This window comes from Streptomyces ziwulingensis (assembly GCF_039542605.1).
In the GTDB taxonomy this organism is placed as follows: domain Bacteria; phylum Actinomycetota; class Actinomycetes; order Streptomycetales; family Streptomycetaceae; genus Streptomyces; species Streptomyces ziwulingensis.
Window position 1 is genome coordinate 173,015 of the sequence record NZ_BAABIG010000026.1, and the last position, 52,969, is coordinate 225,983.

Genomic DNA, 52,969 nt, shown 5'->3' on the forward strand with positions numbered 1-52,969 from the left:
CGTCTCCGGCAGCGCGGCCCTCGCCCCCGAGATCGGTTACTTCTTCGCCGGCGCCGGCATCCACATCCTGGAGGGGTACGGCCTCACCGAGTCCTCCGCGGCCTCCTTCGTCAACCCGGGTGAGGCGTACCGCACCGGCACGGTCGGCAAGCCGCTGCCCGGCACCGAGGTGCGCATCGCCGACGACGGCGAGATCCTGCTGCGCGGCCCCGGCATCATGCAGGGCTACCACAACCTGCCCGAGAAGACCGCCGAGGTCCTGGAGCCGGACGGCTGGTTCCACACCGGCGACATCGGCGAGCTGTCGCCCGACGGCTACCTGCGCATCACCGACCGCAAGAAGGACCTGATCAAGACCTCCGGCGGCAAGTACATCGCGCCGGCCGAGGTCGAGGGCCAGTTCAAGGCGGTGTGCCCGTACGTCTCCAACATCCTGGTGCACGGCGCCGACCGGAACTTCTGCACCGCCCTGATCGCCCTCGACGAGGCCGCGATCATGGAGTGGGCCGAGGAGAACGGGCTGGAGGGCAGGTCGTACGCCGAGGTCGTCGCCGCGCCGGCCACCGTGGAGCTGGTCCAGGGCCATGTGGACCAGCTCAACCAGGGCCTCCAGCGCTGGCAGACCGTGAAGAAGTTCCGGCTGCTGCCGCGCGACCTCGACGTGGAGCACGGCGAGATCACCCCGAGCCTGAAGCTGAAGCGGCCGGTGGTGGAGCGGGAGTACAAGTACCTGATCGAGGAGATGTACGCGGGCAGCCGCGAGGCGTAGCGGCGAGGAGACGTACGTGCGCAGCCGCGGGGAGACGTACGTGGGCAGCCGCGAGGCGGAGTGGGTGGTGCGCGCTCAGTTCGCGCGGCCCCGCGCTATCGCCCGCCGCAGCTCGCCGACCTGACCGCGCAGGGCCGGCACGTCCGGCGGGTCGTCGCCCGCGAGGTGCGCCTCCAGCTCGGCCAGCCGGGCCAGGACCGCCTCGTGGCCGGTCCGTTCGCGCGCCAGCATCACCTCGAGCTGGCGGTTCTTGTGGTGCAGGTCCAGGAAGACGCTCACCTTCGCCCGCAGCACCCAGGGGTCGAAGGGCTTGGCGAGGTAGTCGGCGGCTCCGGTGGCGTACCCGCGGAACGCGTAACCGGAGTCGTCCTCCGTGCCGGTCAGGAAGATGATCGGGACGTCCTTGGTCTGGTCCAGCCGCTTGATGTTGGCGGCCGTCTCAAAACCGTCCATGCCCGGCATCCGGACGTCGAGCAGGATCAGGGCGAACCGGCGGCGCAGCAGCGCCTTCATCGCCTCCTCACCGGAACGCGCGCGGACCAGGGGTTCGTTGAGAGACCCCAGGACGGCCTCCAGCGCGATCAGGTTGTCCTCCATGTCGTCGACCAGAAGGATCCCCGCACGCTCGTCTGTCGTTTCGTCGACGCTCATGGTGCCTGTGCCTCACTCGGTTCTGTCAGATGTGCGTCGCTGTCCGCGCCGTCCGCGCCGTCCGTGCCGTCCGTGCTGTCCGTGCCGTCCGTTCCGTCGCGGTCCAGCAGGTCGCAGACGACGCTGAGCAGCCGGTCGACGTCCACCGGCTTGGGTACGTACTCGTTGGCGCCGTGGCCGAGACATTTCTCGCGGTCCCCGGGCATCGCCTGCGCGGTGAGCGCGATGATCGGCAGCCTGGCCCAGCGCGGGGTGCGGCGGATGACGTCGATGGTCTCGTAGCCGTCCATCTCCGGCATCATGATGTCCATCAGCACCAGCTCCACGTCCTGGTGCCGCTCCAGGGTCTCGATGCCCTCGCGGCCGTTCTCCGCGTACAGCACGGGCATGCCGACCCGGCCCAGGACATGGGTGAGGGCGAACACGTTGCGGATGTCGTCGTCCACGATCAGCACCCGCCGGCCGGCCAGCACCCGTCCCGTCCGCCCGGACGTCCACGTCTCCAGCTTCGCCGGCGCGGGCCAGCCGTCGTCCGTCTCCCGCCCGGCGGACGGTGACCCGGTCCGCGAGGCGCCCCCCGCGGGCTGCTGCGGCACCGGTGCGGCGGCGGGGGCCTCGGTGCCGGGGCCGCCCTCGCCGTGCCCGGGGCCGACGAGCGGGACGTACAGGGTGAACGTCGAACCGCGGCCCGGCTCGCTCTCGGCGACGATCCGCCCGCCCAACAGGCGTGCTATTTCCCGACTGATGGACAGGCCCAGACCGGTGCCGCCGTACTTGCGGTTGGTGGTGCCGTCGGCCTGCTGGAACGCCTCGAAGATCACCGGGAGTTTCTCCGGCGCGATGCCGATGCCGGTGTCGGAGACGGAGAAGGCGACCACCTCGGCGTCGTCGCGGATCTGGTGCAGCGCGGGGTCGGCCGCCCGGCTCACCCGCAGTTCGACCTTGCCGGCCGCGGTGAACTTGACCGCGTTGGAGAGCAGGTTGCGCAGGATCTGCTGGAGGCGCTGCTCGTCGGAGTGCATCTCGCACGGCACCTCCTCGCCGACGGTCACCTCGAAGCCGAGTCCGCGGTCCAGGGTGAGCGGCCGGAAGGTGGCGTGCACGTAGTCCAGGACCTTGTTCAGCGGCAGCCGCTTGGGGCGTACGTCCATCCGGCCCGCCTCGATCTTCGACAGGTCCAGGATGTCGTTGATGAGCTGGAGCAGGTCCGAGCCCGAGCGGTGGATCGTCGTCGCGAACTGCACCTCCTGCTCGGACAGCCGCCCGTTCGCGTTGTCCGAGAGCAGCCTCGCCAGGATCAGCAGCGAGTTGAGCGGCGTGCGCAGCTCGTGCGACATGTTGGCCAGGAACTCCGACTTGTACTGCGAACTGGTCGCCAGCAGCGCGGCCTTCTCGCCCAGCTCGGCGTTGGAGCGGCGCAGTTCCGCCTGCTGCTTCTGCAGTTCGTCCGAGCGTTCCTGGAGCTGGGTGGCCAGCCGCTGCGACTCGCCCAGCAGGCATTCGGTGCGGGCGTTGGCGATGATCGTGTTGATGGCGACGCCGATGGTGTTCACGAACTGGTCGAAGAAGGCCAGGTGTACGTCGGAGAAGCGGGAGAAGGAGGCCAGTTCGACCACGCCGAGGAGTTTGTCCTCGAAGAGGATCGGGATGATCATGATGGTGGCCGGCGCGGCCTCGCCGAGACCACTGTTGATCTTGATGTAGCCGGGCGGGGCCCCCTCCACCAGGATCCGCTTCTTCTCCCGGGCCGCCTGCGCCACCAGCCCGCGCACCGGCAGTCCGTCGGTCCGCACCGTCGCCCCCTGCGCCGCCCCGTACCCCGCGACGAAGGCGAGCCCCTTCGTCGGTACGGCCGGCCGCGGCGCCGCGCCGACCTCGTCGGGGTCGGCCAGGTAGAACGCGCCGTACTGGGCGTTCACCAGCGGGGTCAGCTCGCGCAGGATCAGGTCGGCGACCTCCACCAGGTCGCGGTGGCCCTGCATCAGCGAGGCCAGCCGGGCGAGGTTCGACTCCAGCCAGTCCTTGGCGCGGGTCGTCTCCCGCAGGTTGGCCACCATCATGCCGATGTTCTCCTTCAGCTCGGCGACCTCGCCGTGCGTCTCCACCGTGATGGAGCGCGACATGTCGCCCTGTGCCACCGCCGAGGCCACGTCGGCGATCGCGCGGACCTGGGTGGTCAGGTTCGACGCCAGCTCGTTCACCTCGGTCGTCAGGCGCTTCCAGGTGCCGTGCACGCCCTCGACCCGGGCCTGACCGCCGAGCCGGCCCTCGCTGCCGACCTCGCGGGCCACCCGCGTGACCTCGGAGGAGAAGGAGGAGAGCGTGTCGACCATCGTGTTGACCGTGGTCTTCAGCTCCAGGATCTCGCCGCGCGCGTCCACGTCGATCTTCTTCGACAGGTCGCCCCGCGCCACGGCGGTGGCCACCTGCGCGATGTTGCGCACCTGGGAGGTGAGGTTGTCGGCCATGTGGTTGACGTTGTCGGTCAGGTCCCGCCAGACGCCCAGGGTGCCCCGCACCTGCGCGCGCCCGCCGAGCCGGCCGTCGGTGCCCACCTCGCGGGCGACCCGGGTCACCTCGTCGGTGAAGGACCGCAGCCGCTCCACCATCGTGTTGACGGTGTCCCTCAGCTCCAGGATCTCGCCGCGGGCGTCGACCGTGATCTTCTTCGACAGGTCGCCGTGAGCGACGGCCGTCGTCACCTGCGCGATGTCGCGCACCTGGGAGGTGAGGTTGGACGCCATCCGGTTGACGTCGTCGGTGAGGTCCTTCCACACCCCGCAGACGCCCCGCACCTGGGCCCGCCCGCCGAGGGTGCCTTCGGTGCCGACCTCGCGGGCGACCCGGGTGACCTCGTCGGCGAAGACGGAGAGCTGGTCGACCATGGTGTTGACGGTCGACTTCAGCTCCAGGATCTCGCCCTGCGCGTCGACCGTGATCTTCTGGCTCAGGTCGCCGTGGGCGACGGCCGTCGTCACCTGCGCGATGTCGCGCACCTGAAAGGTGAGGTTCGACGCCATCAGGTTGACGTGGTCGGTGAGGTCCTTCCACACCCCCGACACGCCCCGCACCTGCGCCTGACCGCCGAGCCGCCCCTTGGTGCCGACCTCGCGGGCGACGCGCGTCACCTCGTCCGCGAAGGCGGAGAGCTGGCCGACCATCGTGTTCACGGTCAGCTTCAGCTCCAGCAGTTCACCGGTCGCCTCCACGGTCACCGTGCGGGTCAGGTCGCCGCGGGCCACCGCCGTCGTCACCGCCGCGATGTCGCGAACCTGCGCGGTCAGCCGGGACGCCATCGTGTCGACCGTCTCCGTCACCTCCCGCCAACTGCCCGACAGGCCCCGCAGCCGGGCCCGCCCGCCGAGCCGGCCCTCGGTACCGACCTCGCGGGCCACCCGCGTCACCTCGCCGGTGAACCGGGTGAGCTGGTCGACCATCGTGTTGACGGCCCGGCCGAGGTCGCGCAGGTCCCCGCGGAGTTGCCGGCTCCCGTCGTGCAGGTCGACCCGCTGGGTCAGATCGCCGCCGGCCACCGCGTTCAGTACCCGCGTGGCGTTGGCCGCGGGGGCCACCAGGACGTCGAGCAACTGGTTGACGTCGTTGACCCGGGAGGTCCAGCAGCCCTGGCCCGGACTGGCCGACAGCCGCTCGTCCAGCCGGCCGTGCCGGACCAGCTCCCGCCCGACGCGCCGCACCTCCCCGTTGAAGTGCAGGTTGCGGTCCATGATCTGGTTGTGGACGGCGGCCAGCTCGGCGACGATCCCCTGGCCCCCTTCCGGGACCTTGGCGAAGTCGCCGTCGCGCGCGGCGGTCATCGCGGCGAGCAGGAACCGTAGTTCGGATGCTCGGATGCGGTGCTCTTCCGGCTCGTCGCCGCGCACGGACGTAGCACGGTTCTCACTCATGGCGGCCCACTTCGGTGACTCGATGCTTATGGGCGGGGCCAGTCTGTCACTCTGTCCGCATCATCTGTGGCGTATTCGTACGAACTGCTCGGGGAGCTGTCCATGGGGGCCATTCCGACGCAACGGGAGACCGTCTTCCGTTTCACTGGGGCACCTGCTCACACCTCGGATGCCTCCGTGCAGGCCCAGGCGAGCCTGCCCGGCGGCTCCATGGCGCCGGGCGCGGCCCGCGCGCTGGTACGCGGCGCGCTCGCCGACTGGATCGGACTGGCGCTGGCCGGCACCGAGTACCTGACCGACCGGCTGGCCGACGACGCCCTGCTGGTCGTCAGCGAACTCGTCACCAACGCCGTCGTGCACGCCGGGACCGACGTCGGGGTGGTCTGCCGGCTCCTGGTCTCCGGGACGCTCGTCATCGAGGTCTCCGACCACCACCCGAGGCGCTCCCCGCGCGGCGGCGACGCGGTGTGCGCCGCGGACACCCCGGAGTACGGCCGCGGGCTGCGGCTCGTCGCGATGCTCTCCGACGCGTGGGGGATCACGTACCGCACCGGCGCGAAGACGATCTGGGCGAGCCTCCCGGCGACCCCCGCCCCGGCCGCCGAGAACCCCGAGGAGCCCGGCGGTCCCGAGGGTCCCCGCCGGTCCGGCCACTCCAGCCGGCCCTGCCACGCCGGCCAGCCCGGCGATCCCACCACCCCCGGCCGATCCGCCACCCCCAACCAGCCCCCGGCCTCCCCTGACCCCCAAGAGCCCGACTCCCAAGAGCCCGACCCCCAACAGTCACACCCCGCCGAACCCCGGGACCGAGACCGGGACAGGGACCAGGACAGGGACCGGGACCGAAACCGAAACCGGGACCGGGACCGGGAATGGCTCGGGCGTGGTGCCCTCTCCTTCCTCGCCGAGGCGTCCGACCTGCTCGCCGGGCAGCTCGACGAGGACCTGATCGCCTCCCTGGCCGGCCAGCTCCTCGTGCCGAGGCTCGCGGACTGGTGCGCGGTGTGGCTGGAGGACGAGTCCCTGAGCCGCGCCTCGTGGGGCGACGGCAACGCCTCGGCGGCCGGCGTACGGCTGGCCCGCGTCTGGCACGGCAGCGAGAACCGGATCGAGGAGCTGCGCCGGGCCCTGGAGAAGGACCCGCCGTGCCCGCCCGACCCCTGGCGCTCCGGTCCCGTCGCGTACCACTGGCCCGGCGAGGCACTCGGCCCGCGCGAGTCCTGGGGCGCGGCCCTCGCCTACCGCCTCGTCGCCGGCGGCCGGCCCCTGGGCACCCTGGTCATCGGCCGGGCACGGGCCCCCCGCTTCCCCGACGAGATCACCGGCCTGGTGGAGGACCTCGGCCGCCGGGTGGCGCTCGCCGTCGGCACCGCCCGCCAGTACGCCCGCCAGGCCACCATCAGCGCCGTCCTCCAGCGTGGCCTGCTGCCCGGGGCCGTCGCCGAGATCCCCGGCATGCGCAGCGCGCTCGTCTACGAGCCCTGCGACAAGGGCGGCCCCAGCGGCGACTTCTACGACCTCTTCCCGGCCGGCGACGGCCGCTGGTGCTTCGCCGTCGGCGACGTCCAGGGCAAGGGCCCCGAGGCCGCCGTCGTCATCGGCCTGGCCCGCCCCTGGCTCCGGCTGCTCGCCCGCGAGGGCTACGGCGTCGCCGACGTCCTGGACCGCCTCAACCAGCTCCTCCTGGACGACGCCACCGAGGCCGCGGACGCCGCCGCCCGCGCGCTGGTGGCCGTGGGCGGCCGGCCGGTTGCCCCGGGCGACGGCCCGCAGACGCGCTTCCTGTCGCTGCTCTTCGGCGAGCTGGTGCCGCACGACCGGGGCGTGCGCTGCACCCTCGCCTCGGCCGGACATCCGCTGCCGCTGCTCCTCACGCCCGACGGGGACGTCCGTACCGTCGCGCGTCCGCAGACGCTCCTCGGCGTCGTGGAGGACGAGACGTATCTCATCGACACCTTCGACATCCGCCCCGGTGACAGCCTGCTCTGCGTCACGGACGGGGTCACCGAGCGCCGCAGCGGCTCCCGCCAGTTCGACGACGCCGACGGCCTGGCCACCGCGCTGGCGGGCTGCGCGGGGCTGGGCGCCGGGCTGATCGCCGAACGCATCCGGCGGCTGGTGCACGCGTTCGGGGACCGGCCCCTGGAGGACGACATGGCGCTGCTGGTGCTCCAGGCCGAGTAGGGCGCGCGGTGCGGGACAATGGAGCCCATGCCCTCCGCACTCCCCGACGGCGAGCCCGTCCCCGCCGACGGCGCGCTGCCCGCGTCCGCGCTCGCCGGGGCCGTGAGCCGCCCTCTCGGCTTCTATCTGCACGTCCCGTACTGCGCGACCCGCTGCGGCTACTGCGACTTCAACACGTACACCGCCACCGAGCTGCGCGGCACCGGCGGCGTCCTCGCCTCCCGCGACAACTACGCCGAGACGCTCACCGACGAGGTCCGCCTCGCCCGCAAGGTGCTCGGCGACGATCCCCGCGAGGTCCGCACGGTCTTCGTGGGCGGCGGTACGCCCACCCTGCTGCCCGCCGCCGACCTGGTACGGATGCTGGCGGCGATCCGTGACGAGTTCGGCCTCGCGGCGGACGCGGAGGTGACCACGGAGGCCAACCCGGAGTCCGTCGACCCGGCCTACCTCGCCACTCTCCGCGAGGGCGGCTTCAACCGGATCTCCTTCGGTATGCAGAGCGCGCGGCAGCACGTCCTCAGGGTGCTGGACCGCACCCACACCCCGGGACGCCCGGAAGCCTGCGTCGCCGAGGCGCGCGCGGCCGGCTTCGACCACGTCAACCTCGACCTGATCTACGGCACCCCCGGTGAGTCCGACGACGACTGGCGGGCCTCCCTGGACGCCGCGCTCGGCGCCGGCCCGGACCACGTCTCGGCGTACGCGCTGATCGTCGAGGAGGGCACGCAGCTCGCCCGGCGGATCCGGCGCGGCGAGGTCCCGATGACCGACGACGACGTGCACGCCGACCGGTACCTGATCGCCGAGGAGACGCTGTCGGCGGCCGGCTTCGACTGGTACGAGGTGTCCAACTGGGCCACCTCCGACGCCGGGCGCTGCCTCCACAACGAGCTGTACTGGCGCGGCGCCGACTGGTGGGGCGCGGGCCCCGGCGCCCACAGCCACGTCGGCGGCGTCCGCTGGTGGAACGTGAAGCACCCGGGCGCCTACGCGGCGGCACTGGCGGCGGGACGGTCCCCCGGCGCCGGACGGGAACTGCTGACCGACGAGGACCGCCGGGTCGAGCGCATCCTGCTGGAACTGCGCCTGCGCGAGGGCGCCCCCCTCACCCTCCTCCACGAGACCGGCCTCGCCGCCTCCCGCCGGGCCCTCTCCGACGGCCTGCTCCAGCCGGCCCCGTACGAGGCGGGCCACGCGGCCCTCACCCTGCGCGGCCGCCTCCTGGCGGACGCGGTGGTCCGGGACCTGGTGGACTGATCACCCGGCGCGGTGCGGCCCAGGAATCGCCGGTGCGGCCCCCGACCCGGTGGGTCCGTCGCGTGCGGGGCTGTCAGGCCGCACCGCTGACCGTGACGAAGTCGATCAGCTCCTCCACCCGCCCCAGCAGCTCCGGCTCCAGGTCCTTGTACGAGTGGACCCGCCCCAGGATGTGCTGCCAGGCGGCGCCCGTGTTCTGCGGCCAGGACAGGGCGCGGCACACGCCCGTCTTCCAGTCCTGGCCGCGCGGTACCCGGGGCCAGCCGGCGATGCCCACGGAGGACGGTTTCACCGCCTCCCAGATGTCGATGTAGGGGTGGCCGACGACCAGCGCGTGCTCGCTGGTCACCGCCTCGGCGATGCGCCACTCCTTGCTGCCGGGCACCAGGTGGTCGACCAGGACGCCCAGCCGCGCGTCCGGGCCCGGGGCGAACTCCTCGACGATGCCCGGGAGGTCGTCCACGCCCTCCAGGTACTCCACGACCACGCCCTCGATACGCAGGTCGTCGCCCCACACCCGCTCGACCAGCTCGGCGTCGTGGCGGCCCTCGACGTAGATGCGGCCGGCCCGCGCCACCCGCGCGCGGGCGCCGGGCACGGCGACCGAACCGGACGCCGTACGGGTGGGCCGTACCGGACCCGAGGGCGGCCGTACCAGCGTCACCGCGCGGCCCTCCAGCAGGAAGCCGCGCGGCTCCATGGGGAAGACCCGGCGTTTGCCGAACCGGTCCTCCAGGGTCACCGTGCCCGCCTCGCAGCCGGTCACCGCGCCGCAGAAGCCGGTCCCGGGTTCCTCGACCACCAGGCCGGGCTCGGCCGGGACCTCCGGCACGGGCTGCGGCTTCTTCCACGGCGGGGTCAGATCGACGGAGTACTGGCGCATTCTGATGACGATACGAGGAGTGCGGCGGGCGCGATCAGCGCGACACGCCGAAGCGGGCGGCCAGCGCGTCCCGCTGGGCCCGGACGAACGCCGCGTCCACCACCGCTCCGTGGCCCGGCACGTACCGCGCGTCCGCGCCGCCCAGGTCGAGGAGCCGGTCCAGGGCGGCCGGCCAGTGGGACGGCGCCGCGTCCGGGCCCGCCTGCGGGTCCCCCGACTCCTCCACCAGGTCACCGCAGAAGACCACCTCGGGCGCGCCCGGCACCAGTACGGCGAGGTCGTGGGCGGTGTGTCCGGGGCCGATGTCGGCCAGCAGCACCTGCCGGCCGCCGCCCAGGTCGAGGGTCCACTCGCCGCACACCTGGTGCGGCACGGGCGGCAGGGCGTCGGCCGCCTCCCCGGCCCGCCGCGGGTCGAGGCCGTCGGCCACCGCCTGCGCCCGCAGCGCCTCCGCGCCACCGCCGGCCAGCACCGTGTCCACGCCCACCGCGCCGTACACCTCCACCCCCGCGAAGGCCGCGGCGCCGAAGACGTGATCGAAGTGCGGATGGGTCAGCGCGAGATGCGTCACACGGTGACCGGCGAGCCGCCGCGCCTCGGCCCGCAGCCGCGCCCCCTCGCCGAGGCTCGACCCGGCGTCGATCAGCAGCGCGGCGCCCGCGCCCACCACGAGCCCCACCGTGCAGTCCCACCCGGGCAGCCGCCGCCGCCCCACCCCGGCCGCCAGCCGCTCCCATCCCAGCTCTTCCCAAGTCACCGTCATGACGGCGACGCTAGCGTTGCGCGGACCCCCGGGAACGGCGGCTCGGGCCGGGCCTTGCCGTGGGTGTACCCCACGGCCGTACACTGGGCCGGGGAAGTCTGGCACTCACCCGAGCAGAGTGCCAGGACAGGTACCGGCGGACGGCGATCGGAGGTGTGCGCGATGCTCAGCGAGCGAAGGCTTCAGGTGCTGCGCGCCATCGTCCAGGACTACGTCGGCACCGAGGAGCCCGTCGGCTCCAAGGCCCTCACCGAGCGGCACAGCCTCGGCGTCTCCCCGGCCACCGTGCGCAACGACATGGCGGCGCTGGAGGAGGAGGGGTTCATCGCCCAGCCGCACACCAGCGCCGGGCGCATCCCCACCGACAAGGGCTACCGGCTCTTCGTCGACAAGCTGGCCGGGGTCAAGCCGATGACGGCCCCCGAGCGGCGCGCCATCCAGAACTTCCTGGAGGGCGCCGTCGACCTCGACGACGTCGTGGCCCGTACGGTGCGGCTGCTCGCGCAGCTCACCCGGCAGGTCGCCGTCGTGCAGTACCCGTCGCTGACCCGCTCGACCGTGCGCCACGTCGAGCTGCTCAAGCTCGCGCCCGCGCGCCTGATGCTCGTGCTGATCACGGACACCGGGCGGGTCGAGCAGCGCATGGTGGACTGCCCGGCGCCGTTCGGCGAGATGTCCCTGGCGGACCTGCGGGCGCGGCTCAACAGCCGGGTCGCGGGCCGCCGGTTCACCGACGTGCCGCCGCTCGTCGAGGACCTCCCGGAGGCATTCGAGGCGGAGGACCGGGGTACGGTCTCGACGGTCCTCTCCACCCTGCTGGAGACCCTGGTCGAGGAGAACGAGGAGCGGCTGATGATCGGCGGCACCTCCAACCTGACCCGGTTCGGCCACGACTTCCCGCTGGTGATCAGACCGGTGCTGGAGGCATTGGAGGAGCAGGTCGTGCTCCTCAAGCTGCTCGGCGAGGCGAAAGACGCGGGCGTGACCGTGCGAATCGGTCATGAGAACGCCCATGAGGGACTCAACTCCACGTCCGTCGTGTCGGTGGGCTACGGTTCGGGCGGCGAGGCGGTTGCCAAGCTCGGCGTGGTCGGACCGACCCGCATGGACTACCCGGGAACGATGGGAGCGGTACGCGCAGTGGCACGGTACGTCGGACAGATCCTGGCGGAGTCTTAAGTGGCCACGGACTACTACGCCGTTCTCGGCGTGCGCCGCGACGCGTCGCAGGAAGAGATCAAGAAGGCCTTCCGGCGGCTCGCACGCGAGCTGCACCCGGACGTCAACCCCGATCCGAAGACCCAGGAGCGGTTCAAGGAGATCAACGCCGCTTACGAGGTGTTGTCGGACCCGCAGAAGAAGCAGGTCTACGACCTCGGCGGCGACCCGCTCTCCCAGTCGGGCGGCGGGGCCGGCGGTTTCGGCGCCGCGGGCGGCTTCGGGAACTTCTCGGACATCATGGACGCGTTCTTCGGTACGGCGTCGCAGCGCGGGCCCCGCTCGCGCACCCGGCGCGGCCAGGACGCGATGATCCGTATCGAGGTGGAGCTGGACGAGGCCGCCTTCGGTACGACCAAGGACATCCAGGTCGACACCGCGGTCGTCTGCAACACCTGCAACGGCGAGGGCGCGGCCCCCGGCACCTCCGCGCAGACCTGTGACATGTGCCGCGGCCGCGGTGAGGTCTCGCAGGTCACCCGGTCCTTCCTGGGCCAGGTCATGACCTCGCGGCCGTGCCCCCAGTGCCAGGGCTTCGGCACGGTCGTGCCGACCCCGTGCCCGGAGTGCGCCGGTGACGGCCGGATCCGCTCCCGCCGCACGCTGACGGTGAAGATCCCGGCCGGTGTCGACAACGGCACCCGCATCCAGCTCGCCGGCGAGGGCGAGGTCGGCCCCGGCGGCGGTCCGGCCGGCGACCTCTACGTCGAGATCCACGAGCTGCCGCACTCCACCTTCCAGCGCCGCGGCGACGACCTGCACTGCACGGTCACCCTCCCGATGACGGCGGCGGCCCTCGGCACCAAGGTGCCGCTGGAGACCCTCGACGGCATGGAGGAGGTCGACATCCGTCCGGGCACCCAGTCCGGCCAGTCGATCCCGCTGCACGGCCGGGGCATCACCCACCTGCGCGGCGGCGGCCGGGGCGACCTCATCGTCCACGTCGAGGTCCAGACCCCGGGCAAGCTCGACGCCGAACAGGAACGCCTGCTGCGCGAACTCGCCCTGCTCCGCGGGGAGGAACGCCCCCTGGGCACCTTTCAGCCGGGGCAGCAGGGGCTGTTCTCCCGGCTGAAGGACGCGTTCAACGGCCGGTGATCCGGGCGGCGGGGCCAGGCCCGTGAGGCTCCGTCCGCCCGATTCGGACTTGTCCGAAGGACGTGACAACATGCGCTCATGTCCTCCCTGCTGACCGATCTCTGCCCGTATCCGATCGTGCAGGCACCCATGGCGGGCGGCGTCTCCGTGCCGCGGCTCGCCGCCGCCGTCTGCGACGCGGGCGGTCTCGGTTTCCTGGCCGCCGGGTACAAGACGGCCGACGGGATGTACCAGGAGATCAAGCAACTGCGGAGCCTGACGGCCCGCCCCTTCGGGGTCAACCTCTTCCTCCCGCAGCCGGAGACCGCCGACCCGGCGGCCATCGACGTCTACGCCCACCAGTTGGCCGGCGAGGCCGCCTGGTACGAGACGGAGCTGGGCGACGCCGACAGCGGCCGCGACGACGGCTTCGAGGCCAAACTCGCCGTGCTGCGGGAGAACCCCGTGCCGGTGGTCTCCTTCCACTTCGGTGTGCCGGGCCGCGAGGTGGTCGACGCCCTGCACCGCGCCGGCACCTTCGTCTGGGTCACCGCCACCACCGCCGAGGAGGCCCGCGCCGTCGAACAGGGCGGCGCCGACGCGGTGATCGCGCAGGGCGTGGAGGCCGGCGGCCACCAGGGCACCCACCGCGACCTCCCCGAGCGGGACGGCGCCGGAATAGGACTGCTCTCGCTGCTCGCCCAGGTCCGCGAGGCGGTCGCCCTGCCGGTGATCGCGGCCGGCGGCCTGATGCGCGGCGGCCAGATCGCCGCGGTCCTCGCGGCCGGCGCGAGCGCGGCCCAGCTCGGCACCGCCTTCCTGCCCACCGCCGAGTCCGGCGCGCACGCCCTGCACAAGGCGGCGCTGACCAACCCGCTGCACGTCCGCACCGAACTGACCCGCGCCTTCTCCGGCCGCCCGGCCCGCGGCCTGCTCAACCGCTTCCTGCGCGAGCACGGCCCGTACGCGCCCTCGGCCTACCCGGACGTCCACCACCTCACCGCGCCGCTGCGCAAGGCCGCGGCGCAGGCCGGCGACCCGCAGGGCATGGCGCTCTGGGCGGGCCAGGGGCACCGGCTGGCCCGCGAACTGCCCGCCGGACAGCTCGTGGAGGTACTGGTCGCCGAACTCGCCGCCGCCGGAGGCGCGTTGGCCGACTACGCGACGGGAGGTGCGGGCCGATGACCGCGCCGGTGTTCGTGGTCGGCTCCCTCGGCCCCGCCGACCTGCCCGGCGGCCGGTACGTCCTGGACGGCCCCGAGGGACGGCACGCCGTCTCCGTGAAGCGGCTGCGGCCCGGCGAGGACGTCGTCCTCACCGACGGGCGCGGCCACTGGGCCGAGGGCGTCGTCGAGGCCGCCGAGGGCAAGGACCGCCTGGTCGTCACGGACCTGGAGAGCGTCTGCGAGGAACCCGGGCCCGAGCCCCGTATCACCGTCGTCCAGGCGCTCCCCAAGGGCGACCGGGGCGAACTCGCCGTGGAGACGATGACCGAGGTCGGCGTGGACGCGATCGTGCCGTGGGCGGCGTCCCGCTGCATCACGCGGTGGCAGGGCGAGCGCGGCCTGAAGGCGCTGGCCAAGTGGCGGGCCACGGCCCGGGAGGCCGGCAAGCAGTCCCGCCGGGTCCGCTTCCCCGAGGTCGCCGACGCCGCGACGACCAGGCAGGTCGCCGCGCTGCTCGCCGAGGCCGACTTCGCCGCCGTACTCCACGAGAGCGGCGACACCCCGCTGGCCGCCGCCGAACTCCCCGCCACCGGCCGCATCGTGCTCGTCGTCGGCCCCGAGGGCGGCGTCTCTCCGGAGGAACTCGCCGCGTTCGCGCGGGCCGGGGCCCGGCCGTACGTCCTCGGCCCGACCGTGCTGCGCACCTCCACCGCCGGGCTCGCGGCGACCGCCCTGCTGCTGGGGCGCACGGGCCGCTGGGGCTGACCGCCCGGCGTACGACCGTACGCGCTCTTCCCCTCCCGCCCGGCGCGGTGGGAGGCTGCCTGTCATGGGGCCATGGAGGCGGAGCCTGCGGAGTGGACGGATGCGGCGCGGGGCGCTGGCGGCCGGGCTGGTGGCCGTCGCGGCCGGTTCCGCCGCGGCCTGCGAGCCCGGCGGGCTCAACACCGCGACGGTGGCGCTCACCACCGACCAGACGGTGACCCGCGAACTGGAGCGGCAGCAGACGGACGTCCGCTGGCTCACCTGCACCGCGTCCTACGACGACGACGGCGGCGACCGCAGTGCGAGCCCGTCGGCGAGCGAGGAGACCGTGGCGTCGGTCGACTGCGAGGGCGAGACGGCCGACGGGCGGGACATCACCGTCGACGGCCGGATCACCCGCGTCGTGGAGGGCGCCTGCGTACGCGGCGAACTCACCGTGAAGGTCGACGGCAAGGAACGCTTCCGTGTGAACGGCCTGGGGAACTGCGACGCCACCCCCTCCCCGGCCGGCAACGCCCCCACGGCGAACGGGCCCACGGGGAACGGGGCCGGACCCACCGTCACCGTGACGGTCACCAGGACCGTCTACTGCCAGACCCGGCCCGACTGCTGGCCCGAGGGCAAGTGATCCAAACCCCTGTCCGCCCCGCCCGGCCCTGCATAGGCTGAGGGGGTGACACAGCCCGCAGCCTCTGCCTACCTCCGGTTCCCGCACCTGCACGGCGAGTTGGCCGCCTTCACCGCCGAGGACGACGTGTGGGTCGCGCCCCTCGACGGCGGGCGGGCCTGGCGGGTCAGCGCCGACAACACCCCCGTGACCCACCCGCGCCTGTCGCCGGACGGCACCACCGTCGCCTGGACCTCCACCCGCGACGGCGCCCCCGAGGTGCACGTCGCCCCGGTCGACGGCGGCCCGGCCCGGCGCCTGACGCACTGGGGGAGTCACCGCACCCAGGTGCGCGGCTGGACCCCGGACGGCCGGGTGCTGGCCCTCACCACCCACGGCCAGGCCAGCCTGCGCCGCAGTTGGGCCCGCGCGGTCCCGCTGGACGGCGGCCCGGCCGAGACCCTGCCCTACGGTCCCGTCGGCGACGTCGCCTTCGGCCCGTCCACCGTGCTGCTCTCCGCCCCGATGGGCCGCGAGGCCGCCTGGTGGAAGCGGTACCGGGGCGGCACGGCGGGCAAGCTGTGGATCGACCCCGAGGGCGGGGGCGAGTTCGTCCGGCTCCACCAGGACCTCGACGGGAACATCGAGTACCCGTTCTGGGTGGGGGAGCGGATCGCGTTCCTCTCCGACCACGAGGACACGGGCGCCGTGTACTCCTCCCTCGGCGACGGCTCCGACCTGCGCCGCCACACCCCCCTCGACGGCTTCTACGCCCGGCAGGCCGCCACCGACGGCACCCGGATCGTCTACTCCAGCGCCGGCGAGCTGTGGCTCCTCGACGACCTCGACGGAGCCGAACCGCGACGGCTCGACGTGCGGCTCGGCGGAGCCCGGACCGACCTCCAGCCGTATCCGGTGAACACCTCCCGCTGGTTCGGCTCCGCCGCCCCCGACCACACCGCCCGGGGCAGCGCCGTCGCCGTGCGCGGCGGCGTGCACTGGGTCACCCACCGCTCCGGGCCCGCCCGCGCGCTGGCCGTCGAGCCGGGGATACGGGCCCGGCTGCCGCGCACCTTCCGCGCCGACGGCGAGGGCTGGGTGGTGTGGGTGACCGACGCCGAGGGCGAGGACGCCCTGGAGTTCGCGCCCGCCACCGGCTCGCTGCCCGGCGCCACCCCGCGCCGCCTGGCGGCCGGGCGGCTCGGCCGGGTACTGGGCCTGGCCATGGCCCCCGACGGCAGCCGCGCCGCGGTCGCCTCCCACGACGGCCGCGTCCTGCTGGTGGAACGCGCCACCGGTGAGGTCCGGGAGATCGACCGCAGCGAGGACGGCGACGTCTCCGGGCTGGTCTTCTCCCCCGACTCCACCTGGCTCGCCTGGTCGCACCCCGGCCCCCGCCCGCTCTCCCAGCTCAAGCTGGCCCACACCACCGACCTCTCGGTCACCGAGGCGACCCCGCTGCGCTTCCAGGACTACGCCCCCGCCTTCACCCTCGACGGCAAGCACCTGGCGTTCCTCTCGGCCCGCTCCTTCGACCCGGTCTACGACGAGCACGTCTTCGACCTGGGCTTCGTCGAGGGCACCCGCCCGCACCTGATCACGCTGGCCGCGACCACGCCCTCCCCGTTCGGCCCGCAGCGCCACGGCCGCCCCTTCGAGGCGCCCGACCGGGAGGAGACCCCCGACGGCGAGTCCGCCGCCACCACCCGGATCGACCTCGAAGGGCTGGCCGACCGGATCGTGCCCTTCCCGGTGGAGGCCGCCCGCTACTCCCACCTGCGCGCGGCCAAGGACGGCGTGCTGTGGCTGCGCCACCCGGTCGCCGGGGTGCTCGGTGCCTCCCGGGCCACCCCGGACGACCCGGACCCCAAGACCGAGCTGGAGCGCTACGACCTCGCCCAGCAGCGCGTCGAGCACCTGGCGGCCGACGCCGACCGGTTCGCGGTCAGCGGCGACGGCAAGCGGGTGCTGCTCTGGACCGACGGGCGCCTCAAGGTCGTCCCCAGCGACCGGCGGGCCTCCACCGACGAGGACAGCGACACCAACGTCACCGTCGACCTCTCCCGGATCCGGCAGAACGTCGAACCGGCGGCCGAGTGGCGGCAGATGTACGAGGAGACCGGCCGCGTCATGCGCGACCACTTCTGGCGGCCCGACATGAACGGCGTCGACTGGGACGCCGTCCTGGACCGCTACCGGCCCGTCCTGGACCGCGTCGCCACCCACGACGACCTGGTCGACCTGCTCTGGGAGGTCCAGGGCGAACTGGGCACCTCGCACGCCTACGTCGTCCCGCGCGGCGGCCACGGCGACGGCGCCCGGCAGGGCCTGCTCGGCGCCGACCTCTCCCGGCACGAGGACGGCCGCTGGCGCGTGGACCGGGTGCTGCCCTCGGAGACCTCCGACCCGGACGCCCGCTCCCCGCTCGCCGCCCCCGGCGTCGCGATCCGCGCCGGGGACGCGATCGTCGCCGTCGCCGGCCGGCCCGTCGACCCGGTCGCCGGACCCGGTCCGCTGCTCGTCGGCACCGCGGGCAAGCCGGTCGAGCTGACCGTCCTGCCCTCCGGCGGCGGCGAGGCGCGGCACGCCGTCGTCGTCCCCGTCGCCGACGAGGAGCCGCTGCGCTACCACGCCTGGGTGGCCGGCCGGCGCGGCTACGTGCACGAGAGGTCGGCGGGCCGGCTCGGCTACCTGCACGTCCCCGACATGCAGGCGCCCGGCTGGGCGCAGATCCACCGCGACCTGCGGATCGAGGTCGCCCGGGAGGGCCTGGTCGTCGACGTCCGCGAGAACCGCGGCGGCCACACCTCGCAGCTCGTGGTGGAGAAGCTGGCCCGCCGGATCGTCGGCTGGGACCTGCCGCGCGGCATGCGCCCCACCAGTTACCCGCAGGACGCGCCCCGGGGACCGGTGGTCGCCGTCGCCAACGAGTTCTCCGGCTCCGACGGCGACATCGTCAACGCCGCGATCAAGGCGCTCGGCCTCGGCCCGGTGGTCGGCACCCGCACCTGGGGCGGCGTGATCGGCATCGACTCCCGCTACCGCCTGGTCGACGGCACCCTCGTCACCCAGCCCAAGTACGCCTTCTGGCTGGAGGGATACGGGTGGGGCGTGGAGAACCACGGCGTCGACCCGGACGTGGAGGTGGAGCAGCGCCCCCAGGACCACGCGGCCGGCCGCGACCCGCAGTTGGACGAGGCGATCAGGCTGGCCCTGGAGGCGCTGGAGACGGCACCCGCCAAGACCCCGCCGGATCTGCCGACGACCGGCTGACCGTCCGCCGACGACCGACCGACCCGTCCGCCGACGATCGACCGGCACACCCGGTCGCTACGATGCGCGGGAGAAGATCACCGGTGTTCCAGTGCGAGGAGGGCCCCATGGCCGGGGAACCGCAGGACGACTGCCTGTTCTGCAAGATCGTCGCGGGTCGGATCCCGGCGACGATCGTCCGTGAGACCGAGACGACCGTCGCGTTCCGCGACATCAACCCGCAGGCGCCCACCCATGTCCTGGTGATCCCGAAGGCGCACCACCGGGACGCCGCCGCCCTCGCCGCCGCCGACCCGGCGCTCGCCGCCGACGTGCTGCGCGAGACCCAGGCCGTCGCCGAGGCGGAGGGACTGGAGAGCTACCGCACCATCTTCAACACCGGCGCCGGCGCCGGGCAGACCGTCTGGCACACCCACGCCCACGTCCTCGGCGGACGCGGCCTGCAGTGGCCCCCCGGCTGACCGGTGTCCGCCCGTGAACTGGTGGTCCTCGGCACCGCCAGCCAGGTCCCGACCCGGCACCGCAACCACAACGGCTATCTGCTGCGCTGGGACGGCGAGGGCATCCTGTTCGACCCCGGCGAGGGCACCCAGCGCCAGATGCTGCGCGCCGGGGTCGCCGCCCACGACCTGAACCGGATCTGCGTCACCCACTTCCACGGCGACCACAGCCTCGGCCTCGCCGGGGTGATCCAGCGCGTCAACCTCGACCGCGTGCCGCACCCCGTCACCGCCCACTTCCCGCGCTCCGGGCAGCGCTTCTTCGACCGCCTGCGGTACGCCACCGCCTACCGCGAGACGGTCGGCATCACCGAGGCGCCGGTCGACACGGACGGCGACCTCGCCCGCACCCCGGGCTACACCCTCGACGCGCGTCTGCTCTCCCACCCGGTGGAGTCCTACGGCTACCGGCTCACCGAGCCCGACGGCCGCCGCATGCTTCCCGACCGGCTCGCGGCGCACGGCATCGCGGGCCCGGACGTGGGCCGCATCCAGCGCGAGGGCTCGCTCGGCGGTGTCCCGCTGGACGAGGTCAGCGAGGTCCGCCGGGGCCAGCGGTTCGCGTTCGTCATGGACACCCGGCTCTGCGACGGCGTCCACGTCCTCGCCGACGGCTGCGACCTGCTGGTCATCGAGGCCACCTTCCTCGACGAGGACGAGTCGCTGGCGGTGGAGCACGGGCATCTGACGGCCGGGCAGGCGGCGCGGGTCGCCCGGGACGCGGGCGTGCGCCACCTCGTCCTCACCCACTTCAGCCAGCGCTACCCGGACCCGGCGGAGTTCGAGCGCCAGGCACGGGCGGCGGGCTACCAGGGTGAGCTGACCGTAGCCCGAGACCTACTCAGAGTCCCGGTTCCGAAACGTCGGTGAAATCGCCGTACCATTCTCTGATGCCCCTGCCCAAAGCCGAACTGCACCTGCACATCGAAGGCACCCTGGAGCCCGAGCTGGCTTTCGAGCTGGCCGCGCGCAACGGGGTCGTGCTGCCCCACGCCGACACCGACGCGCTGCGCGAGGCGTACCGGTTCGCCGATCTCCAGTCCTTCCTGAACCTGTACTACGAGCTGATGGCCGTGCTGCGCACCGAGCGCGACTTCGCCGACCTCGCCGACGCCTACCTGGCCCGCGCCGCCGCGCAGGGGGTGCGGCACGCGGAGATCTTCTTCGACCCGCAGGCGCACCTGGCCCGGGGCGTCGCCATGGGGACGGTCGTCGAGGGGCTCTGGGCGGCGCTGGGCCGGGCCGAGGAGAGGCACGGCGTCTCCACCCGGCTGATCATGTGCTTCCTGCGGGACGAGTCCGCCGCGTCGGCCATGGAGACCCTGGCGGCCGCCGGGCCCTACCTGGACCGGATCACCGGTGTCGGCCTGGACTCCGCCGAGGTCGGGCACCCGCCGGTGAAGTTCCGCGAGGTGTACGAGGCCGCCGCCGCGCTCGGGCTGCGCCGGGTGGCGCACGCCGGTGAGGAGGGCCCGCCGGAGTACATCACCGAGGCGCTGGACGTCCTCGGCGTGGAGCGGATAGACCACGGGCTGCGCTGTGCGGAGGACCCGGCGCTGGTGGAGCGGCTGGTGCGGGAGCGGGTCCCGCTGACCCTGTGCCCGCTCTCCAACGTCCGGCTGCGCACGGTCGACACCCTCGCCGACCACCCGCTGCCGGCCCTGCTGGACGCCGGTCTGATGTGCACGGTCAACTCCGACGACCCCGCCTACTTCGGCGGCTACGCGGGCGACAACTTCGACGCCGTGCGCGAGGCGCTCGGCCTGGACCGGGAGAAGCTGCGGCAACTGGCCCGCAACTCCTTCCTCGCCGCCTTCCTGGAGGACGACGAGGAGCGGCGGACCCGGTACCTCGCGGAGGTCGAGGCGTACGCCTTCGTATAGCCCCGCCCCTTCACACAGCCCCGCCCCTTCGCGCGGTCCCGCCCCTTCGCGCGGTCCCGCCCCTTCGCGGGGTCCCGCCCCGCCGATCTGCCCCGCTCAGCCCGTTCCGGGCCCGGAAGCCCCCGCGGCCTGCCGGGGTCCGGCCGTGTCGTAGGCGCCTTGGACGGAGGCGGCGAACGCCTCCATGGGTATCTTCACGACCGGCTGCTCCATGGTGCCTGCCTCGGGCCGCGCCCCGCCGGGCGTGCCGGTGGTGGCGCCGGTGGTGGCGGTGGCGGCGGTGACCAGGGCGGCCGGGTGGGCGCCCCGGCGGCGGCCGGCGCCGGGCAGCGGGGCACGTCCGCCGGTGTGCAGGGCCACCGCCGTCATCGGCACGGTGATCACCAGCAGGACGGCGCCGAGCACCAGGCCCATGCCCGTGAACCCGGCCCCGGCCGACAGCAGACTGCCGGTCAGCGGCCCCGCCGCCGTCCCCAGCGAGGACGCCGAGCCGGCCAGCGCCGCCCACCGGCCGCGCGGGTCGAGCGAGACGGCCAGCCCGATCAGGTACGACAGCACCACCGGGTACAGCGTGTTCCAGGCGATCTCCCCGGCGGTGAAGGCCGCCGGCCCGGACGCGGAGGCGGTGAGCGCGACGCACCCGGCGATCAGTACCGTCCCGCCGCCGATGGGCACCGCGCGTCCGAACCGGGCGCCGAGCGCCCCGGCGGTGACCACGCCGACCAGACCGGCGCCGAGCGCGGCGGCGAAGACCACGCCGAGGGCGGCCTCGCCGAGGTGCGCCTGCTCCAGCCCGATCCGGCCGCTCACGCCCCACAGGCAGTTCTGCGCGAGCGACCAGCAGACCATCGTGGCGGCCAGCACCAGGCCGGACCGGCGGTGCGGGAGCGGGGCCCGCACGGGTCCGGCCGCCGGGGCGGGTGCCGGGCCGGGCAGACGGCAGGTGGCGGGCCACGCGGCGACCGAGGTCAGCGCGACGGCGGCCAGCGGCAGCCCGTGGCCGGAACCGAGGTGCGGGACGGTCAGATACACCGCCGCGGCCAGTGCCGACACGGTCAGCAGCCCCAGCGTGGAGGCCCGGTGCGGGTCCCGCTCGGCGGCGATCCGGGTCGCGGCGACCGTCGTCGCCGCACCCGACCCGAGGCCGCCGACGACGGCGCCGGCCAGGACGGCGGGGACGGCGGAGCCGAGTGCGGCGGCGCCGTAACCGGCGGCGGCCAGCACGAGCCCCAGCCGGGCCAGGCTCCGGGCTCCGAACCGCTCCACCCGGGAGGCGAGCAGGAAGCCGGCCGTGGCGGAGGCCAGCAGCAGCGCGCTGCCGACGGCGCCGGCCTGCGTGGCGGTCAGCGGCAGTCCGGAGTCGAGTCTGCCGACGGTGGTGGGCAGCAGATACGGAGCGAGGTACCCGGCCGTGAAAAGCGCGACGAGGGGCCAGGGGGTGGTGCGGGCGAACACGGGCGTTCCCAGGGCGTGCGAAAGGAAGCGATCAGAAAATGATCAGATATCGATCATTATGTAGTTTTAGGTACCGGATGCCGGGTAATGAATCGCGCCACCCGCGACCGGACCGGCGCACCCGGCCCGGCACCAGGCCCGAGTACGGACGGCCTGTCGGTGGTGTGGTGCACACTGACTTGATCCGCACCGACTTGATCCGCACCGACTTGATCCGCACCATGCCCGACCGCATGCCAGACCGTGTCAGGGAGCGCACCGTGCCCGCGTTCACCGTCTCCGCCGCCGCCCAGGTGTCCGAGGCGCCCGTCGCCTCCGCCCGTGAGGCCGCCGACGCCACCCCGCCCGACGTCTCCTTCGCGTCCGCCCCGGCCGAGCGAGCGCGCCGCCGCCCGCCGGCCGACCCGCTGGCCGCCCTGCGCGCCCCGGACGACCCGCCCTGGGACGTGTACCTCACCGGCCCGGTCTTCCTCGACATCGTCTTCACCGGGCTCGACTCCGCCCCGGTGCGCGGCACCGAGTCCTGGGCCCGCGGCATGGGGTCGAGCCCGGGCGGCGTGGCCAACATGGCGACCGCGCTCGCCCGCCTCGGCCTGCGCACCTCCCTGGCCGCCGCCTTCGGCGACGACCACTACGGCGACTACTGCCGGGACGCCCTCGCCCGGGGCGAGGGCATCGACCTGACCCCCTCCCGGACCGTGCCCGGCTGGCACTCGCCGGTCACCGTCTCCATGGCGTACGAGGGCGAGCGCACGATGGTCTCGCACGGCCACGAGGCGCCCCCGGAGGAACCCGGCCCCCGGTACCCGCCCCGCGCCCGCGCCGCCGTCGCCTCGCTCACCCCCGGCGCCCGCGACCCCTGGATCGCCCGGGCCGCCGCGGCCGGCACCCGGGTCTTCGCCGACGTCGGCTGGGACGACACCGGCGCCTGGGACCTCACCGGCCTGCCCGACCTCGCGCACTGCGAGGCGTTCCTGCCCAACGCCGAGGAGGCGATGCGCTACACCGGCACCGACTGCCCGCGCGCCGCCGCCCACGCCCTCACCGGCCACGTCCCGCTCGCCGTCGTCACCCTCGGCGCGGACGGCGCCTACGCCGTCGACCGGCGCACCGGGGAGACCGCCGAGGTCCCGGCGATCGAGGTGGAGGCCCTGGACCCGACCGGCGCCGGGGACGTCTTCGTCGCCGGTTTCGTCACCGGCACCCTGGCCGGCTGGCCGCTCGCCGACCGCCTGGCCTTCGCCGGCCTGACCGCCGCCCTCTCCGTCCAGGAGTTCGGCGGCTCCCTGTCGGCGCCCGGCTGGTCCGAGGTGGCCGCCTGGTGGCGCGAGGTCCGCTCGCTCACCGGCCAGGAACCCGCCGCCCTGCGCCGCTACGCCTTCCTCGCCGACCTGCTCCCCGACGAGACGGACCGCCCGTGGCCGCTGCGGCGAGCCGTGCCCACCATCGGTTTCCGCGAACCGCAGTGAGCGCGCGGAGCGGCGTGCGAGCGGTCCGCACGCGGTCGGCGAAAAGTCCTACGGTCTTGTCAGTCCCCCGGCGTACTCTTGAAGACGCGAGGCCGCCCTCAGCTACGCGGCCGTGACGAGGAGGAACCGCAGGCCTTCAGCGCCGGCCCATGACTCAGACACCCACAGCTCACACCCCCGCACAGGGGCAGGCGAGAGCAGAGTTCACCGTCCCCGCCCAGCACCCCATGGTGACCGTCCTGGGGTCCGGAGACGCTCTGCTGCGCGTGATCGAAGGGGCCTTCCCGGCGGCCGACATCCACGTCCGGGGCAATCAGATCAGCGCCAAGGGTGAGCGGGCCGAAGTCGCCCTCATCCAGCGCGTGTTCGACCAGATGATGCTGGTGCTGCGCACCGGGCAGCCGATGACGGAGGACGCAGTGGAACGCTCGATCGCCATGCTCAAGGCGAGCGAGAACGGGGAGAGCGACGGCCAGGAGACCCCGGCCGAGGTTCTCACGCAGTACATCCTGTCCTCGCGCGGCCGCACCATCCGCCCCAAGACCCTCAACCAGAAGCGGTACGTCGACGCCATCGACACCCACACCATCGTCTTCGGCATCGGCCCCGCCGGCACCGGAAAGACGTACCTGGCGATGGCCAAGGCGGTGCAGGCCCTGCAGTCCAAGCAGGTCAACCGCATCATCCTGACCCGCCCGGCCGTCGAGGCCGGCGAGCGCCTGGGCTTCCTGCCCGGCACCCTCTACGAGAAGATCGACCCCTACCTGCGCCCGCTCTACGACGCCCTGCACGACATGATCGACCCGGACTCCATCCCCCGCCTGATGGCGGCCGGCACGATCGAGGTCGCGCCGCTCGCCTACATGCGCGGACGGACGCTCAACGACGCCTTCATCATCCTGGACGAGGCGCAGAACACCAGCGCCGAGCAGATGAAGATGTTCCTCACCCGCCTCGGCTTCGAGTCGAAGATCGTGATCACGGGTGACGTGACCCAGGTCGACCTGCCCGGCGGCACCAAGTCCGGGCTGCGGCAGGTCCAGGAGATCCTGGAGGGCGTCGAGGACGTGCACTTCTCCCGGCTGTCGTCCCAGGACGTCGTCCGGCACCGGCTGGTGGGCCGTATCGTCGACGCCTACGAGAAGTACGACAGCACGCACGGAACCGACAACGGCGGGCACCCGGCACCGGGCGGTCCGTCCGGCGCCAGGCGTTCCAAGGGGAAGTAGACCAGCAAGACCATGTCGATCGACGTCAACAACGAGTCCGGCACCGAGGTGGACGAGCAGGCGGTCCTCGACATCGCCCGCTACGCGCTCACGCGGATGCGTATCCACCCGCTCTCCGAGCTGTCGGTGATCGTCGTGGACGCCGCCGCCATGGAGCAGCTCCACATCCAGTGGATGGACCTGCCCGGTCCGACGGACGTCATGTCCTTCCCCATGGACGAGCTGCGCCCGCCGGCCAAGGACGACGACGAGCCGCCGCAGGGACTGCTCGGCGACATCGTGCTCTGTCCCGAGGTCGCCGAGAAGCAGGGCGCCGAGGCGGAGACGGGGCACACCATGGACGAGGAGCTGCAACTGCTCACCGTCCACGGGGTGCTGCACCTGCTCGGCTACGACCACGAGGAGCCGGACGAGAAGGCCGAGATGTTCGGTCTGCAGGCCGCCATCGTGGACGGCTGGCGCGCGGAGAAGGGCATCACCGGCCCGTCCCCCGCCCCGACCGTCTCATGAGCCTCCCGCTCGTCGCGGGCGCCGTCGCCCTGATCGTCGTCGCCTGGCTCGCCGCCTGCGCGGAGGCCGGGCTCGCCCGCGTCTCCAGCTTCCGCGCCGAGGAGGCAGTCCGCTCCGGGCGGCGCGGCAGCGCCAAACTCGCCAAGGTCGCCGCCGACCCGACCCGCTACCTCAACGTGGCGCTGCTGGTCCGGGTCGCCTGCGAGATGGCCGCCGCCGCCCTGGTCACCTACGGCTGCCTCAGCCAGTTCGCGCACACCACCGAGGCGCTGCTGATCGCCATCGCCGTGATGGTGCTGGTCAGCTATGTCGCCGTCGGGGTCTCCCCGCGCACCATCGGCCGCCAGCACCCGCTGAACACGGCGACCGCGGCGGCGTACGTCCTGGTGCCGCTGGCCCGGATCATGGGCCCGATCCCGCCGCTGCTGATCCTCATCGGCAACGCGCTCACCCCCGGCAAGGGCTTCCGCCGCGGCCCCTTCGCCTCCGAGGCCGAACTGCGCGCGCTGGTCGACCTCGCCGAGAAGGAGTCGCTGATCGAGGCCGAGGAGCGCCGCATGGTGCACTCGGTGTTCGAACTGGGCGACACCCTGGTGCGAGAGGTGATGGTGCCGCGCACCGACCTCGTCGTCATCGAGCGGTACAAGACCATCCGGCAGGCCCTCACCCTCGCCCTGCGCTCCGGTTTCTCCCGCATCCCGGTCACCGGCGACAGCGAGGACGACATCGTCGGCATCGTGTACCTGAAGGACCTGGCCCGGCGCACGCACATCAGCCGCGACGCCGAGAGCGACCTGGTCTCCACGGTGATGCGCCCGGCCTTCTTCGTCCCCGACACCAAGAACGCCGGCGACCTGCTGCGCGAGATGCAGAAGGAACGCAACCACGTCGCCGTCGTCATCGACGAGTACGGCGGCACGGCCGGCATCGTCACCATCGAGGACATCCTGGAGGAGATCGTCGGCGAGATCACCGACGAGTACGACCGCGAACTCCCCCCGGTCCAGGACCTCGGCGAGGACCGCTACCGGGTCACCGCCCGCCTCGACATCGGCGACCTCGGCGAGCTGTACGGCCTGGAGGAGTTCGACGACGAGGACGTGGAGACCGTCGGCGGACTGCTGGCCAAGGCGCTGGGCCGGGTGCCGATCGCCGAGGCGTCGGCCGTGGTCGACCTGCCCGACGGCCGTGCGCTGCGGCTGACCGCGGAGGCCGCGGCGGGCCGCCGCAACAAGGTCGTGACCGTACTGGCCGAGCCGGTCCGGCCCGAGGACGCCGGCGAGGAGGAGAAGCCGGAGTGACCCCGGCCGCGCTGCGCGCCCTGTGCCTGTCCTTCAACGCGGCCGTGGAGGACCTCCCGTTCAACCCCGGGACCTCGGTCTTCAAGGTGCTGGGCAAGATGTTCGCCCTCACCGCCCTGGACGCGCGCCCGCTCACCGTCAACCTCAAGTGCGACCCCGAGGACGCGCTGCGGCTGCGCGCCGAGCACGAGGGGCTGATCGTCCCCGGCTGGCACATGAACAAGCGGCACTGGAACACCGTGACCGCGGCCGGCGCCCTCCCGGACCCCCTGGTCCGGGAGCTGGTGGAGGACTCCTACGACCTGGTCGTGGCCGGCCTGCCGCGCGCCGACCGGCTCCGCCTCGACCGCCCCTGACCCCACCCGCCGTACCCGCACCCGCGCCCGCACCCGCGGCCGGCGGCCCGGGAGCACGGCCGCCCGGTGGCGCTCCGTATGCTCGGATCATGACCGACAGCAGCGCGCTCGATCCCGAGGACCGCAAGATCGTCACCCTGGCCCGTTCGGCCCGGGCCCGCAACCAGGTGGCCGAGGGGGCCGCCGTGCGGGACGAGACCGGACGGACGTACGTCGCCGGCACCGTCGACCTCCCGTCGCTGAAACTCAGCGCGCTGCGCACGGCGGTGGCGATGGCGGTGGCCTCCGGCGCGGCCTCCCTGGAGGCGGCGGCCGTGGTGACCGGCGCGGAGACCGCGACGGACGAGGACCGGGCGGCCGTGCGGGACCTGGGCGGTCCTCGCACGCCGGTGCTGGTGGCGGCCCCGGACGGGACGGTACGGGCGACGGTCACCGCCGGCTGAAGACCCCCGGGAGCGCCGGTCGCGGCCGCGTTCGGGCGCCTGTTTGCGGTGCTGTGCGGCGGCGGTCTGTGGATCAGGGACAATGGGCGCCATGAGCGTGCGCAGTCAGTCATCCGAGCCGTCGGAAATGTCCGAGGATGGGGGCACCTCCCACGCCCTTGAGGCAGCGGGAGCCCATCGGGCGGGCTTCGCCTGCTTCGTGGGCCGTCCCAACGCGGGCAAGTCCACCCTCACGAACGCTCTGGTAGGGCAGAAGGTGGCGATCACCTCCAACCGCCCGCAGACGACCCGGCACACCGTGCGGGGGATCGTGCACCGGCCGGGCGCCCAGTTGATCCTGGTCGACACCCCCGGCCTGCACAAGCCGCGCACCCTGCTCGGCGAGCGGCTGAACGACGTGGTGCGCACCACCTGGGCCGAGGTCGACGTGATCGGCTTCTGCCTGCCCGCGAACGAGAAGCTCGGGCCCGGCGACCGGTTCATCGCCAAGGAACTGGCCGGGATCAAGAAGACCCCGAAGGTCGCCATCGTCACCAAGACCGACCTGGTGGACGGCCGCACCCTCGCCGAGCAGCTCATCGCGATCGACCAGCTCGGACAGGAGCTGGGCATCGCCTGGGCCGAGATCGTCCCGGTCTCCGCCACCGCGAACCAGCAGGTGGACCTGGTGGCCGACCTGCTCGTCCCGCTCATGCCGGAGGGACCCGCCCTCTACCCCGAGGGCGACCTCACCGACGAGCCCGAGCAGGTCATGGTCGCCGAGCTGATCCGCGAGGCCGCGCTGGAGGGCGTCCGCGACGAGCTGCCGCACTCCATCGCCGTGGTGGTGGAGGAGATGCTGCCGCGCGAGGACCGCCCCGCCGACAAGCCGCTCCTCGACATCCACGCCAACGTCTTCATCGAGCGCCCCAGCCAGAAGGGGATCATCATCGGCCCCAAGGGAAAGCGGCTGAAGGACGTCGGCATCAAGTCCCGCAAGCAGATCGAGGCTCTTCTCGGCACGCCGGTCTTCCTCGACCTGCACGTCAAGGTCGCCAAGGACTGGCAGCGGGACCCGAAGCAGTTGCGGCGGCTGGGGTTCTGACCCCCGGGGAGGGCGGGTCAGGCGGCCGTTCGCCGGCGTCGCGGACCCGCCCGGCCGGCGCCGCCCCGGCCGGCCCGTCGCGCGGGCCGCACACCGGGCTCAGGCTCCCTCCTTCAGCACCCGGGAGATCAGGCCGCGCTGCTCCTCGGTCAGCCGCGGGTCGGCGGCGTACACCGTGCGGCCGTCCACGGTGATCTCGTAACCGAAGCCGTCCGGTACGCCGGGGGGCGGGGTGTCCCGGCCCTGCGCGACGGCCCGCTCGGCCAGCGCGTGCCACTCCGGCGCGTCCGGACGGTCCGCGGTGTCCACCTCCGCGTGGCGTTCGATGCCCGCGAAGCCTCCTGTACGCCTCACCTGAATCCGCATGGGTCGTGTCTAGTACGGAACTACACCGTGCGCACCCCGACCTGTTCCCACGCCTTGCCCACCGCGTCCAGTTCCTCGCCGTCGCCGTACCGCTCCCGGGCGGCCTTCACCGTCAGCTTCGCGAAGTCCGTGAACAGCGCGTCCTGCTTCAGCTCGCCGCCGGTCAGGGCGTCGTACCAGACCTGCCCGGCCCGCTCCCAGGCGTGGCCGCCGAGGGCGGTCGCCAGCAGGTAGAAGGCGTGGTTGGGGATGCCCGAGTTGATGTGCACGCCGCCGTTGTCGCGGCCGGTGGTGACGTAGTCGTCCATCGTCGCGGGCTGCGGGTCCTTGCCGAGGACGTCGTCGTCGTACGCCGTGCCGGGCTCCTTCATCGAGCGCAGCGCGACCCCGGTGACGCGCGGCGCGAGCAGGCCCGCGCCGATCAGCCAGTCGGCCTCGGTGGCGCTCTGCCGCAGCGTGTACTGCTTGATGAGGGCGCCGAAGACGTCCGACACCGACTCGTTGAGGGCGCCGGGCTGGCCGAAGTAGGTCAGGTTCGCCGTGTACTGGGTGACGCCGTGGACGAGTTCGTGGCCGATGACGTCGACGGGCAGGGTGAAGTCGAGGAAGATCTCGCCGTCGCCGTCGCCGAAGACCATCTGCTCGCCGTTCCAGAAGGCGTTGTTGTACTCCTCGTCGTAGTGCACGGTCGCGTCCAGCGGCAGCCCGGCGCCGTCGATGCTGTCCCGTCCGTAGGCCGTGAGCAGCAGCTCGAAGGTGGCGCCGAGGCCCGCGTAGGCGCGGTTGACGGTGGCGTCCTGGCCGGGTTCGGCGCCCTCGCCGCGCACCTTCCGGCCCGGCAGGGAGGTGCGGTGCCCGGCGTCGTAGACGGTGCGCTGCGGGGCGCCGGAGGCGGCGGCCGTGGTGGCGGCGGTGGCGCCGATCACCGTGGTCAGCCGGCGCTGGGTGCGCTCGTAGGCGTCGCGCTGGAGGGTGCGGCGGGCCGGGCCGGCCAGCGCGGGGTCGTCGGCCTGGGCGAGCCGGTCGAGGACGTGGGGCGGGATGATGGTGCAGAAGACGGGCGTGAAGCCCCCGTTGTCGGTCATGTCCGGCACCATCGCACTGTGTGACGTGACTGTCACTAGTCGCCACCATGATTGATGAAATGCGCGCGTGTCGCGGGCTCCCGGCCCCCCTGAAGTGGTATGCGGCACTTTATGTCCCGGTTTCTCTCCCGGTCCCGCATACTGATACGACCCCGCGTGGGCGGCACGGCTCGGCTAGGCTGCGGAGCACCATGCGTTTCGGGCTGCTTCTCCTTAGCTGCCGCGGCGAGGGCCTGTAGTCGAGGCCGACTCCCTCCCCGCGGAGCTTCGTGTTGCGCCGTCGGCCGTCCTTCCGTCACACGCGGACACCGCGGACATCACGAGGAGCCCACGCACTCATGGTCAATCGCCAGCAGCCCAGTTCCATGCCGACCGGCAAGTACCGCGGCTACCAGCAGGTCGAGATCCCCGACCGCACCTGGCCGGACCGGCGTATCACCGCCGCCCCCCGCTGGCTCTCCACCGACCTGCGCGACGGCAACCAGGCGCTGATCGACCCCATGTCGCCCGCCCGCAAACGCGCCATGTTCGACCTGCTGGTCAAGATGGGCTACAAGGAGATCGAGGTCGGCTTCCCGGCCTCCGGCCAGACCGACTTCGACTTCGTCCGCTCGATCATCGAGGACCCGGACGCCATCCCGGACGACGTCACCATCTCCGTACTGACCCAGGCCCGTGAGGACCTGATCGAGCGGACGGTGGAGTCCCTGCGGGGCGCCCGGCGCGCCACCGTCCACCTGTACAACGCCACCGCGCCGGTCTTCCGCCGGGTCGTCTTCCGCGGCTCCAAGGACGACATCAAGCAGATCGCCGTCGACGGCACCCGCCTGGTGATGGAGTACGCCGAGAAGCTGCTGGGCCCCGAGACCGTCTTCGGCTACCAGTACAGCCCGGAGATCTTCACCGACACCGAGCTGGACTTCGCGCTGGAGGTCTGCGAGGCGGTGATGGACGTCTACCGGCCCGGCCCGGACCGGGAGATCATCCTGAACCTGCCCGCCACCGTGGAGCGCTCCACGCCCTCCACGCACGCGGACCGCTTCGAGTGGATGCACCGCCACCTGTCCCGCCGCGAGCACGTCGTGCTCTCCGTCCACCCCCACAACGACCGCGGTACGGCGGTGGCGGCGGCCGAACTGGCCGTGATGGCCGGCGCCGACCGCGTCGAGGGCTGCCTGTTCGGGCAGGGCGAGCGCACCGGCAACGTCGACCTGGTCACCCTGGGCATGAACCTGTTCTCCCAGGGCGTCGACCCGCAGATCGACTTCTCCGGCATCGACGAGGTCCGCCGTACGTGGGAGTACTGCAACCAGATGGAGGTCCACCCGCGCCACCCGTACGTGGGCGACCTGGTCTACACGTCCTTCTCCGGCTCCCACCAGGACGCCATCAAGAAGGGCTTCGACGCGATGGAGGCCGACGCCGAGGCCCGCGGCGTCACCGTCGACGACCTCGAATGGGCCGTTCCGTACCTGCCGATCGACCCCAAGGACGTCGGCCGCTCCTACGAGGCGGTCATCCGGGTCAACTCGCAGTCCGGCAAGGGCGGCGTCGCCTACGTCCTGAAGAACGACCACAAGCTGGACCTGCCGCGCCGGATGCAGATCGAGTTCTCCCGGATCATCCAGGCGAAGACGGACGCCGAGGGCGGCGAGATCACGCCGACGGCGATCTGGGACGTCTTCCAGGACGAGTACCTGCCCAACCCCGAGAACCCCTGGGGGCGCGTGCAGGTCAAGGCCGGCCAGACCACGACCGACCGGGACGGCGTCGACACGCTCACCGTCGAGGCCACCGTCGACGGCGCCGACACCGTCCTGACCGGCTCCGGCAACGGCCCGATCTCGGCCTTCTTCGAGGCCCTGCAGTCCGTCGGCGTCGACGTGCGCCTGCTGGACTACCAGGAGCACACGATGAGCGAGGGCGCCTCCGCGCAGGCCGCCTCCTACATCGAGTGCGCGATCGGCGACAAGGTGCTGTGGGGGATCGGAATCGACGCGAACACCACGCGTGCCTCGCTGAAGGCGGTCGTCTCCGCCGTCAACCGCGCGACTCGCTGACCAGCCGCATCGGTGGTTTGGGGCCCCGTCTGCCGCCCAGCGGCCGACGGGGCCCCGTCGCTTACCGGCCACTTCGGGTGTGCAGGTCACGGAAAGGTCTCTTCCGGGGTACTGACTCCACGACGAGCGTGTGGCTAACATCACGGAGGCGCGGCGATGTTGCCGCGCGGTAACGGAGGTGCGACGTGCTGCCTGAACGGGGACGAAACGGCCGAGCTGCCCGGCGGCCGCGCATCCTGGGCACCCGTACCGCCTGGACGCCGGTCGGCGACGGCGAGTTCTTCTGCCCCGGCTGCGGGGGCGACCGCAACTACCAGCGGCTCACCGGCCGCCGCCGCTTCACGCTGCTCGGGGTGCCGGTGCTGCCCCGCGGCGAGTGCGGCCCGGCCGTGGAGTGCGCCGCCTGCCGCCGGCACTTCGGCATGGACGTCCTGGACCACCCGACCACCACGCGTTTCTCCGCGATGCTCCGGGACGCCGTGCACACGGTCGCGCTCGCGGTGCTGGCCGCCGGCTCCACCTGCTCCCGCGCCTCGCTGGAGGCGGCGGCCGCGGCGGTGCGCGCGGCGGGGTTCGACGACTGCACCGAGGAGCAGCTCGACGCCCTGGTGGTGGCGCTCGCCGCGGACACCGGCCGGATCTGCGGCGAGCCCTGCGGTCCCGGCCTCGCCATAGAGCTGCACGAGGCCCTCGACCCGCTCGCCCCGCACCTGGCCGCCGCGGGCCGCGAGGCGATCCTGCTGCAGGGCGCCCGGATCGCGCTCGCCGACGGGCCCTACACCCCCGCCGAGCGCGACGCCCTCGCCACCGTGGGCGCCGCCCTGACGATCTGCTCCGAGGACGTGACCCGGCTCCTGGCGGCGGCGGCCCGGACACCGTCCTGAGCGACGGGCCGGGCCGGGCCGGGCCGCCGCCCGCTCAGCCGGCCGGGGTGAGGTCCAGGCGGAGCACCAGCCGGTCCATGCCGGGGCCGAAGTAGTCCCGCCGCAGCCCGCCGTCGGGTTCCTCGGGAACGAAGCCGAGACCCCGGTAGAGCAGGATCGCGGCGCGGTTGGCGGGCTCCACGGTGAGGCGCACCTGCTCGATGCCGCACCCGCGCAGCCGGTCCAGGACCTCCACCATCAGCTCCCGGCCCAGACCGTTCCTGCGCTGGTCCTGGATGACGCACAGGCCGAGGATCCAACTGCCGCGGTCCAGGCGGGTGGTGCCGGCCAGGACGTAGCCGCGCAGTCTGCCGGTGCCGTCGTCCAGTACGAGCAGGTGGTCGGCGTACATGTCGTACATCTGGCGCAGGAGGAACTCCGGGTACGCGACCTCCTGGAAGACCTCCTTGTCGAGGCGGCACAGTTCGGGCAGGTCGTCCCCTCGTGCCGTCCGGAGGATCAGCGGCGTGGCGTCCGGCAGCCGGGGGAGCAGGGTTCTCTCCGGCTCCTTGAGCTGTGCGGGACGATCGAGGAAACGCTCCAGCGGTTCGGCGGTCATGCCACCCCCAGTCGGCACTACGGATCAGACGTCAACTTGGCGACCGCGATTTCACACGATAGAGAAAACTGAGTTGTGTGGCGGCCGGTGACGCCTTCTGGCTAGAGTGAGCCACCAACTCCCGCCAGGCAAGCGGGAGTTCGGGTGTGCAACGATGCGCCCGACGTGCGACCGGCAGATCAGGACTGGCGTATTCCGTGCTGTGCACGGGAGTTGCCGTGCTTTACGGTGCAAACAAACATGTGCCGTTTCTCTCTGCGGGTGTCCATGAACATCGCAACGGCACTGGATCATGTCGGAAGATGAATGGAAACGGCAGGGTGACTATGGATCGCAACGCCGACGCACCGTGGTCGAAGTTCGATCCAGAGGCGTATGTCAGTGACAATTACCGCACCCCGCTCCCCGTCGATCTGCTCATCGTGGCGTTGATGCGCGATCATTTCAGCCGCTGTTTCGAAGGGGTCCCGCCCGACCCGCTGTTGCGCGGTGTCGACGTGGGCGCCGGCGCCAACATGTATCCCGCCCTGGCGATGCTGCCCTGGTGCGAGAAGATCCTGCTGCTCGAATACGCGGCACCCAACGTCGAGTACCTCCGGCGGCAGATCGCCTCCGGCGGGCTCGACCACGCCTGGGACGCGTTCTGGGGTGTGCTCGGTGAGGACCCGGCTTACCGGGAGGTCGTCCCCCGCGACCGGCTGGACGAGGTCGTCCTGGTCCAGCGGCAGAACCTGTTCGACCTGGACGGGGAGCAGCGCTGGGACCTCGGGACGATGTTCTTCGTCGCCGACTCGATGTCCGAGTGCCCCGAGGAGTTCGGGCGGGGCGTGCGCTGTTTCATGAACGCGCTGGACAAGGACGCCCCGTTCGCCGCCGCGTTCATGAAGGGCTCGGACGGATACCGTGTCGCGGGGCAGAAATTCCCGGCATACCGGGTGACCGAGGCGGAGGTCGAGGAAAGCCTGGTGCACTACTCCTGCGAGCTGGAGATCCACGATCTCCACCATGTGGTCCGCGAGGGACACGACGGAATGCTGCTCGCTCTGGGGCGACGGAATTCGAGGGTTTCCGTCCCCTAGGAACGGGGACCAATTCGGCATACAAGGCAATGGGATCTGTGCGAGGGGTGCGGGGATGCAGATCAAGCCACGCCAGCATTTGCTGGACATCTGGCGGGCGATCGCCCGCCACTCGTTCGAGGACGGCAAGCTCATCTCCTCGGACGCGGGCGGCCTGAGCAGCGTCGCCGACGCCGAACGGCTGCTCTGCCTGCTGTACCCCGCCACCGAGGTGCCCGCCTTCCGGCTGGACCAGCCGGACACCACCGAGCGGGACGTCCTGCGCGTCCTGGAGCCGGTCGGCAACCGGCTGGACATCCCGCCCAACCTGATCACCGCCATGGCCCAGTTCATGCGCACCCACACCGGGCCGGACGACAGCCCCACCTTCGCCGGCGGGCACTACTTCAAACCCGCCGAACCGGGCATCGAACTCACGCGCGACCAAGCACAGTTGGGGGTGGTGGACTCCTACTCCATGTCCGTCACCCTCTGCCTGGCCACCCTCGGCTTCCTCAAGGTCTACGAGTCCACCACCACCCGCCCCGAGGTGCGCAAGGCGCTCGCCGAGCTGAGAACGGCCACCAACACCCGGCTCTCCGCCGCGATGATCAGCCTGCTGCGCTCCTTCACGGTGAACGTCTTCGACGCCGAGTCCGAGCAGGGCAGACGCCTGATCCAGGTCATCGGACAGGGCAGGCAGTCCGAGCGGTCCGTGCTCCAGCAGTTCGCCCGCCGCTTCCGCCCGCTGCGCGCCACGATCGTGGAGAGCCTCACCCGGGGCATCCAGGTCGACGAGAGCATCCGCGACGAGAGCCAGCTCTTCGAGTGCGGCTGGGCCTGGGGCGTGGTGCGGGACGCGCCGGAGGTCGGCGACCTGGACCGCAAGGTCCCCGGCCAGCCCCCAGGCATCGCCGACCGGCTGCCCTACGTGTACTTCACCGTCGTCGCCCTGGACGGCATCCAGGACCTGTTCTCCAAGCGCACCCTCACCCTCGGACTGCTCGACGAGGACCAGCAGAAGCTCGCCGAGGCGCTCCGCCTGCGCTGGGAGCTGAGCCAGGAGTACTGGTCCACCATCGCCCGCTTCGGCGCCGACCGGTGGCCCCTGGAGGACCTGCCCTGGCAGACCACCGGACTGCAACTGGAGTCCGAGTACTTCTCCCTCACCGTCGCCGCCATCCTCGTCCACGACCTGGTCCGCCGGAACGCCACCGACGACGACCTCACCCGCACCGTCGCCGTCATGGAGCGCCTCGCCGACCGGGGCCGGATCACCAGCCGGATGACCAAGGACGACCCCGTGATCCGCCTGCACCACCCGGGGGTCACCATGCCGCTCGCCGGTTCCGAACGCTCCGGCGGGCTCCTCCAGTGGCGGATGACCGACTACTCGGGGCAGATGCTGAAGCGGATCATCCAACTCGCCGTCCTGTCGCAGAACATCAACGCGCAGGGGCGGCTGCTGCGCCTCGCCGAGCAGACCTTCGAGCACCTGTGGCACCGGCGGGTCGAGGGAGGTGAGGGCGCCGACCTCTGGGACGACGTGCGCGCCGTCTACCCGGACGCCCGGGACGTGGACCGCCGGATGTCCTGGAGCGTCACCGAGCGCGTCACCGAATGCCTGGTCGCCGCCCGCAACCTGTACGAGCAGCAGCCCATCCCCAGCGACGAACTCGCCCAGCTCGCCCGCGAACTGCTCAGCGAGGCCACCCACCTGTTCGGCAAGGAACAACTGGAGGCGGCCGGCATCGAGGGCAACCGGGGCCGGGCGATGCGCAGCATCGAGACCCGCCTCGACCGGGCCCGCGGCCTGGTGGACAGGCAGCCCGCCACCGCCTTCGCCCTGACCCTGCCCGTGCTCCAGGAACTCGACACCCTGGCCCAGGCCAGGGACGCCGGCGTGAAGGAGGGCTGAGATGCTCGTCTTCGCCGCCTCCGACAAGGGAGGCACCGGCCGCTCGGTGACCAGCGCCAACCTGGCCTACCAGCGCGCCCTGAACGGCGACCACGTGGCCTACGTCGACTTCGACTTCGGCTCGCCCACCGCCGCCGCCGTCTTCGACGTCCCCAGCGCCATGCGCGGCGTCGCGGAACGGGGCCTGCACTCCTACCTGGAGGGCGAGATCACCGAACCCGCCATGATCGACATCTGGCGGCAGACCGAGCACCCGACGCTGAAGGCGTGGCCCAACCAGTCCGGCCGCCTGGTCCTCTTCCCCGGCGACGCCGGCGGCGGCGAGTTCGCCACCGGCGAGGACGCCCTGGAGCGCTGCGTCGACCTGCTGCTGCGGCTCAACGGCGAGTTCGACCTGATCGTGGTCGACCTCAGCGCCGGCCGCAGTTACGCCGTCGACCTGGTCCTCGCGGCCACCGCCCACCCCCGGATGCGCAACGTCCCCTTCCGCTGGCTGGTCTTCCACCGCTGGACCCGGCAGCACGTGATCGCCGCCTCCGGCCTCGTCCACAAGGAACACGGCATCATCAGGGGCGGTGTCGAGCGCGGGCACGACGAGGAGGCGCTGCGGGCCGCCGTCCGGTTCGTCCGGGCCGCCGTACCCGACCCGGAGTCCGCGATCTGGTCGCAGGTCTCGTCCGCGCAGGCCGCCTGGATGCAGTCCACCGACGAGGCGCTGCGCCGGCTCGCCGCCGAGCACGCCATCGGGGACAGCGTGGTCCTCGGCGTCGTACCGCTGGAGCCGATCCTCCAGTGGCGCGAGCAGCTCATCACCGAGGAGGACGTGCTCGCCACGCAGATCGCGAACAAGGACACGCTGGAAGCGCTGGAGGAGATCGCCCGGCGGCTGACGGACGAGTCGTACTGGGGGCAGCGATGACGTCGTTCCGGGGGGCGCGATGACGCAGGACGTGTTCCGCGAGACCACCGCCGAGCCGCGTACCCAGGCCGTGCCGCTGTCCCACCTCTCGCTGGAACTGGGCCACCTCTACATGGAGGACTTCGAGGGCGGCCGGCCCCGCCTGGAGCAGCACTTCGCGCGGGTCCGGCCCTGGGTGGAGGCCGCCCGGGCCGCCGTGCCGGCCCCCGCCGGCGGCAAGCGGCCCCGCATCGCCACCTGCTTCCTGATCGACGACTACTTCACCCGCTTCTCCAGCCCCGCCGCACTCGTGCCGCTGCTGCTCGAAGAGGCCGGCCGGGCCGGTCTGACCATCGACTACCTGGCCCGCGAGTCGAGCTGCGCGGTCAGCGGCAAGGTGCCGGTCGCCGAGGCGGTGGCCGGCCGCATCGTCGAGTCGCCGCCGCCCGGCAGCTACGGACTGCGCCCGCCCGCCGCGCAGACCGGCTGGCTGGCCAACGGCGAGCGCAGCCCGGCCGCGCGCGCCGCGCAGGCGATGAAGCAGCCCCCGGCCTGGCAGCCGCCCCGGGAGACCGCCGCCCGCAACCACTCCGTCTTCCTCGACGTCGAGCTGTGGAGCGACGGCCCCGACGGCCGTCTGTGGTCCTGCCCCTTTCTCGCCGCGGTGTGGCAACTGGCCCGCCTGGGCCTGCTGCGCAACGAGGGCGAGGCCGTCTTCACCGCCCAGCCGCACACCGGCACCGGCTTCCCCGACGACTGGGACGAACTGCCCCCGCTGATCCGGCTCAACCCCAAGGCGGACCCCTTCGCCGCCTACCGGACCTGCTCGGTGCTGCCCACCCGCTTCCTCCCCGTCGAACACGCCGTCCGCGTCGTCCTCGACCAGCTCGACGTGGACCAGGGCGCCCTGGGCCAGGCCGCCGCGCGCGCCGCCGGCGAGCGGGAGCCCCTCCCCGACTCGGTGGCCGACCGCGTCTCCTACGTCTTCTACGCGGGACCCTGACATGCCGCCCGCGGCCGGCCCGGCGGACGCCGTACTCGCCTGCGGCGAGGTCCGCACCCGCCTGCTGCCCACCGCGCAGGCCCTGGACATGAGAGCCGCCGCCCAGCTCCTGGGCCTGCGCGCCGACGAACGCGTCCTGCTCTCCGAGCGTCCCCACCTCTACGCGCGTTCGCCCGACCTCCTCACCGGCGTCGACTGCCCCCTGCCCAGCGCCAACGGCGCCCGGGTCCGCGCCGTCGGCACCGTCGCCGCCCGCGCCGCGCTCACCGAGGGACGGGTCCTGCAGACCTCCGCGTACGTCAGCCTCCCCGCCACCGGACCGGACCGGCGGCGGCCCTGGGGCCAGTACCTGGTACGGCCCGGGACGGTCGAACCGTTCGGGAGGCTGCCGCGCGAGGCCGTCGCGCAGGGCGTGCTCGACGGCGCCCGCGGCGGCGAACTCGACCTCGGCCTGATCGCCGACGGCCTCCTCACCCGGGTACTGCGCCACCCCCTCCTCGACCAGCGGCCGCCCCTGCGCTCCCGCCCCACCCGGCTGCGCTGGGCCGCGCTGCCCGCCGCCCCGGGCGAAGGCCCCAGCCTCGAACGGTTCGTCCTCGCCGAGGACGAGCTGCGCACCGTACGCCTGCGGGTGCCCGAGGGGATTTCGGCCGCCGACCTCGCCGGGCTCTGCGACGACCTCGCCCTGCACGACTGGCTGCTCACCACCGTCGTGCACATGCTGGACGGCATCCGGCTCGGCCCGCAGCGCGCCCCCGCCCGCCTCGGGCCGGGCGCCGAGGACCGGCCCGCCGTCGTCACCGCCCTGCGCCCGGCCGTCGACCACCTGCTGCACCTGTGGATGCCCCACGCCCGGGTGAGCGCCGAACTGGCCCCGCTCTGGCACACGCTGGAGGAACGTCCCGGCTTCACCCGGCAGTGGCAGGCGCTGGTGCAGCGGGTCCGCGACCAGCTCGCCCTGTACGCGATCCCCTCGCTCCACCGGGAGGCCGAGTTGACCCCCTGACCCGGCGTCCTCCCCAGACGCCCGCCACGTCCCCGCGCACGCCCCACGTCCCCGAACTCGAATCGAGCGCATCCCTACGGGGGGAGAAGCACGATGAGCACGGCAGAGCCGGCCCAGCCGGAGGACACGTCCCACCCGAACACCGCGGTGGACCGGAGCGGACCCGCGCGCGCCCTCGACAGACTCACCGGCGGACCCGTGGCCGGGCCCGCGCGGCGCCGGTGGACACGCCGGCTGGCGGTGGGTCTCGTCGTCGGCGCCCTCGCCTGGAGCGTCGCGGCGCTGCTGCGGCCCGAGGCCGCGGTCTGGCGGCAGTTCCTCGCCGCGCTGCTCTGCGCCGCCGCGACCGTACTGATCCAGCACCTGATCGACCTGGACCGGCGCCTGGAGCAGCGCTCCCAGGACGCGCACCGCACCCTGGCCGAGACCGTACGGGAGTCCCTGCGGCGCCACGAGGAGGAGCCGGCCGCCACCCGGCCGCCCGCCGCCGGGGAGCCGCCCCGGGCGGCCGAGGGGAGCCTCGCCCCGACGGAACGGGAGACGGGCGCCCCGCGCCTGCCGGACCGCGCCGACGAGGACGGCGTCCCCGACCTCGCCGGGAGCTTCGCCGAGGTGCTGGCCCCCGGCCCCGCCATCCTCGGCACCTTCGTCCGGATGGAGATGAAACGGGTGGTCGGCCATCTCACCGACCTGACCAACCTCACCGCCGAGTGCCCCGGCGAGAACCACGACTGGATGCTCACCCTCACCTACGCCGCCCAGCACTCCATCTGCGCCACCAGCACCTCCGTCGACCGCGAGTTCTGGAACAGCGAGCCCGCCAGCCGCTACCTCCAGGCGCAGCGCGAGGTGATCGCGGACCGGGGCATCCCGGTGCGCCGGCTGTTCCTGCTGCCGAGCGCCCGGGAACTCGACGACAAGCTGCTGCGCCTCTGCGACGAGCAGGAGTCCCTGAACATCGACGTGCGCGTGGCGGTCCTGCCCGAACTGCCGCCGCACCTCCAGCGCGGCACCACCAACGACTTCATCGTCTACGACGAGGAGGTCACCTTCGAGATCGAGCAGGACCTGCGCGACGTCAACGTCCGCACCCGGCTCAACGCCCGCCAGCCGCACATCCAGGACTGCATGAAGCGGTTCCGGGAGCTGTGGGAGGGGGGCATGAGCGTGCGCGAGCTGGAGGTCCGGGTGGACGACGAGGAGGAGGGCACCTGGATGGTCGACCAGGGGTGAGTCGGCCAGAGGTATGTGTCCGAGTGTAGACACAGAAAGCGACCGCGGGGATACGAAGAGTAAAACCCGGAAAGGAGGGGGAGCAGGGTGAAGGCACACGAAGGGCGCTCTGCGTCGAAGAAGTCGAGGAAGCGGAGGACGTGGTGGAAGAATCGCGCACGGCACTCACCGAGGCCGGAACCGCCCTGCCGTCCCCCGGGCCCGCCCCGGCGCGTTGCGCCCGAGCGGCGGTACGGCGGTGACGCCGGCGGTCGGCTCCTACGCCGTCGACACCCGTAGCGGACGGATCGGCGTCGTCATGGGGTTCGAGGGACCGTACGTGCAGATGCGGCCGTACGGCGGGGGCCGGGAGTGGGACGCCGAACCGGACGACGTACGCCACGCCACCGCGGCGGAGCGGCTCTGCGCGGCGACGGCGTACGTCAACGCACGCAGCCGCGGTGAGGTGCCTTGAACGTAGGCGACAATGGGGCGCATGAGTCTGTTCCGCGACGACGGCATCGTGCTGCGCACCCAGAAGCTGGGTGAGGCGGACCGGATCATCACCCTCCTCACCCGCGGCCACGGCCGGGTGCGGGCCGTGGCCCGCGGCGTACGCCGCACGAAGTCCAAGTTCGGCGCGCGGCTGGAGCCCTTCTCCCACGTCGACGTGCAGTTCTTCGCCCGGGGCGGTGAGCTGATCGGCCGCGGGCTGCCGCTGTGCACACAGAGCGAGACCATCGCGCCGTACGGCGGCGGCATCGTGACCGACTACGCCCGGTACACCTCGGGGACGGTCATGCTGGAGACGGCGGAGCGGTTCACCGACCACGAGGGCGAGCCGGCCGTGCAGCAGTACCTGCTGCTCGTCGGGGCGCTGCGGACGCTGGCCCGGGGCGAGCACGCCCCGGGGCTGATCCTCGACGCGTTCCTGCTGCGCTCGCTCGCCGTCAACGGGTACGCGCCGACCTTCGGGGAGTGCGCGAAGTGCGGGATGCCGGGTCCGAACCGTTTCTTCTCGGTCGGATCGGGTGGTTCGGTCTGTGTCGACTGCCGGGTGCCCGGCAGCGTCGTACCCTCGCCGCAGGCCCTGGATCTGCTGGGCGCGCTGCTTGCGGGAGACTGGGCCACGGCGGACGCCGCCGAACCGCGGTACGTCCGGGAGGGGAGCGGACTGGTCTCCGCCTATCTGCACTGGCACCTGGAGCGGGGACTGCGCTCCCTGCGGTACGTCGAGAAGTAGGAGAACACTGACATGGCCGTACGCGGGTTTCTCGGGCGTCAGCGCCGCGAGTACAGGACGCCGGAGCCGCACCCGTCCGGCGCGCGGCCGCCCCGGCTCGGTGAGCTGGTCCCGGAGCACGTGGCGATCGTCATGGACGGCAACGGACGCTGGGCGAAGGAGCGCGGGCTGCCGCGCACCGAGGGGCACAAGGTCGGCGCCGAGCGGGTGCTCGACGTGCTCCAGGGCGGCGTGGAGATCGGGGTGCGCAACATCTCGCTGTACGCCTTCTCCACCGAGAACTGGAAGCGCTCACCCGACGAGGTCCGCTTCCTGATGAACTTCAACCGCGACTTCATCCGCAAGACCCGCGACACCCTGGACGAACTGGGCATCCGGGTGCGCTGGGTGGGGCGGATGCCCAGGCTGTGGAAGTCGGTGGCGAAGGAACTCCAGGTCGCCCAGGAGCAGACCAAGGACAACGACCGGCTCACGCTCTACTTCTGCATGAACTACGGCGGCCGGGCGGAGATCGCCGACGCGGCGCAGGCGCTCGCCGAGGACGTGCGGGCCGGGCGGCTCGACCCGTCGAAGGTCAACGAGAAGACGCTCGCGAAGTACCTGTACTACCCGGACATGCCGGACGTGGACCTGTTCCTGCGGCCCAGCGGCGAGCAGCGCACCTCCAACTACCTGCTCTGGCAGAGCGCCTACGCCGAGATGGTCTTCCAGGACGTCCTGTGGCCGGACTTCGACCGCCGTGACCTGTGGCGGGCCTGTCTGGAGTTCGCCTCCCGGGACCGGCGCTTCGGCGGCGCGGTCCCCAACGAGGAGTTGCTGGCGATGGAGGGCAAGCAGGCGTAGCCGGGGCGCCGCCGGGGGGCGCGGGCCCCCCGGACGCTCACTTCCGGGCGGCGCACTCCGCGCAGGTGCCGAAGATCTCCACGGTGTGGGCCACGTTCACGTAGCCGTGTTCGGCGGCGATGGCCTCGGCCCACTTCTCCACGGCCGGGCCCTCCACCTCGACGGCCTTGCCGCAGGAGCGGCAGACCAGGTGATGGTGGTGGTCGCCGCTGGAGCAGCGGCGGTAGACGGACTCGCCCTCGTCGGTGCGCAGGACGTCCACCTCGCCGGCGTCGGCGAGGGACTGCAGCGTGCGGTAGACCGTGGTGAGTCCGACCGAGTCGCCCTTGTGCTTGAGCATGTCGTGCAGCTCCTGGGCGCTGCGGAACTCCTCGACCTCTTCGAGGGCCGCGGCCACGGCGGCCCGCTGCCGGGTGGCGCGGCCCTTCACGGACGGTCCAGCGGTGGTCACCGGTTGACTCCTCACGTCGGCTCTGCCGGGCCCATTGTGCCAGCCCGGCCTGTCGGGGGGCCGGACGCCGGTCAGACGCCGACCTCGTCGCCCGCGGTCCGGCCGGAGGGTATCCGGCACTCCGGCGGGTCGCCGGCCGCGGCGGCCCGCGCGCGTCGCCGGGCCAGCGGGGTGGCCAGCGCGGTCAGCACGATGAACGCGCCGATGGTCAGCAGCACGATCGTCGCGCCGGGCGGCACCTCCTGGTAGTACGAGGTGACCGTGCCGCCGATCGTCACGGCCACGCCGAGGGCGACGGCGATCGCGAAGGTGGCGGCGAAGCTGCGGGTGAGCTGCTGGGCGGCGGCGACCGGGACCACCATCAGCGCGGAGACCAGCAGCAGGCCGACCACGCGCATGGCGACGGTCACGGTCACGGCGGCGGTGACGGCGGTCAGCAGGTTCAGGGCGCGCACCGGCAGCCCGGTGACCCGCGCGAACTCCTCGTCCTGGCTGACCGCGAAGAGCTGGCGGCGCAGCCCCACGGTGATCAGGACGACGAACGCGGCGAGCAGGAGGATCGCGGTCACGTCGGACTCGGAGACCGTGGAGAGCGAACCGAACAGGTACGAGGTGAGGTTGGCGTTGGAGCCGCCCGGGGCGAGGTTGATGAACATCACGCCGCCGGCCATGCCGCCGTAGAAGAGCATGGCGAGCGCGATGTCGCCGCGGGTCCTGCCGTACCAGCGGATCAGCTCCATCACCACCGCGCCGAGCACGGAGACGACGGTCGCCATCCACACCGGGGACCAGGTGAGCAGGAAGCCGAGGCCGACGCCGGTCATCGCGACGTGGCCGATGCCGTCGCCCATCAGGGCCTGGCGGCGCTGGACGAGGTAGATGCCGACGGCCGGGGCGGTGATGCCGACCAGGACGGCCGCGAGCAGTGCCCGCTGCATGAAGGCGTAGTTCAGGAATTCCATCAGCTCAGCAGTCCCGTGCGGATCGGTTCGGCGCCCGCCGGCGCGTGCGGGTGTACGTGGTCGTGGCCGGGCAGCGCGTGCTGGCCGACCGCCTTCGGGGGCGGGCCGTCGTGCAGCACGCAGCCGTCGCGCAGGACGACCGCCCGGTCGATCAGCGGCTCCAGGGGGCCCAGCTCGTGCAGGACGAGCAGGACCGTGGTGCCGGCCGCGACCTGCTCGCGCAGGGTGCCGGCGAGCACCTCCTGGCTGGCGAGGTCGACGCCGGCCATCGGCTCGTCCATGATCAGCAGCTCGGGTTCGCAGGCGAGCGCGCGGGCGATCAGCACCCGCTGGTGCTGGCCGCCGGAGAGGGCGTCGACCGAGTCCTTGGCGCGGTCGGCCATGCCCACCGCTTCCAGGGCCCGGCTCACGGCCTCGCGGTCGCTCCGGCGGAAGATCCCGAAGCGGGTGCGGGAGAGCCGGCCGGAGGAGACGACCTCGGTGACCGTGGCGGGCACGCCGCCCGCGGCGGTGGTGCGCTGCGGGACGTAACCCACCCGCGCCCAGTCGCCGAAGCGGCGGCGGGGGGTGCCGAACAGCTCGATCTCCCCGGCGGTCACCGGCACCTGGCCGATGACGGTGCGCACGGCCGTCGACTTGCCGGAGCCGTTGGCGCCCAGCAGCGCGACGACCTCACCGCGGTGCACGGTGAGGTCGATGCCGCGCAGGACGAGGCGCGAACCCAGCTCGGCGCGGACGCCGCGCAGGGATATGACGGGCTCGCTCACGAGGTCCTCCGTAGCGGTGGGGTCGGTCACTTGGCGCCGAGGGCGGTGCGCAGCGCCTCCAGGTTGGACGCCATGACCTGGAGGTAGTCCTTGCCCTCGGACTTGTCGGTGATGCCCTCCAGCGGGTCCAGGACATCGGTCTTCAGGCCCGCGTCCTTGGCGAGGGTCTTCGCCGTCTTGTCGGAGACCAGTGTCTCGTAGAAGACGGTGGTGACGCCGTCGGCCTCGGCCTCGGTCTGCAGTTCCTTGATCCGGGCGGGGCTGGGCTCGCTCTCCGGGTCGACGCCGTTGATGGCCTCCTGGGTGAGGCCGTAGCGCTCGGCGAGGTAGCCGAAGGCGGCGTGGTTGGTGAAGAAGACCTTGGAGTCGGTGGTCTTCAGGCCGTCCGCGTACGCCGTGTCCAGGTCGGCGAGCTTCTTCGCCAGGACCGCGGCGTTCTTCTCGTACCGCGCCGCGTGGTCCGGGTCGGCCCGCTCGAAGGACTTGGCGACGCCGGCGGCGATCTCGGCGTACTTCACCGGGTCCAGCCAGACGTGCGGGTCGAGGGAGCCGCTCTCCTCGGCCGGCTCCTCCTCGGTGTGCTCCTCCTCGCCGGCGTGGTCGTGCTCGACGTCGCCGTGGTCCGCCAGTTTCGTCAGCGAGGCCGCGTCGATCTTCGTCTTGACGCCGGACTGGGCGACGGCCTCGTCGACGGCGGGCTGGAGGGACTTCAGGTAGAGCACCGCGTCCGCCTCGCCCAGCTCGGCGGTCTGCTTGGTGCTCAGTTCCAGGTCGTGCGGCTCCTGGCCGGGCTCGGTCAGGGTGGTGACGTTCACCTGGTCCCCGCCGATCTGCTCGGCGAGGTACTGCATCGGGTAGAAGGACGTGACGACATCGAACTTCTCCGTGTTGCCCGCGGTCCCCGTCCCTCCGCTGTCGCCGGTGCAGGCGGAAAGGGTGGCGAGGGCGAGGGCGCCGGCCGCGGCGGCCGCTATGCCGGATATGTGACGTCGTCGTGCGTTCATGACAGTCATTTTCAATGATTCTGGAAACCGTTGTCAACAAGCCGGGATGTGACCTGGGGAACCCCCGATTTGGTCGAGGGGCGGGCCCCGCCGGTAACCTGGGGCATTCGCTGGAAGCATCTCGCTTCGTCGCCCGTCGTCGTAATGAAGAGAGCACCGTGGCCGCCGACAAGATCGACACCATCGTCAGCCTGAGCAAGCGCCGTGGCTTCGTTTTCCCTTGTAGTGAGATCTACGGCGGCCAGCGTGCCGCTTGGGACTACGGGCCGCTGGGTGTCGAGCTCAAGGAGAACCTCAAGCGCCAGTGGTGGCGCTACATGGTGACCTCGCGCGAGGACGTCGTCGGTATCGACTCGTCCGTGATCCTCGCCCCCGAGGTCTGGGTCGCCTCCGGCCACGTCGCCACCTTCTCGGACCCGCTGACCGAGTGCACCGCCTGTCACAAGCGGTTCCGCGCGGACCACCTGGAAGAGGCGTACGAGGCGAAGAAGGGCCGCGCCCCGGAGAACGGCCTGGCCGACATCAACTGCCCCAACTGCGGCAACAAGGGCCAGTTCACCGAGCCCAAGCAGTTCTCGGGTCTGCTCTCCACCCACCTCGGCCCGACCCAGGACACCGGCTCGGTGGCCTACCTGCGGCCCGAGACCGCGCAGGGCATCTTCACCAACTTCGGCCAGGTGCAGACCACTTCGCGCCGCAAGCCGCCGTTCGGCATCGCCCAGATGGGCAAGTCCTTCCGCAACGAGATCACGCCCGGCAACTTCATCTTCCGCACCCGCGAGTTCGAGCAGATGGAGATGGAGTTCTTCGTCAAGCCGGGCGAGGACGAGCAGTGGCAGGAGTACTGGATGGAGCAGCGCTGGAACTGGTACACCGGTCTCGGCATGCGCGAGGAGAACATGCGGTGGTTCGAGCACCCCGCCGAGAAGCTCTCGCACTACTCCAAGCGCACCGCGGACATCGAGTACCGCTTCCAGTTCGGCGGCAACGAGTGGGGTGAGCTGGAGGGCGTCGCCAACCGCACCGACTACGACCTCGGCGCCCACTCCAAGGCCTCCGGCCAGGACCTCTCCTACTTCGACCAGGAGGCCGGCGAGCGCTGGACCCCCTACGTCATCGAGCCCGCGGCCGGTGTCGGCCGCGCGATGCTGGCATTCCTCCTCGACGCCTACATCGAGGACGAGGCGCCGAACGCCAAGGGCAAGATGGAGAAGCGGACCGTGCTGCGCCTGGACCACCGCCTGGCGCCGGTCAAGGTCGCCGTGCTGCCGCTGTCGCGCAACCCCGAGCTGTCCCCGAAGGCCAAGGGGCTCGCCCAGGCGCTGCGGCAGAACTGGAACATCGAGTTCGACGACGCCGGCGCCATCGGCCGCCGCTACCGCCGCCAGGACGAGATCGGCACGCCGTACTGCGTCACGGTCGACTTCGACACCCTTGAGGACAACGCGGTGACCGTGCGCGAGCGCGACACGATGAAGCAGGAGCGGATCTCGCTCGACCAGATCGAGGGCTACCTGGCCTCGCGTCTGATCGGCGCCTGACGCCGCGCCGAGCCCGCGGCAGTGACCGCGACCCCCGGTGCCGGGCCTTCATGGTCCGGTGCCGGGGGTTCTCAGTTGTTCCGGTGCCTGTCGTGCGGGTGCCGCTCGGGCCCGTGCCGCTCGTTCTCGTTCTCCTGCTGGTGGAGGCGGGCGGCCCGGCGGGTCAGGTGGTCGCGTTCGGCGAGGTTCGGGGCCTTCCGGGCGGCCTCGGCGTACAGGCGGGCCGCCGTGACCAGGTCGCCGTCGCGCTCGTGCAGCCAGGCCGCCACCGCCGTGTGCCGGGGCAGGGAGTCGTCCAGCGCGGCGAGCGCGGTCAGCCCGGCGCGGGGGCCGTCGGCCTCGCCGACCGCGACCGCGCGGTTGAGCCGGACGACCGGGCTGTCGGTCAGCCGCACCAGTTCGTCGTACCACTCCACGATCTGCACCCAGTCGGTCTCCTCGGCGCGGGGCGCGTCGGCGTGCAGCGCCGCGACGGCGGCCTGGGCCTGGAACTCGCCCAGCCGGTCCCGGGCGAGGGCCCGCCGCAGGATGCCGACGCCCTCGGCGATCACCGCCGTGTCCCACCGGCTCCGGTCCTGTTCGGCCAGCGGCACCAGTTGGCCGTCGGGGCCGGTGCGGGCGGCCCGCCGGGCGTGGTGGAGCAGCATCAGGGCGAGCAGCCCCGCCACCTCGGGGTGCGGGACCTGGGCCGCGAGCCGCCGGGTGAGCCGGATCGCCTCGGCGGCCAGGTCCACGTCACCGGAGTAACCCTCGTTGAAGACCAGGTAGAGGACGCGCAGCACGGTGGCGACGTCGCCGGGCCGGTCGAACCGCACCCCGGAGACGGTCCGCTTGGCCCGGCTGATCCTCTGTCCCATGGTCGCCTCGGGCACGAGGTAGGCGCGGGCGATCTGCCGGGTGGTGAGCCCGCCGACGGCGCGCAGGGTGAGCGCGACCGCCGACGAGGGGGTCAGCGAGGGGTGGGCGCAGAGGAAGTAGAGCTGGAGGGTGTCGTCCACGGCGGGCGCGGGGCCCGGCACCGGTTCCTCGTCGACGAGGTCCTCGCGCCGGCGCCGGGCGGCGTCCGCGCGGGTCGCGTCGAGGAACCGGCGCCAGGCCACGGTGACCAGCCAGCCCTTCGGGTCGCGCGGCGGGTCGGCGGGCCAGGTGCGGACCGCCTCCACGAGCGCGTCCTGCACCGCGTCCTCGGCCGCCGCGAAGCCGGCTCCGCGGCGGCCGAGGACGGCGAGCACGCTCGGGGTGAGACTCCTCAGCAGGATGTCGTCCACGGACGAGGTCACTCCGTGATGGTGGGCGGCGCGGCCAGGAACGGGCGCACCTCCAGCCACTCGTGGATCGGCCTGCCGCCCGCGCCCGGGGCCGCCGACAGCTCCCCGGCCAGTTCGACGGCGCGCTCGTGGCTGTCGACGTCGATCACCATCCACCCGGCGATGAGGTCCTTGGTCTCGGCGAACGGGCCGTCGGTGACCGGCGGGCGCCCCTCGCCGTCGTAGCGGACCCAGGACCCCTCGGGGGCGAGCGCCTGGCCTTCCACGAACTCGCCGGTGCCCTCCAGCCGGGCCGCGAAGTCGTTCATGTACCGCATGTGCGCCGAGATCTCCTCCGGCGTCCACTGGTCCATGGGCACGTCGTTGGCGGAGGCCGGAGCGCCGCGGTAGTGCTTCAGCAGCAGGTACTTGGCCATGGTGTCTCTCCTCGGTGCGGGTGCGGCCCATTGTGGCCGCGCTCACCCCTGGGACGGAGCGGGACGCGGGTTCTCGACATCGACGACAGGGACGGCTGAAGTTTTTTCCCGGATCTCTCGCCGGACGCCTCGCCGGACGGCCGGACGCCTCCCCGGGCACCCTCCCCGGAAATGTGAGGCGAGCATGCCATCGCTGGGGTTACTGTCACGCCGGGGGCAGGTGGGGCGCCGGTGGCAGGCGTTCGCCTGTGCGGCGGGGCGGGCCGGAGAACGGGCCGCCCGCTTCGATGCCGCTGCCAGCCGTGGACCCCCGTACCGACCGACCGGGGAGTCACGCCTTGCCGAGAAACTCTTTGCCGAGAGTCACCTTGCCGAGAAACACCGTCCGCGTCCTGACCGTCGCTCTGGTCGCCGGGGCGGTGGCGGGCGCCTCGCTGCCCGCCTTCGCGCTGTCCGCGCAGGAGCCGGTGCGGCCGTCGCTCGACCGGCTGACCACGGAGGGCTCGCCCTGTGACGTGGTGACGCCGACCCCGGTACGGGTCGCACCGACCCTGCGGGCCGTGCTGAGCGACCCCGACGGTGATCCGGTGAGCGCGGAGTTCGAGGTGAGCCGGACCACCGAGGGCTCCGAGTCGCCGAGCGGCCTGCGCTTCAGCACCGGGGCCAAGACCAGCGGGTCGCAGTTCTCCTGGACGGTGCCGGACACCGTCCCGGACGGGCCGGTGAGCTGGCGGGTACGGGCCAAGGACGCCGACGGCTACGGCCCTTGGAGCGACTCGGCTGAGCAGGGCTGGTGCCGGTACCTCAAGGACACCCAGGTACCGCCCGCCCCCGGGGTCGCCTCTCCCGACGTGCCGGACGGCGGCGACGAGTGGGCGGACGCCGTGGGACGCCACCCCGCCTTCACCTTCACCTCCGCCGCCCCCGACGTCGTCGAGTACCGCTACACCTTCGGCGCCGAAGCGGCGCGGACGGCGCGGCCGGAGGAACCCGGCGGCCCGGTGACGGTGCGGCTGTCGCCCTCCTCCCCGGGGGTGAAGATCCTGGAGGTCCAGGCGCGGGACGGGGCCGGGAACCTCAGCGCGCCCACCCGGTACACGCTGCGGATCGCGTCGCCCGCCGACTCCGTGGCCCGGTGGAAGCTGGACGACGCGGCGGGTTCGCAGGCCGCCGCGGAGGCGTCCGGCGGGCAGTCGGCCTGGGCGGGGCAGGGCGTCACCTTCGGCGCCGAAGGCCCCACCGGCACCTCGGTCACAGGGGCCGCGACCCTCGGCGGCGAGTACGACGGCTGGCTCCGGGCCGAGGTCGAGGCCGCCGACCCGGCGAAGACCTTCGCCGTCAGCGCGTGGGTGCGCCCCGAGGACGTCGACCGCGGTATGACGGCGGTCAGCCAGACCGGCTTCATCGCCCCCTCCGACTACGCCCTCGGCACGGCCGTCGGCGAGGACGGACAGCCGTCCTTCACCTTCTCCCTCCCCGACGCGTCCGGCGGTGCGACCCGGGTCACCGGCGGCGCTCCGACGCCCGGCGAGTGGGCCCACCTCATGGGCGTGTACGACCCGGTGGCGGGCAGCGCGCGGCTCTACGTCGACGGCGCCCTCGCCGCCTCCGCCGACGCGGCCGTCCCCGACGGGCTCCCCCTCGGCTACGTGGAGATCGGCCGCGAGCTGGAGAGCGACGGCCTGCACTGGACCGGCAACTGGCACGGTGACCTCGCCGACGTCCGGGTCTGGGACCGCGTCGTACTGCCCGAGGAGATCGCCGACCTCGGCCACCGCACGCCGCAGCGCACCGGGTACTGGGCGATGAACACCGTGCGCACCGAGGAGGGGAGCACCGGCACCCCCGACGCCTGGGGCCAGCAGAGCCTTCTCCTTTACGGTGACGCCCACCTGGACACCACCGATCCGCTGGCCGGCGAGGGCAGCATCTCGCTCGACGGGGACGGCGACCACCTCGACAGCGACGGCCACCAGGTCGACACCGCCCGGAGCTACACCGTCACCGCGCGGGTGCGGCTGCACCAGTGGGCGCCGGAACAGGACATGGCGCTGTTCGCCCAGGGCGGCGACGAGGCCGACGCCTTCACGCTGCGCTACCGGGGGTCCGGCGCCGGCTGGGAGGCCGTCTTCGCCCACGGCGACACCAGTGACGCGGCGACCACCACCCTGACCGCCCCCTACGGCGACGGCGCGCACACCTTCGCGGTGCAGTACGACGACAAGGCCGGCGAGGTGCGCCTCTTCCAGGACGGTGTCCGCACCGACAGTGCCCCGTACGCCGCCGCCGACGCCTGGGACGCCTACCGCGCCCTCCAGGTCGGCCGCGACGGTGCCGGCCGGGGCGGGGACCACCACCTCGACGGCGACGTGGACGAGGTGCGCACCTACGCCGGTGTGCTGTCGGCGACCGAGATCCGCACCCTCGCCGGGCCGGAGGAGCACCCGGACCTCTGATCCGGGGCGCCGACGACCGGACCGTACGAAATGCGAAAAACCCGTACATGACCGAAGGTGAGGTTCGCAAGGGCGAGGACAGGTGCGGAGGACGGTCATGGCGGAGCGGAAGCCGGCGCGGGAGTCGATGCGGGCGCTGCCGCGTCCTCTGCACGCCGCTGTCTCGGTGGTGCGGCTGGTGCCGGGCGCCGGGACGGTCGGCAGGGTGGCCGAGGGGGTGCTCGACCGGATCGGGGAGGTCTCCCCGCGCGGGCGCCGGATGGTCGTGTACACGGGCGCGGGGGTGCTGGGCGTCGCCGGACTGGTCGAGTGGCCCCTCGCGGCCACCGGAGCGGCGGTGGCGTGGCTGACGCAGTCGCGCGAGAAGGAGGAGCCCGCCCCCGCCGACGCCGGGGGCGGTGACCGCACGGTCGTGCCGAAGCGGACCGCCACGGTGGTCAAGAGCGGTACCGGTGCCGCTGGTACCGCGCGCGCCGGTACGACGCGCGCCGGTACGACGCGCAAGGCATCCGCCCCCGCCCCGGCTCCCGCCTCTGCCCGCACCGCGAGGAAGGGTGCCCCGGAGGCCGACGACTGGACCAAGACCGCCGCGCGGACCCGGAGCACCACCGCCGCGCGGAACGCCGGCGCCGTCGCCCGGAGCGGGGCCGCGACGCGGAGCGGTACGTCGGCGGGGTCCACCTCGGCGGCCCGGAAGGCGGCGCGGTCCCGTACCGCCGCCACCACGACCCACGCCTCCGCCGCGAAGGGCACCTCCAGCACCCAGCGCGCCTCCGTGACCCACAGCGCCACCGCGGCCAAGCACGCCACCGCGGCCAAGCACGCCGCCTCGGCCAAGTACGCCGCCTCGGGCGAGGAGAGGAAGGCCGCGGACGAGGAGAGGAAGGCCGCGGGCGAGGAGAAGAAGGCCGCGGTCAAGGACAGGGAAGCCGCAGGCAAGGGCAAGGCCACCGCCAAGGGCAAGAAGGCGGCGAAGCACGGCGGTGCGAGCCGGAAGACGGGCTGAGCGGCGGTGATCGGGGCAGGGTCCCTGGCCGGGGCGTCGTCGGCCGTCGCCGGGGCGGTGCTCGCCGGGCCCCGGCTGCTGGCCCGCTGCGCCGCGCCCACCGCCGGCGCGGCGGCCGGTGCCGTGGCGGGGGCCGCGCGGACCGGCGTACGGACCGCGGACTTCGCCGCGCG

At 72.8% G+C, this 52,969-nt stretch carries 47 protein-coding genes (1 of these 47 only partly in view); 33 read left to right on the forward strand and 14 right to left on the reverse strand.

Translation table 11 applies throughout. The annotated features are described in order from the left end of the window. Window positions 1–769: the end of an AMP-dependent synthetase/ligase gene (locus ABEB00_RS16415; RefSeq protein WP_345620415.1), read on the forward strand. The gene continues 1,109 nt to the left of window position 1, outside the view; 769 of the gene's 1,878 nt are visible here — the last part of the coding sequence; its start codon lies beyond the left edge, outside the window; it ends in the stop codon at window positions 767–769. 75 nt (window positions 770–844) lie between these two features. On the opposite strand, the gene ABEB00_RS16420 is transcribed toward ABEB00_RS16415, so the two are convergent. Beyond that, window positions 845–1,420, reverse strand: a complete 576-nt coding sequence (locus ABEB00_RS16420) for a response regulator (RefSeq protein WP_345620416.1) — start codon at window positions 1,418–1,420, stop codon at window positions 845–847. Beyond that, on the reverse strand, window positions 1,417–5,325 hold the full coding sequence (locus ABEB00_RS16425; protein ID WP_345620417.1) for a HAMP domain-containing protein: 3,909 nt from the start codon (window positions 5,323–5,325) through the stop codon (window positions 1,417–1,419). Before ABEB00_RS16425 ends, ABEB00_RS16420 begins: the two co-directional genes overlap by 4 nt. A gap of 102 nt (window positions 5,326–5,427) precedes the next feature. Between ABEB00_RS16425 and ABEB00_RS16430 the strand changes: the two genes are divergently transcribed. Together ABEB00_RS16430 and hemW are read left to right on the forward strand one after the other, a co-directional pair. Then, entirely contained in the window at window positions 5,428–7,509 is a 2,082-nt protein-coding gene (locus ABEB00_RS16430; protein ID WP_345620418.1) for a SpoIIE family protein phosphatase, read from the forward strand. Between the two features lie 27 nt (window positions 7,510–7,536). Next, window positions 7,537–8,769, forward strand: coding sequence for a radical SAM family heme chaperone HemW (gene hemW / locus ABEB00_RS16435; RefSeq protein WP_345620419.1), 1,233 nt, complete (start codon window positions 7,537–7,539; stop codon window positions 8,767–8,769). 73 nt (window positions 8,770–8,842) lie between these two features. Here the strand turns inward: hemW and ABEB00_RS16440 are convergent, their stop codons facing one another. Both ABEB00_RS16440 and ABEB00_RS16445 read right to left on the reverse strand, forming a co-directional pair. Continuing rightward, entirely contained in the window at window positions 8,843–9,652 is an 810-nt protein-coding gene (locus ABEB00_RS16440) for a DUF3097 domain-containing protein (protein ID WP_345620420.1), read from the reverse strand. Between the two features lie 34 nt (window positions 9,653–9,686). Then, window positions 9,687–10,415: an MBL fold metallo-hydrolase gene (locus ABEB00_RS16445; protein WP_345620421.1), complete on the reverse strand. Its 729-nt coding sequence runs from the start codon at window positions 10,413–10,415 to the stop codon at window positions 9,687–9,689. A gap of 162 nt (window positions 10,416–10,577) precedes the next feature. Between ABEB00_RS16445 and hrcA the strand changes: the two genes are divergently transcribed. The 9 genes from hrcA to ABEB00_RS16490 all read left to right on the forward strand — a co-directional run bounded on the left by hrcA (window position 10,578) and on the right by ABEB00_RS16490 (window position 20,904). After that, window positions 10,578–11,594 carry a heat-inducible transcriptional repressor HrcA gene (gene hrcA, locus ABEB00_RS16450; RefSeq protein WP_345620423.1) on the forward strand — a complete coding sequence of 339 codons (1,017 nt, stop codon included), beginning with the start codon at window positions 10,578–10,580 and terminating at the stop codon, window positions 11,592–11,594. Beyond that, complete coding sequence (dnaJ, locus tag ABEB00_RS16455; protein WP_345620424.1) at window positions 11,595–12,731, forward strand: molecular chaperone DnaJ; 1,137 nt, start codon at window positions 11,595–11,597, stop codon at window positions 12,729–12,731. A gap of 78 nt (window positions 12,732–12,809) precedes the next feature. Then, on the forward strand, window positions 12,810–13,895 hold the full coding sequence (locus tag ABEB00_RS16460; RefSeq protein WP_345620425.1) for a nitronate monooxygenase: 1,086 nt from the start codon (window positions 12,810–12,812) through the stop codon (window positions 13,893–13,895). Continuing rightward, window positions 13,892–14,641 (forward strand): 16S rRNA (uracil(1498)-N(3))-methyltransferase, encoded by a 750-nt coding sequence (locus ABEB00_RS16465; protein WP_345620426.1) that lies wholly within the window; start codon window positions 13,892–13,894, stop codon window positions 14,639–14,641. Before ABEB00_RS16460 ends, ABEB00_RS16465 begins: the two co-directional genes overlap by 4 nt. A gap of 100 nt (window positions 14,642–14,741) precedes the next feature. Next, the gene (locus ABEB00_RS16470) at window positions 14,742–15,269 is read left to right on the forward strand and encodes a hypothetical protein (RefSeq protein WP_345620427.1); all 528 of its coding nucleotides are present in this window, start codon (window positions 14,742–14,744) and stop codon (window positions 15,267–15,269) included. 45 nt (window positions 15,270–15,314) lie between these two features. After that, window positions 15,315–18,521 (forward strand): S41 family peptidase, encoded by a 3,207-nt coding sequence (locus tag ABEB00_RS16475; protein WP_345620428.1) that lies wholly within the window; start codon window positions 15,315–15,317, stop codon window positions 18,519–18,521. 107 nt (window positions 18,522–18,628) lie between these two features. Continuing rightward, complete coding sequence (locus ABEB00_RS16480) at window positions 18,629–18,982, forward strand: histidine triad nucleotide-binding protein (RefSeq protein WP_345620430.1); 354 nt, start codon at window positions 18,629–18,631, stop codon at window positions 18,980–18,982. Window positions 18,983–18,985: 3 nt separating this feature from the next. Beyond that, entirely contained in the window at window positions 18,986–19,891 is a 906-nt protein-coding gene (locus ABEB00_RS16485) for a ribonuclease Z (RefSeq protein ID WP_345620432.1), read from the forward strand. A gap of 20 nt (window positions 19,892–19,911) precedes the next feature. Beyond that, complete coding sequence (locus tag ABEB00_RS16490) at window positions 19,912–20,904, forward strand: adenosine deaminase (RefSeq protein WP_345620433.1); 993 nt, start codon at window positions 19,912–19,914, stop codon at window positions 20,902–20,904. A gap of 96 nt (window positions 20,905–21,000) precedes the next feature. Here the strand turns inward: ABEB00_RS16490 and ABEB00_RS16495 are convergent, their stop codons facing one another. Further along, window positions 21,001–22,359 (reverse strand): MFS transporter, encoded by a 1,359-nt coding sequence (locus ABEB00_RS16495; RefSeq protein ID WP_345620434.1) that lies wholly within the window; start codon window positions 22,357–22,359, stop codon window positions 21,001–21,003. A gap of 233 nt (window positions 22,360–22,592) precedes the next feature. Here ABEB00_RS16495 and ABEB00_RS16500 point away from each other — a divergent pair, with 233 nt between their 5' ends. The 7 genes from ABEB00_RS16500 to era all read left to right on the forward strand — a co-directional run bounded on the left by ABEB00_RS16500 (window position 22,593) and on the right by era (window position 28,751). Further along, window positions 22,593–23,828 (forward strand): carbohydrate kinase family protein, encoded by a 1,236-nt coding sequence (locus tag ABEB00_RS16500; protein ID WP_345620436.1) that lies wholly within the window; start codon window positions 22,593–22,595, stop codon window positions 23,826–23,828. Between the two features lie 149 nt (window positions 23,829–23,977). Further along, window positions 23,978–25,057 (forward strand): PhoH family protein, encoded by a 1,080-nt coding sequence (locus ABEB00_RS16505; RefSeq protein WP_345620438.1) that lies wholly within the window; start codon window positions 23,978–23,980, stop codon window positions 25,055–25,057. A gap of 12 nt (window positions 25,058–25,069) precedes the next feature. Next, on the forward strand, window positions 25,070–25,567 hold the full coding sequence (ybeY, locus tag ABEB00_RS16510) for an rRNA maturation RNase YbeY (protein WP_345620439.1): 498 nt from the start codon (window positions 25,070–25,072) through the stop codon (window positions 25,565–25,567). Further along, the gene (locus ABEB00_RS16515; RefSeq protein ID WP_345620440.1) at window positions 25,564–26,868 is read left to right on the forward strand and encodes a hemolysin family protein; all 1,305 of its coding nucleotides are present in this window, start codon (window positions 25,564–25,566) and stop codon (window positions 26,866–26,868) included. The genes ybeY and ABEB00_RS16515 overlap by 4 nt, the downstream gene beginning before the upstream one ends. Continuing rightward, entirely contained in the window at window positions 26,865–27,224 is a 360-nt protein-coding gene (locus tag ABEB00_RS16520) for an MmcQ/YjbR family DNA-binding protein (RefSeq protein ID WP_345620442.1), read from the forward strand. The genes ABEB00_RS16515 and ABEB00_RS16520 overlap by 4 nt, the downstream gene beginning before the upstream one ends. A gap of 89 nt (window positions 27,225–27,313) precedes the next feature. Then, the gene (locus tag ABEB00_RS16525; protein WP_345620443.1) at window positions 27,314–27,667 is read left to right on the forward strand and encodes a cytidine deaminase; all 354 of its coding nucleotides are present in this window, start codon (window positions 27,314–27,316) and stop codon (window positions 27,665–27,667) included. Window positions 27,668–27,758: 91 nt separating this feature from the next. Beyond that, on the forward strand, window positions 27,759–28,751 hold the full coding sequence (gene era, locus ABEB00_RS16530; RefSeq protein ID WP_345620444.1) for a GTPase Era: 993 nt from the start codon (window positions 27,759–27,761) through the stop codon (window positions 28,749–28,751). Window positions 28,752–28,850: 99 nt separating this feature from the next. On the opposite strand, the gene ABEB00_RS16535 is transcribed toward era, so the two are convergent. Beyond that, the gene (locus ABEB00_RS16535; RefSeq protein ID WP_345620446.1) at window positions 28,851–29,117 is read right to left on the reverse strand and encodes a protealysin inhibitor emfourin; all 267 of its coding nucleotides are present in this window, start codon (window positions 29,115–29,117) and stop codon (window positions 28,851–28,853) included. A 20-nt stretch (window positions 29,118–29,137) separates the two neighbouring features. After that, a complete protein-coding gene (locus ABEB00_RS16540; RefSeq protein WP_345620447.1) occupies window positions 29,138–30,202 on the reverse strand; it encodes a M4 family metallopeptidase in 1,065 nt (354 codons plus the stop codon). A gap of 338 nt (window positions 30,203–30,540) precedes the next feature. Here ABEB00_RS16540 and leuA point away from each other — a divergent pair, with 338 nt between their 5' ends. Next, window positions 30,541–32,262: a 2-isopropylmalate synthase gene (leuA, locus tag ABEB00_RS16545; RefSeq protein ID WP_345620448.1), complete on the forward strand. Its 1,722-nt coding sequence runs from the start codon at window positions 30,541–30,543 to the stop codon at window positions 32,260–32,262. A 185-nt stretch (window positions 32,263–32,447) separates the two neighbouring features. Continuing rightward, window positions 32,448–33,146 carry a TerB family tellurite resistance protein gene (locus tag ABEB00_RS16550; RefSeq protein WP_345620449.1) on the forward strand — a complete coding sequence of 233 codons (699 nt, stop codon included), beginning with the start codon at window positions 32,448–32,450 and terminating at the stop codon, window positions 33,144–33,146. A gap of 34 nt (window positions 33,147–33,180) precedes the next feature. Here ABEB00_RS16550 and ABEB00_RS16555 read toward each other — a convergent pair whose 3' ends face one another. Then, entirely contained in the window at window positions 33,181–33,744 is a 564-nt protein-coding gene (locus ABEB00_RS16555; RefSeq protein ID WP_345620450.1) for a GNAT family N-acetyltransferase, read from the reverse strand. A gap of 326 nt (window positions 33,745–34,070) precedes the next feature. Here ABEB00_RS16555 and ABEB00_RS16560 point away from each other — a divergent pair, with 326 nt between their 5' ends. The 9 genes from ABEB00_RS16560 to ABEB00_RS16600 all read left to right on the forward strand — a co-directional run bounded on the left by ABEB00_RS16560 (window position 34,071) and on the right by ABEB00_RS16600 (window position 42,925). Further along, entirely contained in the window at window positions 34,071–34,823 is a 753-nt protein-coding gene (locus ABEB00_RS16560; RefSeq protein WP_345620488.1) for an SCO2525 family SAM-dependent methyltransferase, read from the forward strand. Between the two features lie 55 nt (window positions 34,824–34,878). Then, the gene (locus ABEB00_RS16565; RefSeq protein WP_345620451.1) at window positions 34,879–36,720 is read left to right on the forward strand and encodes an SCO2524 family protein; all 1,842 of its coding nucleotides are present in this window, start codon (window positions 34,879–34,881) and stop codon (window positions 36,718–36,720) included. A 1-nt stretch (window position 36,721) separates the two neighbouring features. Then, the gene (locus ABEB00_RS16570) at window positions 36,722–37,639 is read left to right on the forward strand and encodes an SCO2523 family variant P-loop protein (protein WP_345620452.1); all 918 of its coding nucleotides are present in this window, start codon (window positions 36,722–36,724) and stop codon (window positions 37,637–37,639) included. Between the two features lie 19 nt (window positions 37,640–37,658). Continuing rightward, a complete protein-coding gene (locus tag ABEB00_RS16575; RefSeq protein WP_345620454.1) occupies window positions 37,659–38,621 on the forward strand; it encodes an SCO2522 family protein in 963 nt (320 codons plus the stop codon). Window position 38,622: 1 nt separating this feature from the next. Beyond that, the gene (locus ABEB00_RS16580) at window positions 38,623–39,627 is read left to right on the forward strand and encodes an SCO2521 family protein (RefSeq protein WP_345620455.1); all 1,005 of its coding nucleotides are present in this window, start codon (window positions 38,623–38,625) and stop codon (window positions 39,625–39,627) included. Window positions 39,628–39,720: 93 nt separating this feature from the next. Beyond that, complete coding sequence (locus tag ABEB00_RS16585; protein WP_345620456.1) at window positions 39,721–40,860, forward strand: hypothetical protein; 1,140 nt, start codon at window positions 39,721–39,723, stop codon at window positions 40,858–40,860. A gap of 238 nt (window positions 40,861–41,098) precedes the next feature. Beyond that, window positions 41,099–41,314, forward strand: a complete 216-nt coding sequence (locus tag ABEB00_RS16590) for a hypothetical protein (RefSeq protein WP_345620458.1) — start codon at window positions 41,099–41,101, stop codon at window positions 41,312–41,314. 21 nt (window positions 41,315–41,335) lie between these two features. Beyond that, window positions 41,336–42,082 (forward strand): DNA repair protein RecO, encoded by a 747-nt coding sequence (gene recO, locus ABEB00_RS16595; protein WP_345620459.1) that lies wholly within the window; start codon window positions 41,336–41,338, stop codon window positions 42,080–42,082. A 12-nt stretch (window positions 42,083–42,094) separates the two neighbouring features. Beyond that, on the forward strand, window positions 42,095–42,925 hold the full coding sequence (locus ABEB00_RS16600; protein WP_345620460.1) for an isoprenyl transferase: 831 nt from the start codon (window positions 42,095–42,097) through the stop codon (window positions 42,923–42,925). A 37-nt stretch (window positions 42,926–42,962) separates the two neighbouring features. On the opposite strand, the gene ABEB00_RS16605 is transcribed toward ABEB00_RS16600, so the two are convergent. The 4 genes from ABEB00_RS16605 to ABEB00_RS16620 form a co-directional block, all read right to left on the reverse strand. After that, the gene (locus ABEB00_RS16605) at window positions 42,963–43,376 is read right to left on the reverse strand and encodes a Fur family transcriptional regulator (protein ID WP_345620461.1); all 414 of its coding nucleotides are present in this window, start codon (window positions 43,374–43,376) and stop codon (window positions 42,963–42,965) included. A 71-nt stretch (window positions 43,377–43,447) separates the two neighbouring features. Next, window positions 43,448–44,338: a metal ABC transporter permease gene (locus tag ABEB00_RS16610; RefSeq protein WP_345620462.1), complete on the reverse strand. Its 891-nt coding sequence runs from the start codon at window positions 44,336–44,338 to the stop codon at window positions 43,448–43,450. Further along, window positions 44,338–45,105, reverse strand: a complete 768-nt coding sequence (locus ABEB00_RS16615) for a metal ABC transporter ATP-binding protein (protein ID WP_345620463.1) — start codon at window positions 45,103–45,105, stop codon at window positions 44,338–44,340. The genes ABEB00_RS16610 and ABEB00_RS16615 overlap by 1 nt, the downstream gene beginning before the upstream one ends. Window positions 45,106–45,131: 26 nt before the next feature. Beyond that, window positions 45,132–46,109, reverse strand: a complete 978-nt coding sequence (locus ABEB00_RS16620; RefSeq protein ID WP_345620464.1) for a zinc ABC transporter substrate-binding protein — start codon at window positions 46,107–46,109, stop codon at window positions 45,132–45,134. 158 nt (window positions 46,110–46,267) lie between these two features. Between ABEB00_RS16620 and ABEB00_RS16625 the strand changes: the two genes are divergently transcribed. Continuing rightward, a complete protein-coding gene (locus tag ABEB00_RS16625) occupies window positions 46,268–47,650 on the forward strand; it encodes a glycine--tRNA ligase (protein ID WP_345620465.1) in 1,383 nt (460 codons plus the stop codon). A gap of 71 nt (window positions 47,651–47,721) precedes the next feature. Here the strand turns inward: ABEB00_RS16625 and ABEB00_RS16630 are convergent, their stop codons facing one another. Together ABEB00_RS16630 and ABEB00_RS16635 are read right to left on the reverse strand one after the other, a co-directional pair. After that, window positions 47,722–48,918 carry an RNA polymerase sigma factor gene (locus ABEB00_RS16630; protein ID WP_345620489.1) on the reverse strand — a complete coding sequence of 399 codons (1,197 nt, stop codon included), beginning with the start codon at window positions 48,916–48,918 and terminating at the stop codon, window positions 47,722–47,724. Between the two features lie 8 nt (window positions 48,919–48,926). Then, window positions 48,927–49,334, reverse strand: a complete 408-nt coding sequence (locus tag ABEB00_RS16635) for a YciI family protein (protein ID WP_345620467.1) — start codon at window positions 49,332–49,334, stop codon at window positions 48,927–48,929. A 368-nt stretch (window positions 49,335–49,702) separates the two neighbouring features. Here ABEB00_RS16635 and ABEB00_RS16640 point away from each other — a divergent pair, with 368 nt between their 5' ends. Together ABEB00_RS16640 and ABEB00_RS16645 are read left to right on the forward strand one after the other, a co-directional pair. Beyond that, the gene (locus ABEB00_RS16640; RefSeq protein ID WP_345620469.1) at window positions 49,703–51,790 is read left to right on the forward strand and encodes a LamG domain-containing protein; all 2,088 of its coding nucleotides are present in this window, start codon (window positions 49,703–49,705) and stop codon (window positions 51,788–51,790) included. A 97-nt stretch (window positions 51,791–51,887) separates the two neighbouring features. Beyond that, the gene (locus ABEB00_RS16645; protein WP_345620470.1) at window positions 51,888–52,796 is read left to right on the forward strand and encodes a hypothetical protein; all 909 of its coding nucleotides are present in this window, start codon (window positions 51,888–51,890) and stop codon (window positions 52,794–52,796) included. Window positions 52,797–52,969: the final 173 nt, after the last annotated feature.

What these genes read in the sequence shown, in the direction of transcription:
- ABEB00_RS16420 (WP_345620416.1), bottom strand. Translation starts at nt 1,420, where the DNA reads ATGAGCGTCGACGAAACGACAGACGAGCGTGCGGGGATCCTTCTGGTC.
- ABEB00_RS16425 (WP_345620417.1), bottom strand. Translation starts at nt 5,325, where the DNA reads ATGAGTGAGAACCGTGCTACGTCCGTGCGCGGCGACGAGCCGGAAGAG.
- ABEB00_RS16430 (WP_345620418.1), top strand. Translation starts at nt 5,428, where the DNA reads ATGGGGGCCATTCCGACGCAACGGGAGACCGTCTTCCGTTTCACTGGG.
- hemW (WP_345620419.1), top strand. Translation starts at nt 7,537, where the DNA reads ATGCCCTCCGCACTCCCCGACGGCGAGCCCGTCCCCGCCGACGGCGCG.
- ABEB00_RS16440 (WP_345620420.1), bottom strand. Translation starts at nt 9,652, where the DNA reads ATGCGCCAGTACTCCGTCGATCTGACCCCGCCGTGGAAGAAGCCGCAG.
- ABEB00_RS16445 (WP_345620421.1), bottom strand. Translation starts at nt 10,415, where the DNA reads ATGACGGTGACTTGGGAAGAGCTGGGATGGGAGCGGCTGGCGGCCGGG.
- hrcA (WP_345620423.1), top strand. Translation starts at nt 10,578, where the DNA reads ATGCTCAGCGAGCGAAGGCTTCAGGTGCTGCGCGCCATCGTCCAGGAC.
- ABEB00_RS16460 (WP_345620425.1), top strand. Translation starts at nt 12,810, where the DNA reads ATGTCCTCCCTGCTGACCGATCTCTGCCCGTATCCGATCGTGCAGGCA.
- ABEB00_RS16465 (WP_345620426.1), top strand. Translation starts at nt 13,892, where the DNA reads ATGACCGCGCCGGTGTTCGTGGTCGGCTCCCTCGGCCCCGCCGACCTG.
- ABEB00_RS16470 (WP_345620427.1), top strand. Translation starts at nt 14,742, where the DNA reads ATGCGGCGCGGGGCGCTGGCGGCCGGGCTGGTGGCCGTCGCGGCCGGT.
- ABEB00_RS16480 (WP_345620430.1), top strand. Translation starts at nt 18,629, where the DNA reads ATGGCCGGGGAACCGCAGGACGACTGCCTGTTCTGCAAGATCGTCGCG.
- ABEB00_RS16490 (WP_345620433.1), top strand. Translation starts at nt 19,912, where the DNA reads ATGCCCCTGCCCAAAGCCGAACTGCACCTGCACATCGAAGGCACCCTG.
- ABEB00_RS16500 (WP_345620436.1), top strand. Translation starts at nt 22,593, where the DNA reads ATGCCAGACCGTGTCAGGGAGCGCACCGTGCCCGCGTTCACCGTCTCC.
- ABEB00_RS16505 (WP_345620438.1), top strand. Translation starts at nt 23,978, where the DNA reads ATGACTCAGACACCCACAGCTCACACCCCCGCACAGGGGCAGGCGAGA.
- ybeY (WP_345620439.1), top strand. Translation starts at nt 25,070, where the DNA reads ATGTCGATCGACGTCAACAACGAGTCCGGCACCGAGGTGGACGAGCAG.
- ABEB00_RS16515 (WP_345620440.1), top strand. Translation starts at nt 25,564, where the DNA reads ATGAGCCTCCCGCTCGTCGCGGGCGCCGTCGCCCTGATCGTCGTCGCC.
- ABEB00_RS16525 (WP_345620443.1), top strand. Translation starts at nt 27,314, where the DNA reads ATGACCGACAGCAGCGCGCTCGATCCCGAGGACCGCAAGATCGTCACC.
- era (WP_345620444.1), top strand. Translation starts at nt 27,759, where the DNA reads ATGAGCGTGCGCAGTCAGTCATCCGAGCCGTCGGAAATGTCCGAGGAT.
- ABEB00_RS16535 (WP_345620446.1), bottom strand. Translation starts at nt 29,117, where the DNA reads ATGCGGATTCAGGTGAGGCGTACAGGAGGCTTCGCGGGCATCGAACGC.
- ABEB00_RS16540 (WP_345620447.1), bottom strand. Translation starts at nt 30,202, where the DNA reads ATGACCGACAACGGGGGCTTCACGCCCGTCTTCTGCACCATCATCCCG.
- leuA (WP_345620448.1), top strand. Translation starts at nt 30,541, where the DNA reads ATGGTCAATCGCCAGCAGCCCAGTTCCATGCCGACCGGCAAGTACCGC.
- ABEB00_RS16555 (WP_345620450.1), bottom strand. Translation starts at nt 33,744, where the DNA reads ATGACCGCCGAACCGCTGGAGCGTTTCCTCGATCGTCCCGCACAGCTC.
- ABEB00_RS16560 (WP_345620488.1), top strand. Translation starts at nt 34,071, where the DNA reads ATGGATCGCAACGCCGACGCACCGTGGTCGAAGTTCGATCCAGAGGCG.
- ABEB00_RS16565 (WP_345620451.1), top strand. Translation starts at nt 34,879, where the DNA reads ATGCAGATCAAGCCACGCCAGCATTTGCTGGACATCTGGCGGGCGATC.
- ABEB00_RS16570 (WP_345620452.1), top strand. Translation starts at nt 36,722, where the DNA reads ATGCTCGTCTTCGCCGCCTCCGACAAGGGAGGCACCGGCCGCTCGGTG.
- ABEB00_RS16575 (WP_345620454.1), top strand. Translation starts at nt 37,659, where the DNA reads ATGACGCAGGACGTGTTCCGCGAGACCACCGCCGAGCCGCGTACCCAG.
- ABEB00_RS16580 (WP_345620455.1), top strand. Translation starts at nt 38,623, where the DNA reads ATGCCGCCCGCGGCCGGCCCGGCGGACGCCGTACTCGCCTGCGGCGAG.
- ABEB00_RS16585 (WP_345620456.1), top strand. Translation starts at nt 39,721, where the DNA reads ATGAGCACGGCAGAGCCGGCCCAGCCGGAGGACACGTCCCACCCGAAC.
- recO (WP_345620459.1), top strand. Translation starts at nt 41,336, where the DNA reads ATGAGTCTGTTCCGCGACGACGGCATCGTGCTGCGCACCCAGAAGCTG.
- ABEB00_RS16600 (WP_345620460.1), top strand. Translation starts at nt 42,095, where the DNA reads ATGGCCGTACGCGGGTTTCTCGGGCGTCAGCGCCGCGAGTACAGGACG.
- ABEB00_RS16610 (WP_345620462.1), bottom strand. Translation starts at nt 44,338, where the DNA reads ATGGAATTCCTGAACTACGCCTTCATGCAGCGGGCACTGCTCGCGGCC.
- ABEB00_RS16620 (WP_345620464.1), bottom strand. Translation starts at nt 46,109, where the DNA reads ATGAACGCACGACGACGTCACATATCCGGCATAGCGGCCGCCGCGGCC.
- ABEB00_RS16635 (WP_345620467.1), bottom strand. Translation starts at nt 49,334, where the DNA reads ATGGCCAAGTACCTGCTGCTGAAGCACTACCGCGGCGCTCCGGCCTCC.
- ABEB00_RS16645 (WP_345620470.1), top strand. Translation starts at nt 51,888, where the DNA reads ATGGCGGAGCGGAAGCCGGCGCGGGAGTCGATGCGGGCGCTGCCGCGT.